Below are 55815 nucleotides of genomic sequence, written 5' to 3'. Positions count from 1 at the left end.
CATTCGAACAGCCCGGTCCGCCCGAGGTCCTCCGCCTGCTCGACCTGCCGGAACCGCAGGCCGGACCGGGTCAGGTCCGGGTCCGGGTGAAGTACGCCGGGGTCCAGCCGTTCGACGCCGGGCTGCGCAGCGGGTGGCGCCCGCCGTACGCCGACGTGAAGCTTCCGCAGATCCCCGGCAACGAGTTCGCCGGCGTGGTCGACCAGGGCACCGCCGAGGTGCCCGCCGGCACCGAGGTGCTCGGGTTCAGCATCTTCAACGCCTACGCGGAGTACATCGTCGTCCCCGCCGACCAGGTCACGCCGAAGCCCGCCGGCGTCCCGTGGGAGGTCGCGGGCGGGTTCACCGCGGGCTGGCAGACCGCCCGGCTCGCCCTGTCGGCGCTCGGCGTCGGCCCGGGCGACACTGTCCTGATCAACGCCGCCGCCGGGTCCACGGGGACCGCCGGCGTGCAGTTGGCCGGCCTGCTCGGCGCGACCGTCGTCGGCACGGCGAGCCCGGCCAACCAGGACTACGTGCGCACGCTCGGGGCGATCCCGCTGGTGTACGGCGAGGGCCTGGCCGACCGGGTCCGCGCCGCGGCACCACAGGGCATCACGGCCGCCATCGACGGCGCCGGGGGAGCGGCGCTGGAGACGTCGCTCGCGCTGGTCGAGGACCGCAAGCGGATCATCACCCTCGTCGAGCACGCGCGCATCGAGGAGCTCGGCCTGGGCAGCATCCAGGGCCAGCGCAGCGCCGCCGCCCTCGCCGAGCTCATCGCGCTCTACGCCGCGGGGAGGACCAGCTGGCTCGTCCGCCGCGTGTACCCCCTCGCCGAGGCGGCCGACGCCCACCGGGAGATCGAGACCGGCCACGGACGGGGCAAGGTCGTGCTGGGCATCGAGGACTGACCGGCGGTCCCGCGTGGCATGGCGGCCGGGGCTGCCCAGCGCCGCCGCCGCGCCGCCGCGTGCACCGTCGTGCCACGCAGCGTCCCCGCCGGTGAGGCCGTTCGTCCCGGCTCGGTCCGGCCGCCTGTCGCCGCACCGATCCGTGCTCCCTCCTCGCGGCCGGGGCGTCACTGCCCCTGGAGGTGGGCCAGGACGGCGAGGACGCGGCGGTTGTCGTCGTCGGAGACCGGGAGGTTGAGCTTCCCGAAGATGTTGGCGATGTGCTTGTTCACGGCGCTCTCGCTGAGGAACAGCTGCTTGGCGATCGCCGTGTTCGAGCGCCCCTCCGCCATCAGCGTCAGCACCTCCCGCTCCCGCGGCGTCAGCGACCCGGTGGTCGCCGACGGCCGCGCCACCAGCTTCGCGATCACCGACGGGTCCATCACCGTGCCACCCGCCGCCACCTGCCGCACCGCGTCGACGAACTGGTCGGCGTTGAACACCCGGTCCTTCAACAGGTACCCGACCGCGCCGGTGCCGTCCGCCAGCAGCTCCCGCGCGTACAGCTGCTCGACGTGCTGCGACAGCACCAGCACCGGCAGGCCCGGCACCACCCGCCGCGCCGCCAGCGCCGCCTGCAGGCCCTCGTCGGTGAAGGTCGGCGGCAGCCGCACGTCCACCACGGCCACGTCGGGCCGGTGCTCCAGCAGCGCCGTGTGCAACGCCGGCCCGCTGTCGACGGCCGCCACGATCTCGAACCCGTGGCTCTGCAGGAGCAGCACCAGACCGTCTCTCAGAAGGTAGAGGTCTTCGGCGAGGACAACGCGCACGGCAGCTCCAGCGTCGCAACGGTCGGCCCGCCCCGCGGGCTGTGGATGGCCAGGGTCCCGTCGAACGTACCCAACCGGCGTTCGATCCCGCGTAACCCCGTCCCCCGGGACGGATCCGCCCCGCCGTCGCCGTCGTCGGTGACCGTGATCCGCAGCAGCCCGTCGCGGTGGCGCAGGTCGACCCCGATCCGCTCGGCCCCGCCGTGCCGCGTGGCGTTGGCCAGCAGCTCGCTCACCGCGAAATACGCCGCCGACTCCACCGGCGCCGGCGGCCGCCCGGCCAGCTCCCCGGCGACGGTGACCTCGGCTGCCGTGTCGAGCGCCAGCGCCCGGACCGCGTCGCCGAGCCCGCGCTCCGACAGCACCGGCGGATGGATGCCGCGCACCAGGTCCCGCAGCTCGGTCAGCGCCGTTGCCGACGTCTCCCGCGCCTGCGCCACCAGCTTCCGCGCCGCCGCCGGGTCGGTGTCCATGAGCCGCTCGATCGCGCCCAGCGTCAGCCCGACCGCGATGAGCCGGGCCTGCGCGCCGTCGTGCAGGTCGCGCTCGATCCGCCGGACCTCGGCGGCCTGCGCGTCGAGCGCGTCGCTGCGGGTCTGCGTGAGCCGCTCCACCCGCTCGCGCAGCGCCGCCTCCTCCGCCGCGGCCTTCGTCGGGCGCAGCAGCAGCGCCGTCCACCGTGCGTTGGCCACCAGCAGCGGCCGGGGCGCCGCCAGGCCCACCGCGACCAGTGCCAGCCCGGCGGCGAGCCCGAGCGTGCGATGGCCGGCCACCGCGCCATACCACGCCGACCAGTCCGCGCCGAAGAACTCCGTCCACGCCCAGGGGAACACCAGCCCCCAGCCGCCGTAGACGACGGCCGCCACCGGCAGGCCGACCAGCGCCAGCGTCGCGACCGGGTCGACGGCCAGCCACAGCAGGTCGCGCCAGGAGGCGATGTCGTTCCAGGTCCACTGCCAGCTGGCGTTGAACGACGCCATCGTCTCGGTCTTGTACAGGTTGTTCTTCACCCGGTACATCCCGTCGGGCCGCAGCTCGGGCCGCAGCTGCGGCGCATACGGCCGGGGGATGCGCACCCCGCCCCACTCGGCGAACTGCCGGCGCAGGTTGACCAGCCACCGGAAGTGCGAGTTGGCGACCGGGATCAGGAACACCAGCCCCAGCCCGAACCCGAGCGCGAAGCACGCCAGGCTGATCGCGAACAGCACCACCTCCGCGGCGGCGCAGGCGACCAGGAACGCGCAGCGCACCCACCCGAGCAGCGTCTGCTCCACCCGCTTCGACGACGACGGCGGCCGCGTGCCCGGCGCGAGCAGCCAGGCGCTCCACCGCGCCACCGCCCCGACCGTCCACGGCAGCGCCACCAGCCCGGGCAGGGCCAGCGCCGCCAGCCAGGCCGGGTGCTCCCACAGCGCCGTCCATGCCGTCGCCCACCACGCGCCCGGGGACGGCACGCCCGGCAGCCCCCACGGCGGGCCCCAGATCCACGTCCATGCCGCCAGGAGCAGCGGCCCGGCGGCCAGCGCCAGCGGCAGCAGGCCCAGCAGCAGGAACCAGAACTGCCACGACAGGTCCCGCTTCGTCGCCGGGTCCTTCATCAGCCAGTCGAGCCGGCGGAAGAACCTCGGGAACCGGGGCGTCTTGTACAGCGTGGCATCGTGCCGATACAACCCCTCGTCGTCCGGCTCGGGGGGCGGCGGTGGCGGCTCGTAGGGCACCGGCACCGCACGGCCGGTCCAGGCCTCGAACATCCGCCGCCAGCGGTTGACGAGCACCCGGCCGGCGTGGATCGGCGGCGGGATCAGGAACACCATGCCGAGCACGACACCCGGAGCCATCAGCACCAGCTGCACGGCGAACAGCACGAGCACGACGACGGTCATGCCGGCGAGCACCGCGGCGCGGAGGAGAGCCCGGGGGTAGGTCATGCGGTACAGCTTCCTCTCGGCGGGCTGCGGGCACAGTGGAGCCAGGTGGAGACTTCGGGGTGGAGCTAGGTACACCATGAGTCGGGTATCCAGCTGTATTCTGCCGGGCGGCCCGGCGGCGCAGGATGCTCCGCATGGCAGTCATCGACGTCCGGCACCCATCGCGGCGCCTCCAGCGTGATTCCGGTGCGCTGATGCGCACGCTCGCCCGCCTCACCGTCGTCGAAACCCGGCTCATGCTCCGCGAGGTCGGCCCCGCCCTGTTCACCGTGCTCCTGCCGATCGCGCTGCTCGCCTTCGGGCTGCCCGCGAGCGCCCGGCGCCCGGACCCGGCCCTGGGCGGCCACCGCGGCGTCGACACGGTCATCCCGTCGATGTCCGTCATGGTGGCCATGGCGATGGTGGCGTTCTTCATGCTGCCGGTAGTCCTCAGCACGTACCGGGAGAAGGGCGTCCTGCGCCGCCTCTCCACCACCCCGGTCAGACCGGCCGCCCTGCTCGGCGCCCAGCTGCTCATGAACGCCGGCGTGGTCCTGTTCGCCACGCTGCTGACCGTCGCCATCGGTGTCACGGCCCTGGACATGCGGATGCCCGACCCGCTGCTCGTCCTGCCGACCCTGGCCCTGGGCATCCTCGCCCTGTTCGCCCTGGGCCTGCTGATCGCGGCGAGGGCCACCACCGCGAAGGCGGCGTCCGTCCACGCCCTGGCCCTGTGGTTCCCGTCGGCGTTCTTCGCCGGCCTGTGGGTCCCGGTCGAGTACCTCCCCGCGGTCCTGCGCCGCATCGGCGACTTCACGCCGCTGGGCGCGTTCCGCCAGGCGATCCAGGCCGCCTGGCTGGGAGAGCCCCCACGCGCCCTGCACCTGCTGGTCCTGGCGGCGACGTTCGCCGCCGCCAGCACCCTGGCCGTCCGCACGTACCGCGCCACGTAGCCGAGCCGCCTCGCATGCGGTCGGTAGCCGTACGGAACGCCACGAGCCGCCGCGCCGACTTGACCTGTGGACAACCCGCCGGTTGTCCACAGGCCGCGATTGGTCGCCTGGCGCGGGTCCTGTGCCGGCGGAAGGCTGACCCACATGGGGGACGAACGAGCGACCGCACCGCGCCGACCCGGCGTCGACGCGAGCGACGGCAGTCACGGCAGGGTGCACGGCGAACACCGCGACCGCGCGCTGGGGGACGGCGAACGGTGCGGGGCGATCAGCCGGACGGGGGCCCTCCGAGCCGGGTTCACCGCGGCCGAGATTCGCGGGCGGCTCGCGAACGGCCGCTGGCAGCGGGTGTTTCCGGGGACGTTCGTGACATTCAGCGGACCGGTGCCGCGGGAGACGTACCTGAGTGCGGTGGCGTTGCACGCCGGAGCGGGTGCGGTGCTCAGCCACCGGACCGCGGCCGAGCTGCACGGGCTGGTCGACGAACCGTCCGCGGTCGTGCACGTCACGGTGCCGGCCGCGCGGCGTCGGCGGCGGTTGGCGGGTGTCGTGTTCCACCGGTCCGGCCGGGTCGGACGCGCGGCGCATCCGGCGCGCCGGCCGCCCCGCACCCGCGTCGAGGACACGGTCGTCGACCTGGTGGACGGGGCCGCGTCGCTCGACGAGGCGATCGGGTGGATCACCCGGGCCTGCGGGCGGCGGCTGACCACCGTGGCCCGGCTGCGTGTGGCGTTCGCCGACCGGCCGCGGGTCCGCTGGCGGCGACGGCTGACCGCGATGCTGTCCGACACCGAGGCCGGCTGCCACTCGGTACTCGAGGCGCGGTACCTCAGCGACGTCGAGCGACCCCACGGACTGCCGGTGGGTGAGCGGCAGTCCCCGGTCGCGACGGGCGGGGCGAGCGCGTACGCGGACGTCGAGTACGCCGGGCTCGGGCTCGTCGTGGAGCTCGACGGGCGGCTCGCCCACTCCGACGACCGGCGAGCCCTGGACCGGCGCCGGGACAATCGGCTGATCGAGCACGGGAGACGCACGCTGCGCTACGGCTGGGCCGAGGTGGTGGACGATCCGTGCGCCGTGGCGGCCCAGGTCGCCCGGGTGCTGTGTGCCGCCGGCTGGGTCGGCCGCCCGAGCACCTGCTCCCGAGCGGGGTGCCCGCTCGCCGCCGGGCCACATGATCGCGGAAGTTTGTGGTGCGTGGAGCGACCGGAAGTTCCGTGATCATGCAGCAGGGCCCGGCGGCGGCGGGGTGGTGTGTCGGCTTGGCAACCTGTGACGGTGCGTGACGCGTTCTGTCACTATGATCGGCCCGGCGGGACGGGGCAGAAGGGGGTGTACCGGGTGGGGCTCATCGCGGAGGCGGCCGTCGACCTCGGTGCCATCGGGCACAATGCGCGGCTGCTCGCCGGGCTGGCCGGGCCGCGGGCGCAGACCATGGCCGTCGTCAAGGCGAACGCGTTCGGTCACGGAGTGCTACCCGTTGCGAACGCCGTTCTGGACCACGGGGTGAGCTGGCTCGGCGTGACGTCCATCACCGAAGGGCTCCAGCTCCGGGACGCGGGGATCGACGCGCCCGTGCTCGCCTGGCTGTACGGGCACGACGACGACTTCCGGACCGCCATCCGCAACGAGATCGACCTGTCCGTGTCGACCGGCGAGCATCTCGAGGCGATCGCGCGCGCCGGGGCCGCCCGGGTGCACCTCAAGGTCGACACCGGGCTGACCCGCAACGGGGTGCAGTGGGAGGAGTGGCCGGCGCTGGTCAAGGTCGCCGCCCAGCAGCGCGGCATCACGGTGCGGGGGATCTGGTCGCACCTCGCCTCCGCCGACGACCCCGGGAACCCGTCGGTGGCGCAGCAGATCGAGCGGTTCGAGGAGGCGCTCGACATCGCGCGGAAGGCGGGGATCGAGCCCGAGGTGCGGCACCTGGCGAACTCGGCCGGGATCGTCGACCATCCGGCGACCCACTACGACCTGGTGCGGGCCGGGCTGGCGCTGTACGGGGTCGAGCCCGTCCCCGGGGTCACCGCGGGGCTCCGGCGGGCCATGACGCTGCGGGCGCGGGCCGTCAACGTCAAGCGCGTGCCGCCGGGCACCGGGGTGTCGTACCTCCACCAGTACGTCACCGGGACCACGTCGACGATGGTGCTGGTGCCGGTCGGGTACGCCGACGGGGTACCGCGGCTGCTCAGCAACCGGGGCGAGGTCAGCGTCCACGGGCAGCGGCGGCCGATCGCCGGGCGGGTCGCCATGGACCAGTTCGTGGTGGCCGCGGGCGACCTCCCCGTCGCGCTCGGTGACGAGATCACGCTGTTCGGCGACGGCAGCGCGGGGGAGCCGACCGTGGAAGAGTGGGCGGCGTGGGCCCAGACGAACCCGCATGAGATCTTGACTGGAATCGGGGCCCGGGTCCCGCGAACGTACTGGGGAGCAACCGCATGACTGAGGAGCGCAAGCGCGTCGCCGTCGTCTTCGGAGGGCGCAGCGGGGAGCACGAGGTCTCGTGCAAGTCGGCGCTGAGCATCGTGCGGTACCTCGACCGGTCGCGCTACGACGTGGTACCGGTGCGGATCACGCCGAACGGCACCTGGGTCTTCGGCGCCGACGCCGCCTCGCCGGAGGAGCTCGACCTGGAGGGCCTGCTCGCGCTGACCAAGGAGACGGGCGAGGTCGCCCTGGCCAGCCTGGCCGAGGCGATTGGCACGCTGCGCGAGGCCGACGTCGTGTTCCCGGCGATCCACGGGCCCTACGGCGAGGACGGCACGATCCAGTCGGTGCTGGAGATGGTGCGCCTGCCGTACGTGGGCAGCGGCGTGTTCGCCAGCGCCGCCGGCATGGACAAGGAGTTCACCAAGAAGCTGCTGGTCGCCGAGGGGCTGCCGGTCGCCGACGGGGTCGTCCTGCGCGGCGGTGCGGGCACCCTCAGCGCGGCCGAGAAGGAGCGGCTCGGGCTGCCGGTGTTCGTCAAGCCGTCGCGGGCCGGGTCCAGCCTCGGCGTGTCGAAGGTCGAGGACTGGAGCGAGCTGGAGGCCGCGCTGACCGAGGCGCGCGACAGCGACGCCAAGGTGCTCGTCGAGGAGATGGTGCACGGGCGTGAGGTCGACCTCGGCGTGCTCGAGCACCCCGACGGGTCGCTGCAGGTGGGGCCGCCGCTGGAGATCCGCTTCCCGGACGAGCACGAGTTCTTCGACTACGAGGCGAAGTACCTCGACCCGTCGACGATCTTCGACATCCCCGCGCCGCTGGACCCGCAGATCGTCGAGCAGCTGCAGGACCTGTCGGTGCGCACGTTCCGGGCCCTGGAGTGCCGGGGACTGCTGCGGGTCGACTTCTTCCTGCGGTACGGGACGGAACCGGTGATCAACGAGGTGAACACGTTCCCCGGGTTCACGGCCGTCTCGCAGTACCCGCAGATGTTCCGGGTGGCCGGCCTGGACTATCCGGCGCTCTGCGACGTGCTCATCCGCACGGCGCTCGCCCGGCAGGCGCGACCGGCGCTACCACGATAGGCCGGTCAGCCGCTCGTAGACCTCGACGTAGCGGGCCCGGGTCAGGGCGACGACCTCGTCCGGCACCTCCGGGCCCGGCGCCGTCTTGTCCCAGCCGGTGCCCAGCGCCCAGTCGCGCACGAGCTGCTTGTCGAACGAGAACTGGGTGCGGCCCGGCTCCCACTGGTCGAGCGGCCAGAAGCGGGACGAGTCGGGGGTGAGCACCTCGTCGGCGAGCACCACCCGGCCGTCGGCGTCCCGGCCGAACTCCAGCTTCGTGTCGGCGACGACGATGCCCCGCTCGGCGGCGACGGCAGCGCCCCGCTCGTACACCCGCAGCGTGAGGTCGCGCAGCTCGTCGGCCACGTCCTTGCCGATCTCCGCGCGGACCTCGTCGAGCGTCACGAACTCGTCGTGCTCGCCGACCGCGGCCTTGGTGGTCGGGGTGAACACCGGCAACGGCAGCCGCGAGCCCTCGACGAGCCCGGCGGGCAGCGGCACCCCGGCGATCTGGCCGCCGGCCCGGTACTCGCTGAGGCCCAGGCCGGCCAGGTAGCCGCGGGCGATGCACTCGACGGGCAGCATCGCGAGCCGCCGGCACCGGATGGCCCGGCCGGCGAACTCGGCGGGCACGTCCTCGGCGGAGATCACGTGGTTGGGCACGATGTCGGCGAGCTGCTCGAACCACCACAGGGACAGCCGGGTGAGCACGCTCCCCTTGTCCGGGACGGGCGTCGGCAGGACCACGTCGTAGACGGAGATGCGGTCCGATGCCACCAGGATGAGATCGTCACCGTCCGCGTAGACGTCGCGGACCTTGCCCGAGTGCAGCAGCTTCACCCCGGAAGCCTATCGGGCGCGTAGCGTGGGGAACGCTGAGGTCCGCGTAGAAAGGTGCCTGTCATGGGCTTCGATCCGGCCAAGACCGCCATCGTCCTCATCGAGTACCAGAACGACTTCGTCTCCGCGGGCGGCGCGTTCCACGCCGCCGTCCAGCCGGTCATGGAGAAGACCGGCATGCTCGCCAACACCCGCACGGCGATCGCGGCGGCCCGGGCCGCCGGGGTGACGATCATCCACGCGCCGATCACGTTCGCGCCCGGCTACAACGAGATCACGTCCCACCCGTACGGCATCCTCAAGGGCGTCGTCGACGGCAACGCCTTCGTGAAGGGGGAGTGGGGCGCCGAGATCGCCGACGAGCTCGCGCCGCAGCCGGGCGACATCGTCGTCGAGGGCAAGCGCGGGCTCGACACGTTCGCCAGCACCAACCTCGACTTCATCCTGCGCAGCAAGGGGATCACGACGATCGCGATCGGCGGCTTCCTCACCAACTGCTGCGTCGAGTCGACCATGCGCACCGGCTACGAGCACGGCTATCAGGTGATCACGCTGCAGGACTGCATGGCCGCGACCTCGGCCGAGGAGCACGACAACGCGATCCGCTACGACTTCCCGATGTTCTCCACCCCGATGTCCGCGGACGAGTTCGCCCGGCAGCTCTAGAGCGGCGGGTCGTCGCCCCTCGAGTGCTCGGCCAGGAAGCGCTCCAGCTCGGCGCCGATCTCGTCGGCCGTCGGCAGCGGCGCCGGCGAGTCGGCGAGCAGGTTGTTGCCCTGGCGGCCGCGGGTGTAGGCGTCGTACTGCTCCTCCAGCGCCCGCACCAGCGACGCCGCCTCGTCCGCCTGGGCGATCTGCACGTCGATCTCGGTGCGGACCGCCTCGGCGGCCGAGTGCAGCTCCTCGGTCGGCACCCGCAGCCCGGTCGCGTCGGACAGGCACTGCAGCAGCTTCTCCGCCGCGGCCGGGAACTCGGCCTGCGCCACGTAATGCGGCACGTGCACGGCGAAGCCGAACGCGTCGCGGTCCTGCTGGCCGATGCGGTACTCCAGGAGGTTGCCGACGCTGCCCGGCACCTGGACCCGCTGCAGCCACGGCTCGAAGCCGGCGATGAGGTCACGGCTGGTGCCGTGGGCCGTCACCCCGGTCGGGCGGGTGTGCGGCACGGCCATCGGGATCGCGGTGAGGCCGACCGTCGCGCGCACCTCGAAGCGCTCGATGAGCTCCAGCACGGCGGCGGTGAACCGCTCCCACTGCAGGTCGGGCTCCGGGCCGTCGAGGAGCAGGAACTCGGTGCCGGTCGCGTCGCGCAGCACGCGCAGCAGCAGCCGCGGCTGCTCGTAGTGCTCCCAGTGGTCCTCGACGAACAGCATCGCCGGGCGGCGGCTGCGGTAGTCGTAGAGCTGGTCGAGGTCGAAGGTGGCGATGGTGCGCGGGGAGCCGACGGTGAGCAGGTGCTCGCGGGCGAGCCGGCTGGCGTTGCCGGCGTCGACGAAGCCCGTCAGCGCGTGGACGAGCACCGGGCGGTCGACCGCCGGCGGGTCGTCGGTGAGCGTGTAGAGCTCGCTTGGGTTGAGCACCGGAACCCGGCCTCCTTTTTTAGTCCTGCAACCCGTCGGTCTGTCAGATCATTCCATCCTGGGACGCCCACGGATTCGTGAGGATCGCGTAGACGAGCGCGTCCACCGCGGGCGCCAGAGTGGTGAACGACGGGCCGGCGCCCGTGTAAGGGTCGGACACCTGGAGCATCATCTCGTGCACGCCTCCCACCAGGGCGATGGCCAGCAGCTGCGACAGCCTCGGGATGGCCGGGTCGGCCGCCCGGGCCGCGTCGACCACCTCGACCAGCGTATCGGCGAACCGCCGCTGCATCTGCTGGCGCAGGCGGAACGCCTTCGGCCCGGCCGCCTGGATCTCCACGAGCAGCGTGCGGGTGACCGCGGGCATGCCCTCCAGGGCGTTCAGGTACGCGGTCACGCCGTCGTTGACGAGCTCCCTCCACGACTTCTGCCCGCCGACCGCGGCGCCGCGCACGACGGCCAGGAGGTGCTCGCAGCCCTGCTCGTACAGGGCCATGAGGCAGGCCTCCTTGTCGGTGAAGTGCTCGTAGAACGTGCGCTTCGACACACGCGCGTGCATGACGATGTCGGCGATCGTGGTCGCCGCGTAGCCCTTCCCGGCGATCGACGCGGCCAGCCCGCCGGTGAGATCGGCCCGGAGCTCATCGACGGTCCTGGTGCTCGTCATGTGATGTTGCCGGCCTTCCGCGAGAATGATTCCTGGTGCTAGTTTGCCTGGTACTGAACGGTACCGCCGATGGGAGGCCCCGCGTGAAGCGCAGTCTGTCCGGACAGGTGGTGCTCGTCACCGGGGCGGCCCGCGGGATCGGTGAGCACACCGCCCGCCTCGCCGCCGCCCGCGGCGCCAAGCTTGCCCTCGTCGGCCTCGAACCCGAGCGGCTCGAGGCGCTCGCCGGCGAGCTCGGCGCGGTCTGGTTCGCCTGCGACGTCACCGACCAGGCCGGCCTGGCGGCGGCCGTCGACGGCACCGTCGCCGCCTACGGGCGGATCGACGCGGTGCTCGCCAACGCGGGCGTGGCCAGCCGCGGCACGGTCGCCACCGGCGACGTGGCCGCCCTGATACGCACGGTCGAGGTCAACCTGGTCGGGGTCATGCGCACGGCCGCGGCCTGTCTGCCGCAGCTCATCGCCGCTCAGGGGTACCTGCTGATCGTCGCGTCGGCGGCCTCGTTCGCGGCGCTGCCCGGCATGGCGCCGTACTGCGCCTCGAAGGCCGGCGTCGAGCACTTCGGCAACGCCGTGCGCCTGGAGGTCGCGCACCACGGCGTCGCCGTGGGCACCGCGCACCCGTCATGGATCGACACCGATCTGGTGCGCGACGCCAAGGACGACCTGCCCGCGTTCCGCGAGACGCTGCGCCGGCTGCCGCCGCCGATGGGGTCGACCACGTCGGTGCAGCGCTGCGCCGAGCGGTTCGTCGACGCGCTGGAGCGCCGCCGCCGCAAGGTGTTCGTGCCGCGCAGCGTGGCGCTGATGTACTGGCTGCGGACGTTCTTGAGCAGCCGCCTCGCCGAGCTCGTCATGGCCCGCCAGGCGCGCACCAGCGTGCCGGCGATGGAGGCGCAGGTCCGGTCGCTCAGCCGCGGCTTCGGCGCGCACACCGCTGCGCCCCTGCCGGCCGCTCAGGTGCCGGACGGGCCCGGCTTCATCGCGGACCGCTACCACCGCTGAGCGGTCCGCCGCCGCCACCGAGCGGTCCGCCACCACCGCCGAGTGCGCCGCCACCGCCGCCGAGGCGCGCCTCGTGCACCAGGATCGCGACCTGCACGCGGTTGGTGCAGCCGAGCTTGGCGAGGATGCGCGACACGTAGGTCTTCACCGTCGCCACGCTCATGTGCAGCGCCGCGCTGATCTCGGCGTTGGAGCCGCCCTCGGCCACCGCCTCGGCGACGTCCCGCTCCCGCGGCGTGAGCGCGTCGAGCGCCCGGGCGGCCGCGCGCCGCCGCTCGCCGGCCTCGTCGTGCACGACGTGCTCGATCAGCCGTCGTACCACGGAGGGCGAGAGCATCTGCTCGCCCCCGGCGACCCGCCGCACCGCGTCGAGGATCGCCAGCGGCGGGGTGTCCTTGAGCAGGAACCCGTGCGCACCGTGGCGCAGCGCCCGCAGTACATGATCATCTGTATCGAAGGTCGTCAGCATGATCACCGCGGGGGCGGACCCGGCCGCCTGGAGCGCCTCCAGGGCGGCCAGCCCGTCCATCCGCGGCATGCGGATGTCCATGAGGACGACGTCCGGGTGCAGCGACCGCGCCGCGGCGACCGCCGCCGCACCGTCCCCGGCCTCGCCGACCAGGTCGAGCGTGGGGTCGCCGCCGAGGACCATGCCGAGCCCGGCCCGCACGAGCGGGTCGTCGTCGACGATGAGCAACCGGATCACGTCGGCCACGGTATCCACGCCTCCAGATGGAAGTCGACCGCTCCGCCCGTGCGCCGCGGCCCGTGCTCCAGCCGCCCGCCGGCCAGGCTCACCCGCTCCGCGAGCCCGACGAGCCCCGACCGCGAGCCGGGCAGCGCCGGGGTGACCGGCCGGGCCGGCAGCGGGTTGTGCAGCCGGATGTGCAGGTCGCCCTCGTCGGTCCGGGCGAGACTCAGCTGTACCGCGGCGCCGGGCGCATGCTTGCGGGCGTTGGTCAGCCCCTCCTGGACCAGGCGGAACGCGGTCCGGTTGACCACCGGCGGCGGGGTGTCCGCTCCGTCGAGCCGGTTGTCGAGGGACACCGGCGTGCCGGCCTGGCGGGCCTCCGCCACGAGCTCGTCGAGGTCCGCGAGGTCCTGCCGGGGGCGCAGGCTCTCGTCGGCGCTGGTGCGCAGCACGCCGAGGATCTCGCGCAGCTCCTCCATCGCCTGGTGCGCGCTCGCCCGGATCGTGGTGCCGGCCGCGGCCACCTGCTCGCGCGACAGGTCCTTGCGGATCTCCAGCGCGCCCGCGTGCAGGCTGATGAGCGAGATCCGGTGGGCCAGCACGTCGTGCATCTCCCGCGCGATGCGCTCCCGCTCCAGGCCGCGCTGGAGCTCGGCCTGCTGCTCGGCGGCCTGCTCGGCGCGGACCGCCCGCTCGCGCAGCGACGCGACCAGCTCGCGCCGGCCACGCACGTTGACGCCCCAGGCCACGGCGACCGCCAGGATCAGCAGCGCGATCGTGTTGGCGCCGACCGGGTTGAGGTCCGGGTCGGGGTACACGACGGTGTAGGGGATCGGCACCACGAAGTGCGCCGCCGCCACCCACAGGGCGACCCGCAGCGGCCGGTGTACCGCCACGCCGAACACGGCGATCGCGGCCACGCCGCCGGCCATGTCGGTCACCGCCGACGGGATCAGCACGAGCAGCGCCACCGCCACCGGCCAGCGCCGCCGCCACCACAGCAGCACGACCGCGGGCACGGTGAGCAGCGAGCCGAGCAGGAACCGCTCGTCCGACAGCGAGCCGTTGTCGAGCCCGGCGCCGGCCGCCATCGCCCACACCAGCACGGCAATGGCCGTGCCGGTGGCGTCGACGAGGATGTCGCGGGCGCGCCTCATGACCGCACCAGCGGCCGCCAGTGCTGGGTGGGGCCGTCGTCGCGGACGGTGTACCCGAGCTTCTGCACCTCGTCGCGCAGCTCGGCCGCGTCCTTCGCGCTCTTCTTGCTCAGCGCCACGGCCCGCGCGGCGAGCACGGCGTTGACGGCGCCCGGCAGGTCGGGCAGGTCCGGCACCCAGCGGCGGAACAGCTCCTCGTACGGGTCGCGCGGCTGCCACGGGTACCCGTGCGCGCGGAACGCCTCCTCCACGCCCGCCTTGCCGGCGCCCTCCAGCTTGTCCCGCACGACCTGCCGGGACTCCCGGTCGAGCACCACGAGCAGGCTCCCGTCGACGAACACGGCGTCGACGTCGCGGCGGGCCACCGTCCGCGTCCGGTCGCCCTCGGTGAGGCGCAGCTCGGTGTCGCCGACCGTCACGCGCAGCGTCTCGAACACGGCCACGAACGCGAACACGGCCCCGAGCAGCAGTCCGGCCCCCACTCCGGCGTACCGCCCGAGCCCGTCGTCGAGCTCCGCCACCAGCCGCAGCGGCCCGGCGAACGGCGTCCACGGCAGCGACAGCAGCCACCGCGCGGCGACGGGCAGCCCCCACCCGGCGAGCGCACCGAGCGCGGGCAGCCCGGCCCAGAGCAGCACCCGGTCGAGGCGCGTCAGCCCCAGGACGTGATCAGCCATACGGCCACCGTAGGCAGTCCCGGTGGCGTGCGGACAGTCGCCGAAAGTTGTCAGGTCGGGTCCGGTCAGGTCCCGGTGATGTGGATCGCCTCCACCCAGCCCGGCGGGGGAGGCGGGGCGGCGCCGACCAGGCCGGCGATGAGCCGGCAGCCCATCGGCTCGTCGGGCCACGGCGTGAAGCCGTCCGTCAGCACGACGATGATCTCCGGCTTCTCCGGCCCCTGCCGGGCCCGGGTGATGCCGACCCGCATGTCGGTGCCACCGCCGCCGGCCAGCTGCACCTGCTCCGCCTTCGTCACCCGCGTCACGGCGTGCACGTCGGCGTCGCAGGCCAGGACCGTGACCCGGTTGCCCCGGATGCCGACCGCCCGCAGCACGCCGGTGACCTCGCCCAGCGCCGACGCCAGGTCGTCCTGCCCCATCGACCCGGACGTGTCGATGACGATCGCGACCTGCGGCAGCGGCCGCCGCAGGCTCGGCAGCACCACCCCGCGCAGCGCGCCGCTGCGCCGCCCCGGCCGCGCATACGTGTAGTCGACCGCCCCGCTCGCCCACGCCACGGCCTGCCGCAGCGCCCCGGTGAGCAGCCGCCGCCAGTCGACGACCGGCTCGGCGATCTGGTCGGCCCAGCGCTTCCAGCCGTCCGGCACGGTGCCCTGCGACCGCACGTGCGAGCGGACCGCCGCGGCCGTCTGCCGCCGGATCGCGTCGGCCTCGACCGGCCGCACCTCGGGCGCCCCGCCCTCACCGAGCTCGCCGGGCACGGTGATGCCGTGCGCCCCGGACCCGCACTGCACGAAGAAGGCCGGCGTAGCCGGGATGCCGTCCAGATACTCCTCGAAGAGCCGCCCCTCCGGCAGCCCGAACGTCTTCGGCTCGACCCGAGCCGCCGGCAGCGTCAGCCCGTCGGCCACGAGGTCGTCGTTGATCTCGCAGTCCTGCGCGAGGTTGACCCGGTGGTGGTCGATCCGGTCCGCGGTCTGCAGCCGGTCGGCCCGCCCGTGGTGGTCGCGCAGCAGGTGCGCGACCTCGTGGATCCAGACCCCGGCGAGCTCGTCGACGTCGTGCCCGGCGACGAACTCCGGGTTCACGTACAGCCGCCAGTGCCGGTCGACCCCCATCGTCGCGAGGTGCCAGCTGGGCACCACCGACAGCGCATACAGCGCGGTCGCGAGATACGGCCGCAGCTTCGCCGCCCGGAACCGCGCCGCGAGCAGCTTGGTCCGGTCGAGCACCGCGCCGGCGGGCGCCTTCGCCTCCGCAGCATGGTGCCCGCACAGGTGCTCACCCGCGCCCTCGTCGTTCGCAGCGGGCTGGGCATCGTCGTGGTCGCCCGACGGCGGGTGGGCCGGCGGCAGACCGTCGGCCGGGGGCGGCTGCGCACCCGCGGCGCCGTTGTGCGCGCCGTCGGCCGGGGCGGTGTCGTGGTCGGGGCGGCGCTGGGCCGGCACCGCGGCCGGCGGGGGCGCGGGCGTCGTCGAGGTCTGGTCGGTGGTCAGCTCAACGCTCCCGACAGGCGCAGGATGTCGACGAACGCGTCGATCGTCGGCGGCACCGCCCAGGACTTGTGGCGCATGACGGCCAGGTCGTGCGCGGCGCGGGCGGCCACGTCGGGGACGCCGGCGTCGACGGCCTTGGCGAGGACCGTCCAGGCCGCGTCCCAGCGGGCGTGGGTCAGATCGGACTGGACCGCCGCCACGATCGCCGTCAGGAAGGCGAGCTGGCGGTCGCCGCGGGACGGCAGCTGGAACGCGTCCGGGTTGGCCAGGACCCGGTTGGGGTCGGGGAGGTCCAGCTCGTCGAGGTAGTTGAGCAGCTCCAGGCCGGCGCCGTCGCCGATCGCGCCGACCAGGGCGGTCGACAGCGCCTCGCGGCCCGCGTCGCTGGCCATGCCGAAGGTGAGCAGGCGCAGCGCCATCTCCCAGGTGCGCGGGGACGGCCAGGCGCCGCCGCGGGCCTCGGCGTCGGCCGGCAGGTGGTGGGTCAGGCCGGGGCGGGCGGTGAGGAAGCCGGAGAGCGTGCCGCGGGCGCGGGCCAGCGCCGACGTGGTGCGGCCCGGCTCGACGCGGGGGAGGTTGGCGGTGGGCCAGGTGCCGGCCAGGCCGCGGGCGACGACCGCCGGGTCGTGGGTCCACTGGAGGTGGACGAACCGGTTGGCGAGGGGCGGGCTCAGATGCCACCCGTCGGCGGCGCTGGCCGGCGGGTTGGCCGCGGCGACCACCCGGATCGCCGGCGGCAGCTCCAGGCTGCCCACCCGCCGCTCCAGCACCACGCGCAGCAGCGCGGCCTGCACGGCCGGCGGCGCCGAGGACAGCTCGTCGAAGAACACGATGCCCTCGCCGCGCCGGCTCAGGCGCACCGCCCAGTCGGGCGGGGCCATCGGGACGCCCTGCGTCGCCGGGTCGTCGCCGACGACGGGCAGGCCGGCGAAGTCGGACGGCTCGTGGATGCTCGCGATGACCGTCTCCATCGTCACGCCGAGCCGGTCGGACAGCTGCTGCAGCGCCGAGGACTTGCCGATGCCGGGCTCGCCCCACAACAGCACCGGCAGGTTGGCGGAGACGGCGAGGGCGAGCGCCTCCAGCTGGATGTTGGGCCGCAGCTCCACCCGCGTGGCCCGGGTGGCCGCGATCAGCTCGTCGGCCTCGGCGAGAAGACTCATGCCGCAGAGGTTAGCGGCCGAGTACGACAGAAAATTCGTTGCTTCTTCCGTACCGTTCGGCAAGCTCGGCCGCGTCAGTGCCGTCGGGCAGGCTGACCCCGCGCCGGGCGCCGAGCGCGACCAGTTCGGACACGAACGCCGCCGACCCGCCGGCCGCGATCGCGAACAGCAGCGGCGTATACCCCTCGTGGTCGCGCGCCTCCACATCCAGGCCCAGGGCCACGAGCCGGCGCAGCAGCGGCTCCGGCCGCGGGGACCAGCTCAGCAGGTGCAGCAGCGTCCGGCCGCGCCCGTCGCACAGGGTCGGGTCGAGGCCGGCATCGACGAGCGCCCCGATGGCGGGGGCATCGCCGTGCGCGGCCCGCAGCACCACGGTACGACGGCGCACCCGCAGGTGCTTCGGCAGCCGCACGCGCGGGTCGCTCCAGCCGGTGACGGCCGCGAAGCAGCCGGTGAGCGGCGGGCCGCCCAGGGCGTGCATGGCCTGCTCGCGCCGCAGCTCGGCCGGGGTGTGCGGGGTCGTGAACCCGACCGCGGACATGGTGACCAGGTGCCACTCGCCGAGGCAGCGCACCCGGATCGGCTCGACGGAGACCGGCTCGCCGGCCGCCGCGGACGCGGCGTCCGGGAACAGCGCCGACGCCACCAGCGGGTGCAGCGCCGGCGCCGGGAGGTGGCCGTGCCGGACCAGGTCGAAGTCGACCGGCCGCACGACCCGCGCCGCCGGCAGGACCGGCAGCGGCCGCTCGGCCTGGTACCCGGGGTGCCACGCGCCGGTGTGGCTGACCCGCAGGGTCGCCGCGTCGATCACGGCCGACTCCCGCCAGTGCAGCGGCACCAGGACCCCCGGCGCGCGGTGCCGGGCGGCGGTCGCCCGGACCGCGTCCGCCAGGCGGGGCAGGTCGTGGTCGCCGGCGCGCAGGCGGGCCTGGGCGGCCTCCCGGGCGTACGGCGGCGCCGAGTCGTGCTCGAACGACCCGACGTCGAACCCGGCCCGGGTCCAGGCCGCCCGCCACTCGCCGGCGTCCTGGAGCCGCAGCAGCTCGGGGTCGGCCGTCACCCGCAGGTCCGCCGTCCGCCGTCCGTCCCAGCGTTCGCGGTTCAGGTGCAGGCCGTCGCCCTCCAGGCCCTGCTGTTCCCGGCCGTACCGCAGCAGCAACCCCTGCCCGTCGCCCCACGAGTGCCGCCGCTGCACCGTCAGCGCGCGGCCGTCGGCGTAGTACGCCAGCGGGATCGTGCGGCGCGGCAGGTCGTGCGTCACCGGGTCGCGGGGCAGGTGCCAGCGCAGCAGCTCGGGCACCAGGTTCCGGACGTCCTCGGCGACCTCGTCCGGCACGCCGGCGAGCTCCGCGCCGAGCTCCGGGCCGAGTTCGGGGCCGAGCGCGACGTCGGCCGCGGCGCACGCCCCCGCCCAGTCACCGGCCAGCCGCCGCGCCGTCGCCTCCTCGATCATCCAGCGGGGCACGGCGTACCGCCGCAGCCGCGCCCACGCCTTCAGGTCCGTCATGCGACCTCCGCCCCGCTCCGGCCGCATGCCTCAGTGGCCGAGCCCATGACGACCGGCCCCTCCGCCTCGCTCCGGACCGGTCATGCGATGAGGAACGCCAGGTCGTGCTCGCGGAGGCGCTCCACGTCGTCGGCCAGGGTGTCGCCCACGAAGTCCTCGGTGTCCGGGTCCGCGCCGGCCGCCAGCAGCGCCCGCACCAGCTCCGGCGACCCGCCGGCGCGGACCGCGTTGTGCAGCACGCTGTACCCGCGGTTGTCCCGGTCGTCGAGGTCGAGGCCGGCGGCGAGCAGCCGGTCGAGCAGCCCGAGGTCGCCGCCGAGGCAGGACAGCAGGTGCAGCAGCGTGCGGCCGTGCAGGTCGCGGGCGTGCGGGTCGATCCCGGCGTCGAGCAGCGCGGTCACCCCGGCCAGGTCGCCGTGCTGGGCCCGCAGCATCAGGTCGCGCCGCTGCTCCTCCAGCTCGCGGGGGAGCCGCTCGCCGCGGTGGCGCCAGGCCCGCTCGGCGGCGAAGCAGCCGTGCGTCGCGCCGCCGAGGGCGCGCATCGTCTCCTCGCGCTGCCGCTCCTCGTCGCTGTGCGGCACGGTGAACTTGCCGTCGGCCATGCGCACGTCGTGCCAGGCTGGTCCCGAAGCGTCGCCGCAGCGCACCCGGACCGGCGCCCCGGCCGGCGGCTCGAACGGCCGCCAGGTCGCGGACGGGTCGAACGCCGCCAGGACCAGCGGGTGCAGCCGCTCCGGCGGCAGCAGCCCCAGCCGGACCAGGTGCACGTCGATCGGCCGGCGCAGGGTGTCGGCGTCGAGCAGCCCGTCGCTGTCCTCGCGGTCGTTCGGGACCCACTCGCCGCGCGGCCGGTCACCGCCGAGGATCCCGGTGACGTGGATCTCGTTGTACCACCCGACGCGGAGCCGGACGGTGTCCATGCCGCGGTCGCGGGCGGCGGCGAGCACTACGGCGGGGTCGAGGTCGAAGGTGGCGAGGGCGCGTCTGAAGTACCGCATCCGCCAGTCGTCGTCCTCGAACTCCGGCGCCTCGTCGAGCGCGATCCCGCCCGCGTTCCAGGCCTCGACCTGCCGGTCGGCGTCCTGCAGCGCCAGCACCGGCGAGTCGCGGAAGCCGGGGGAGGTGCGGGCCAGCAGCTCGGGCGCCTCGCGGGCGTCCCACAGGTAGCGGCGCTCGGTGACCTCGTGCAGGCCGTGGTACCGGTCGTCGTCCTTGACGTCGTCCTCGTCGAGGACGACGAGCCGCAGCCACTGCGAGCCGAAGCCGAGCCGGGGCAGCTCCACGCAGAGCGCCCGGCCGTCGCCGCGGACGAGCACCGTGAGCAGCCGCGGGGCGATGGTCGTGTCGCCGCGGCCCGGGTTGCGGGGCAGGTGCCAGCGCAGCAGGTCGGGCGCGAAGTGGCGCAGGTCGTCCTCGAACGGCCCGAAGTCCGCCCCGGCGTCGACGTCCACGGCTGCCGCGGCGCAGGCGGCCCGCCAGTCGCCGGTGAGGCGGGCCTCGGTCGCGGCGCGGATCATCCGGGCGGGCACCGCGTAGTGGCGGATGCGCCGCCACGCGCCCAGCTCGCCGGCGGAGATGAGGGCGGTGGTCATCGGTACACGCTCACGATCTCGCTGGTGGGGGCCGGCTCGCCGGCCGGGAGCAACGCCGCGACGGCCCGCTTCACGCGGCGCGGCACGTCGGGCCCGAGGGCCAGCCGGCGCAGCGCCGTGCGGCCGGACTCGAGGGCCTCCAGCAGGCGCTTCGCGCCGCGTCCGGCGACGCCGGTGTGCCGCAGGTCGAGCCGCTGCAGCGGGCTGCCCGGCAGCGCGTCGGCGAGGCGGAACGCGCCCTCGTCGCCGACGACGTTGTCGCTGGCGCCGAGCACGCGCAGCGACTGCGGCCGGCTGAGGTCGAGGCTGTCCATCATGGACAGTTTCGCGGCGAGCAGGTCGACGGTGGCGGGGGAGAGGCCGTTGCCGCCGAGGCCGAGCGTGGTGCCGGGCCGGTCCAGGGCCGCCAGGACCTCGGCGGCGCCCGCGTCGGTCAGGTGGTTGGCCGCGAGGAACAGCCCGGTGACGCCACAGTCGCGCAGCAGCGCGGCGAGCAGCGGCGCCGCCGCCGGGCCGAGGCCGTTGCCGCCGAGGAAGACCCGGGTGACCGGCCGCTCGCGGGCGGCGAGCGCGTCGACCAGCACGGCCAGGCTCGCGCTGGTCAGGCCGGTGTTGACCAGGTCGAGGGTGTCGATGGCGGCGTTGCGGCGCAGCATGGCGGCGAGCGCGGTGACGCCCGCGTCGCCGAGCGGGTTGCGCTTGAGCCATAGCGCGCGGACGCTGCCGTCGGTGGCCAGCCGGTCGAACAGCGGCGCCGCGCCGGCCGCGTCGATCGCGTTGCACCCGAGGTACAACGTCTCCAACCGATGCTCGGGACCGAGCGCGTCGGCGAGTGCGCGGGTGCCCTCGGCGCCGAGGCTGTTCGTGCCGAGGAGCAGGTGCACCGCGTGCGGCGAGCGGACCACCCGGTCGAGCACGCGCGTCACGCCGGACGCCCCGATGCCCTGCTTGCACAGGTCGACCCGCCCGTCGGGCTGGAGCGTGCCGAGCGGGAACCGCTCGGTGTCCGCGACCGGTGCCGGGTCGCCGAGGCGCTCCAGCAGCGGGGCCAACAGCGCCGGGTCGGCCGGCGGGACGGCCGGCACCTCGAGCACGGGGCACGCGATCTCTACCACTGCACCACCTGGTAGTCCTTCAGGAAGACGCCGGAGACGCGGTCGCCGTGGACGCCGCGGACGATCGGGTCGTAGACGCGGGCGGCGCCGTCGACGACGTCGAGCGGCACCCGGAACCCGGCCTCGTGCAGCGCCTCCTTGGCCGGCTGGGGCCGCTCGTCGGTGACCCAGCCGGTGTCGACGCTGGTGACGTGGATGCCGTCGAGCACGTACTCGGAGGCGATCGTGCGGGTCAGCATGTTCAGCGACGCCTTGGCCATGTTGGTGTGCGGGTGCCGGCTGGTCTTGTTGCGGCGGCTGAAGCTGCCCTCCATCGCCGACACGTTGACCACGTAGCGGTCGGGGTGCGGCGAGGCCCGCAGCAGCGGCCGGAGCTGGGCGATCAGCATGAACGGCACGAATGCGTTCACCACCTGCACCTCCATCCACTCCCGCGGGGTGACCTCGTGCAGCCGCAGCGTCCAGCTGTTGACTGGGCGCAGGTCGAGCGGCTCGCCCGTCTCGTCGACCCGGCCGGCCGGGAAGAAGTCCACAGTGGAGGCCGGGCCGGTGAGCGCCAGTCCCTCGGCGCTGCGCAGCTCGCGATGGTACTCCGCCGGCCGCTGGATGGTCTGGGCCGCGTTGTTGACCAGGATGTCGAGGTGGTCCCAGCGGGCCTTGACCGCGTCGACCAGCCCGACGACGCCGGGCAGGTCGAGGAAGTCGACGCCGTGGACGTGCAGCCGGTCGATCCAGTCGCCGGCGTCGGCCCGCTCGGCGAAGCGGCGGGCGGCGTCGCGCGGGAAGCGGGTGGTGACGATGACCTCGGCGCCGTCGCGCAGCAGCTTCAGCGCGGTGTGGAACCCGATCTTGATCCGGCCGCCGGTGACGATCGCCCGCCGGCCGCGCAGGTCGCAGCGGGCGTGCCGGCGGGCGCCGCTGTCGGTGGCGCAGCGCTCGCACATCTGCGGGTAGGCGAGCGGGACCCGCCGGTACGGCGACTTGCACACGTAGCAGTCGCGGGGCCGCATCAGCTCGGCGCCGTCGGCCGCGGGCTCGGTGACCAGCCGCCGGTCGTGCGCGGAGACGGCCTGGCGGCGCTCGGTCTTCTGTTGTTTCTTGCGGCTCCGGTGCGCCTGGTGCACCGCACGGCGGACCAGCATCACCTGCGGGTCGTCGTCGGCGCCGTCCTCGACGGCGTTGAGCACGCGCAGGAAGGCGGCGACGTCGTCGGGGTCCAGGCGAGGCACCGCCGAAGCGTAGTCCCTGCCCGCCACGGGCGGTGGACCGGCCGGAATCGAACCGGCGTCCTCCGTCCTGGCAAGACGGTGCGACGACCTCTGCGCTACAGCCCACCGATGCGGCAGCGTAGCCGCCTCGGCCGGGGCTGCGGGTGGCGGAGCCCCGCCGAGAATCCTGGACTGTGGCAAGACCGGCCGGAATCGAACCGGCGTCCTCCAGCCTGCTGCGCCGGCGCGACGACCTCTGCGCTACGGCCCTGCCGCGGGGTAGCTTAGCCTGCCGCCGGACAGCTCAGGACCCGGCCACCCCGCCGGAACCGCCCGCCTCGTGGCGAACTGTCTACAACTGCACCCATTCCGTGCGGACCGGCGCGAAGGCGCCCTCGTCCCGCGGCTCGCAGCGCAGCCGGACCGGCCCCGCGGCGACCCCGGAGACCTTGAACCGGCCCTGCTGGTCGGCCGCCGTCTCAACGGTGCCGCCGGGCGACTCCACGACCACCCTGGCCGGCTTGGCCGGGTCGAGCTCGCCGACCACCTCGACCGTGCCGTCGTGCGACGTCACCTGCACGTCGATGGTCAGCGCCCCGCCCAGGAAGGTCAGCAGCCGCGGCCCGCCGCCCCGCACGGCGATCAGCCGGCTCTCCAGCGAGTCACGGACCAGGTCGGCCAGCTGCGAGTCCAGGTTCCGCCAGGCCAGGCTGGCCCGGGCCGCCGCCAGGACGGACGGTGGCACCGGATCCTGCCGGCCGGCGATCTCACGCAATGAGCTCAGCACCTCTTCCTCCCCGATCATCGGGTCGGCCCTGCCCAGCAGCAGCAGCGCGTCATATCGAAGCCGCCAATCGTCGGCGCAGCGTGCCCAGGCAGCGCTGGCGGGTCGGACCGATGCTGCCGATCGGCACGTCGAGCGCGGCCGACACCTCGGCATAGCTCGGCGCCGGATCGGCGATGAGCACCCGCAGCAGCTGCTGGCACTGGCCGGACAGCGCGCGGAACTCGTGCCAGAGCACGGCGTCGCGCTCGTCGCGCAGCACGCCCGCGTCGGGCTCGTCGACGTCCTGGTCGAGGCCCAGCTGGACCCCGAGGTGGCCGACGAAGTCGGCGGCGGCGCCGGCCGGGACGTCGCGGCCGCTCTTGCGCAGCAGCGCGATCGCCTCGCGGCGCGCGGTGGTGGCCAGCCAGGAGCCGAGCTTGTCGGCGTCGCGGACGTCGCCGATGTGCTCGACGAGCCGCAGCCAGGTGCCCTGGCTCACGTCGGCGGCGTCGGACTGCCCCAGCCCGAAGCTGCGCGCGACCGACCAGACCAGGTTGGCATACCGGTCCACAATGGACTCCCAGGCCTGCTGATCGCCGCTGGCAGCGGCACGCAACGTAGCAGCGTTGTCAGGCTCGGCCATGGTCCCGAAGGGTAGCATCGCGCCCCCGGGGTGACGGGATGCGGCGACCAGCGTGCCGCACCCCGTCACCCCCCTCCCCCTGGTGTTCTGCATCACGATCAGCCCAGCCCCGTGTACCGGCCGTACCGCCGGTCGGCCCCCGCCAGGACCGCCTCCGCGGCCAGCCGGGCCGAACCGGCCGCCGGCAGCGCGTCGGCGATCGCCGCCGTGACGTACGGCGTGGCGAACGACGTGCCGCTCCACCGCGCCCAGCCGTCCGGGAACCGGTCGTGGTCGACGAACGTGCTGGTGACGTCGGCCCCCGGCGCCGCCACCGTGATCCAGGTCCCGGTGTTCGACCACTCGCAGATCCGCCTCCCGTCGTGGGCCGCGACGGCGACCACGCGCCGGCGCCACGGCGCGCTGGTCCCCGCATACGCGGCCGGCCAGAACGGCCGGTTGTGCTGCCCGTCGTTGCCCGCCGCGGCGACGACCACCCGGTCACCCGTGGTGAGCAGCCGCGCCAGCGCCGCCGTGAGCAGCACCGGCGGCCGGTCGTCGAGCGTGTACCCCCCGAGCGACAGGTTGATGAGCTGATAGTCGTCCGCCTGCCGGAGGCCCGCCACCAGGTCGGTCTCCCGGCACACCCCGAACGTGTCGACGATCTTCATCAACCGTGGCCGCGCCCGTCGCGACCGGCCCAGCAGGACCCCCGCGACGAAGTTGGCGTGGCCCGCGTCCCCGTCGGCGACCCCCTCGTCGTCGGCGTCGCCGTCGGACGGCTCGTCGGCGACATACCGCTCCTTGGGCAGCGGGCTGTTGAGCCAGACGCCGGTGTCCAGCACCAGCACCCCCACCTGCTCGTCCGTCTCCGCCGGCTCGGTCAGCCGGCCCGGCACCGCCGGTCTGGGCGGGCCGTAGGCCCCCGCGTGCTCGAACGCCGTGGCGACGAACACGTGGTTGGGCCCGGCGGCGACCCGGGTGTCGCCGGCCGCCTCGGCCTGCACCCGGACCCGGCGCGCGGCTCGCGCCACGTCCAGGCCCGGCACCCGGACCCGCCGGAAGCCGCTCGGGACGTCCCCCTCCTCGATGACGTCCCGCGCGGCGAGGCCCTGCTCCACGAACGCCTGCTGTGCGGTGGCGAAGTGGTCGTCGAGCACCAGCAGCTCGTCGGCGACGAACCGCACCGGGCTGCCGTCGGCCCGGGTCTCGCGGCGCACCCACGACACCCCGGCGAGGCGCCGCGCGCGGCGGGTCCGCCACTGCTCCGCTGGTGCCATCTGCCCCTCCCTCACCTGCTCCGGAAAGAAGAGGGGCCGAGTCGCCTTCCTGATACATCGAATGCCGGTTCGTGATTTCCGGTGTTCGCGGCGCTGCCTACGGTGATCGCGTGACCTCGACGACCACGGTGCCCGCGCTCGGCGACGACATCGTCATGCTCGCCGTCCACGCGACCGACCCGCGCAACCTGCTCGCGCACCCCGGCATCCGGCACGCGCTGCGGGCCGCCGAGTTCGTGCCGGCGGTGCTCGCCTGGCAGCCGCTCCCGCCGTACAAGGAGCTTCGCAAGATCATCCGGAAGGAGCACCACGGGCGGCTCGACCCCTGGCTCGACCGGCTCACCGCGGCCGGGCGGATCCGGCACGCCGGCACCGTCTTCCTCGGGATGGGCCGCCGCGAGCTGCTCCTCGACCAGCCCGCCCGGGAGGCCGCCCAGCGGCGCCTGCACGCCGGGCTGCCGCGGGACCCCGCGCACCGCCCGCCGGCCCGTGACGCGCTGCTCGGCGCGATCGTCGAGGCCGCGCACCTCATGTCCTACGCGGTCCCGCCGGGCCAGCTGGTCGCGAACTGGTCGGCCGCCGCCAAGGCGCTGGTCGACGGCCGGGTCGTCCCCGACGGGATCGAGCCCGGCGTGCTGCCCACGCTGGTCGGCGCCATGGCGGAGGAGATCGCCCGGGACTGGGACTGACCCCGGCTGTCCACGGTCACTGCCGGACGGCATGATGAGGCCCGTGGCGGACATCGATCAGCAGACAGTGACGCGCGAGAGCATCGTCCTGGAGGTGACCAGCGGCTCGGCCAAGGCGCTGGTCAAGCCGGACGACACGGTGACCATCGGCCGCGACGCCACCAACGACCTGGTGGTCGAGGGCACGCTCATCTCCCGCCGGCACGCCGAGGTGATCTGGAACACCGACGGCTGGTACCTGCGGGACCTGGACAGCCGCAACGGCACGTTCGTCGACGGGGAGAAGGCGGCGTTCGTCGCCGCCACCGACGGCGGCGAGGTCCGCCTCGGGTCCGCCGACGGCCCGGCCGTGCGGTTCAAGGTCGTCACCGTCACCGAGCAGGTACCGCTCGCGCCGCCGCCGAGCCGGGAGGTCACGCAGTACGAGGCCGGCGCCCGGGTCCGCCTCGGCCGCGGCCCCGACAACGACGTCGTCCTCGCCGACCTGCGCACCTCGCGCAACCACGCCGAGCTGCGCCGCCTGCCCACCGGCGGCTACGAGGTGGTCGACCTCGGCAGCCGCAACGGCACCTTCCACAACGGCAAGCAGGTCACCCGCCAGGAGCTGCGCCCCGGCGACATGATCTCGGTCGGCCGGCACGAGTTCATCTTCGACGGCGCCAGCCTGCACGAGTTCGAGGACGCCGGCCCGTCGTCGCTCATCGCCGACGACCTCACCGTGCGCATCGGTGACGCCACGCTGCTCGACGACGTCAGCTTCGCCCTGTCCGAGGGCAGCCTGCTGGCCGTGATCGGCCCCTCCGGCTGCGGCAAGTCGACCCTGGTCAAGGCGGTCGCCGGGCTGCGGCCGGCGACGCAGGGTACCGTGCGCTACGACGGGCGGGACCTCTACGCCGACTACGCCGAGCTGCGGTACCGCATCGGGATGGTCCCGCAGGACGACGTCCTGCACCGCCAGCTCACCGTCCGCCGGGCGCTGCGGTTCGCGGCCGCCCTCCGGTTCGCCGACGACGTCCCGCGCCGCGAGCGGCGGGACCGGGTGGCCGAGGTGCTCAACACCCTCAACCTCACCGAGCGGGCCAAGCAGCGCATCGACAACCTGTCCGGCGGCCAGCGCAAGCGGGTGTCGGTCGCCTTGGAGCTGCTCACCGAGCCGTCGCTGCTCTTCCTCGACGAGCCGACCTCCGGCCTCGACCCGGCCCTGGACAAGGAGGTCATGGAGGAGCTGCGGGAGCTGGCCGACAAGGGCCGGACCGTGGCCGTGGTGACGCACAACGTGATGCACCTCGACCTCTGCGACCGGGTGCTCGTGCTGACGGTGGGCGGACGCATGGGGTACTTCGGACCCCCGGGCGAGGTGCTCGACTTCTTCGGCGCCGAGGACTACGCCAAGGTCTTCCGCGAGGTCACGAGCAATGCCGAACACTGGGTGCGCACCTACCGCGGGTCGTCGCTCTATGCGCGCTACGTGACCGAGCAGGTCGCCGAGGCGCCGCCGCCGAAGCCCGCCGTCGTCGAGCGGTCGACGGTACCGCTGCCCCGCACCCCGTCGTCCTCGTCGGCGGGGGCCTCGGGGGCCTCGGATGCCTCAGGGGCCTCGACGGCCGAGCAGGAGCTGCCGCCGCGGCCGGCCGGGTCGCCGCCCGACACGCCGACGGCGGAGCAGGCCATGCCGCCGCGCCCGGCCTCCGCGTCCGGCATGACGATCTCGGCCGCCGGCGGGACCGGCCGCCGGGGCGGCGCCGTCGGGCGGGCCCGGGTCAAGCTCGGCGGGGCCTCGCTGCGCAGCCGGGTCGTCCACCCGGCGGCGCCGGTCCGCCAGTTCCTCACCCTCTGCCTGCGGATGTTCTGGGTGATCGGAGCCGACCGCGGCTTCGCGCTGTTCATGCTCGGCCTGCCGCTTGCCCTCGCGCTGCTCACCCGGACCGTCCCCGGCGAGAACGGCCTGGCGCCCGGCGCCACCCGGTTCAGCCTGGAGGCGCAGCGGCTCCTCGTCGTGCTCGCCGTCGGCGCCGCGTTCCTCGGCACGGCCGCCGCCATCCGGGAGATCGTCAACGAGTCGACGATCTACAAGCGGGAGCGGGCCGTGGGCCTCTCGGCGGGCGCGTACCTCGCCTCCAAGGTCGTCGTCTTCTCGCTCATCATCATCGTGCAGACGGCCCTGTTCACCTGGCTCGCCCTGCTCGGCAAGAAGGAGCCGAAGGACCCGCTGATTCTCGACGAGCACTGGCTGGTCGAGATCACCATCCCGGTCGCCCTGGTCGCGCTCGCCTCCATGGCGTTCGGCCTGCTGGTGAGTGCCCTGGCCAAGACCACCGAGCAGACCACCCCGGTCCTCGTGGTCGTGGTGATGGCGCAGCTCGTGCTGTCGGGCGGGCTGTTCGAGCTCGACGGCCAGACGGTACTGGAGCAGATCTCCTGGCTCTTCCCGACCAGGTGGGGCCTGGCGGCGGGTGCGTCGACGGTCGACCTCCAGTCGATGATCCCGTTCAAGGACTCGCTGTGGGAGCACACGACCGGCGCCTGGTGGCGGTCGGTGCTGATCCTGGTCGTGCAGATCGGCGCCCTGATCGGCCTCGCCCGCCTGGCCCTGCGCCGGCTGGAGCCGGGCCGGGTCTGAGATATCCTTAGCCTGGCTAAGTACATCTCGCACAACGGAGATACTGCGATGTCTGACGCGATCATCGCCGAGACGGTGCACATCGGCGCCGAGCGGATCCAGGCGTACTCCGCCCGCCCGCTCGGCCCGGGTACCTACCCCGGCGTGGTGGTGATCCACCATCTCCCCGGCTACGACGAGGCGACGAAGGAGATGGTGCGCCGCTTCGCCGTCCACGGTTACTCGGCGCTCTGCCCGAACCTGTACTGGCGCGAGGCCCCGAACGCCGCGCCCGACGACGCGGCGGCCTTCGTCCGCGCCCAGGGCGGCATCCCGGACGAGCAGATCATCCGGGACGTCACCACGGCCGCCGAGGCGCTGCGCGCCCTGGACACCGCGAGCGGCCGGGTCGGCGTGATCGGCCACTGTTCCGGCGGCCGCCAGGCGCTGCTGGTCTCGACCGCGGCCCCGGTCGACGCGGCCGTGGACTGCTACGGCGCCTTCGCCCTGGAGCCCCCGCCGTCGACGTCGACCCTGCGCGCCCGCCCGATCCGCGACCGCCTGCCGGACGTGCGCTGCCCGGTCCTGGGCCTGTTCGGCGACGACGACCAGTTCCCGGCCCCGGCCGAGGTGGCGGAGCTGGCCGCCGAGCTGGACAAGCACGGCAAGTCGTTCGAGCACCACAGCTACGAGGGCGCCGGCCACGCGTTCTTCTCGGTCGACCGCCCGAGCTACCGCCCGGCCGCGGCGGTCGACGGCTGGCGCCGCATCTTCACGTTCTTCGGTCGCCACCTGGAGGCCTGACCATGTGCACCTACGAGACCGAGACGGCCGACCTGGAGGGCTCGGGCAAGGGCCCGGAGGGCTGGTTCGAGCTGACGCGGGCGGCGGTGTACGTCGACCACCCGGTCCACGCGCCGTACGCCCACACCCTGAACATCGACTTCGCCAACCCGTCCCTGGGCCCGGGCGCCCGCGTGGCGGTGGAGCTGACGGAGGAGGCGGCGTTGGCCCTGGTGGCGGCCATCCAGGCCGCACTGTCGAACGCCCCGTCCGGCCTGGCGAGCGCGCTGACGCCCTGACCCCGCCCCGGCTTTCATGATCGATGGCGAGTTCCGGTTGTCCTGGCAGCCGGATCGCGCCATCGATCATGAAGCCGCCGCCGCTGCCCGACCGGCCCGCCGTGCGTTGTCTGGGCCGACTCGAGGCGCCGCCTCGGCTGCCCGCGGCCGTTTCCCGCCGGCCTGATCGCCCGCCGGGGGCCGCCCCATGATCGTGGGAAACATCTGGTTGCCATGACAGCCAGATTCTTCCCACGATCATGGCGGCACCTTCGCCGCCGCCGTACCAGCTCGCCCAATCTCCGCATGACCGAAATGTCGGATATGTCAGGTGTGGAGCGTCGGACATATCCGGGGACGGGCCGTGCCCAGGCGTGGGCGGGGTGGGAAATCAGGGGGTTGCGGGAGGGTGCAAACCGCGCCGTTGGGCGGAGGATCGGTGGATGGGCGCCTATCGCGACACGTACGAGCGCAGCCTCGCCGACCCCGACGGGTTCTGGCGGGCCGCCGCGGCCGGCATCGACTGGGACCGCATGCCGATCCGGGTGCTCGACGCGGACCGGCCGCCGTTCTACCGGTGGTACCCCGACGCCGAGCTCAACACCTGCCACAACGCCCTCGACCGCCACGTCGCCCGCGGGCGCGGCGGCGACGTCGCGCTCGTGTACGACAGCCCGGTCACCGGGACGCTGCGGCGGTACACCTTCGAAGGCCTCCGCGACGAGGTGGCCCGCTTCGCCGGTGCGCTGCGCGCGCTCGGGGTCGGCAAGGGGGACCGGGTCGTGCTGTACATGGCCATGGTGCCCGAGGCCGTGATCGCCATGCTCGCCTGCGCGCGGCTCGGTGCGGTCCACTCGGTGGTGTTCGGCGGGTTCGGTCCGAAGGAGCTCGCCGCCCGCATCGACGACGCGCGGCCCAAGGTCGTCGTCGCCACGTCCTGCGGCATCGAGGCCAAGCGGGTCGTGGCGTACAAGCCGCTGCTCGACGCGGCGCTCGACGAGGCCGCCCACCGGCCCGACCGGGTCGTCGTGCTCCAGCGCGAGCAGGCCCCCGCCGAGCTCCGGCCGAACGAGCTGACCTGGGACGACGCCGTCGCGAACGCGGCCGCCGCGGACTGCGTGCCGGTCGCCGCGACCGACCCGCTGTACGTCCTGTACACCTCGGGCACGACCGGCCGGCCGAAGGGCATCGTGCGCGACAACGGCGGCCACGCGGTCGCGCTCGTCTGGTCCATGGCCAACGTCTACGCGGTCGGGCCGGGCGACGTCTTCTGGGCCGCCTCCGACGTCGGCTGGGTCGTCGGCCACTCGTACATCGTGTACGCGCCCCTGCTCGCCGGCGCCACGACCGTGCTGTACGAGGGCAAGCCCGTCGGCACCCCCGACGCCGGCGCCTTCTGGCGGGTCGTCGCCGACCACGGCGTCAACGTGCTCTTCACCGCGCCCACCGCGATCCGCGCGGTGCGCAAGGAGGACCCCGACGGCCGGCTCATCCGGAAGATGCCCACGCTGCGGGCGCTGTTCCTGGCGGGGGAGCGGCTCGACCCGGAGACGTACCACTGGGCCGGCGAGCGCCTCGGCGTCCCCGTCGTGGACCACTGGTGGCAGACGGAGACCGGCTGGCCCGTCGCCGCCGCCCCGCTCGGCCTGGAGGCGCTGCCGACGAAGGCCGGGTCGCCGTCGGTGCCGGTGCCCGGCTACGACGTGCGGGTGCTGCGCCCCGACGGCGCGGACGCGCAGGCCGGCGAGGACGGCGTGATCGCGATCCGGCTGCCGCTGCCGCCCGGCTGCCTGCCGACCCTGTGGCACGACGACGAGCGGTACGTCGCGTCCTACCTCAGCGCCTTCCCGGGCCACTACCTGACCGGCGACGGCGGGCGGTTCGACGAGGACGGCTACCTGTACGTCATGGGCCGCACCGACGACGTCATCAACGTCGCCGGGCACCGGCTGTCGACCGGTTCGATGGAGGAGGTCCTGGCGGCCCACCCGGCCGTCGCCGAGTGCGCCGTGATCGGCGTCGACGACCCGCTCAAGGGCCAGGTGCCGCGCGGCTTCGTGGTCCTGAAGGCGGGCGCCGAGGCGAGCGACACCCTCACCGACGAGCTGGTCGCGATGGTGCGCGAGCGGATCGGGGCGGTCGCGTCCCTCAGGAGCGTCCGTGTGGTGCCGGCGCTGCCGAAGACCCGCTCCGGCAAGATCCTCCGCAAGACCATGCGGGGCATCGCCGCCGGCCGGGACGAGCCGGTGCCGTCGACCATCGAGGACCCGGCGGTACTCGACGCCATCCGGCCGATCATCGAGGAAGCACGCTGAGAGCGAACACGCTCACAGCGAACCGGGGATCTCAACCGCCGCCGCCGTACATACCGTCGAAGGCAGCAACCCGGGAAGGAGCCACCGATGGCCGACAGTGAGATCCCCTTCGACAGCGCCGTGTTCGAGCGCCTGCTCAGCAAGCGCATCATCGTGCTCGGCAGCGAGGTGAACGACGAGAGCGCCAACCGCATCTGCGGCCAGCTCATCCTGCTCGCGGCCGAGGACCCCGAGAAGGACATCAACTTGTGGATCAACTCGCCGGGCGGGGCCGTGCACGCGGGCCTGGCCATCTACGACACCATGCGGTTCATCCGCAACGACGTGTCCACCGTGGTCATGGGCATGGCCGCCTCGATGGGCCAGTTCCTGCTCAGCGCGGGCACGCCCGGCAAGCGCTACGCCCTGCCCCACTCGCGGGTCATGATGCACCAGCCGTCCGGCGGCATCGGCGGCACCGCCGCCGACATCGCCATCCAGGCCGAGCAGATGCTGCACACCAAGCGCACGGTGCAGCGGCTCATCGCCGAGCACACCGGCCAGACGACGGAGCAGATCGAGGCCGACTCCGACCGCGACCGCTGGTTCACCGCCCCGGAGGCGGTCGACTACGGGTTCGTGGACCGGGTGGTCCAGGGCGCCGAGCAGCTGGCGGTCTAAAGTCGCGTGGATGAGCAGCATCGACGTTGAGGTGGCGCCGGAGCAGGCCGGGTTCGACGCCAACCGACTCGCCCGGCTGGACGCCCACTTCGCCCGCTACGTCGATGACGGCCGGCTGGCCGGCTGGCAGATCGTCGTCGCCCGCGACGGCCGGGTGGCGCACAGCAGCGTCTACGGTCAGCGCGACGCCGAGGCCGGCCTGCCGGTCGAGCCCGACACCCAGTGGCGCATCTACTCGATGACCAAGCCGGTCACCTCGGTCGCCGCGATGATGCTGTGGGAGGAGGGGCACTTCGAGCTCACCGACCCGATCAGCCGGTGGCTGCCCGAGTTCGCCGACGCCCGGGTGTACCAGAAGGGCTCGGCCGGCGCGCCCCACACGGTGCCGGCCGTCGAGCCGATCCGCGTCTGGCACCTGCTCACGCACACGTCCGGCCTGACCTACGGCTTCCTCCAGACGTCGGTCGTCGACGCCCTGTACCGCCAGGCCGGCTACGACATCCAGAGCAAGGCCGGCGCCGACCTGGCCCAGGCGTGCAAGGACTGGGCCGGGCTCCCGCTCTTGTTCCAGCCCGGCACCGCCTGGGGCTACGGCGTCTCGACCGACGTGCTCGGCCGCCTGGTCGAGCTCTGGTCCGGCCGGACGCTGCAGGAGTTCGTGCGGGAGCGGATCCTGGAGCCGCTCGGCATGACCGACACCTGCTGGTCCGTCGAGCCCGGCTCGGACCGCCTGGCCGCGCTGTACGTGCCCGGCCCCGACGGCCGGGCGACCCGGTTCGACGCGGTCGGCAAGGCCGCGTTCGAGCCCCCGGCGATGGCCTCGGGCGGCGGCGGCCTGATCTCCACCGCGGCCGACTACCACCGCTTCCTGCACCTGCTGCTGCAGGGCGGCACGTTCCAGCGCCAGCGCCTGCTGGGCCGCCGCACGATCGGCTTCATGACCCGCAACCACCTGCCCGGCGGCGTGGACCTCGACGCCCTGCAGACCGGCGGCTTCGCCGAGACCACGTTCGAGGGCGTCGGCTTCGGCCTGGGCTTCGCCGTGGTCCGCGACCCGGTCCCGGCCCGGGTGTGGAGCAGCCCCGGCACCTACTACTGGGGCGGCGCCGCGAGCACGGCGTTCTGGGTCGACCCCGTCGAGCGGCTCACCGTGGCCCTGTACACCCAGCTCCTGCCGTCGAGCACCCACCCGCTGCGCCCCCAGCTGCGGCAGTTGGTCTACAGCGCGCTGACCGACTAGGAAAACAAGCAGGGACTCGGGTCCGTGCAAGTGACGACCGTCGCTCCCGCCAGACAGCGGTCGGGCCTTGGCGGCCCTCCCTGCCACCGCCGTCGCCCCAAGGGCCCGCGGCCTCCGGCCGCGCCCGGCGCCCGCCGCGGCTCGCGGTCCATGATCGATGGCGGCTTCTGGCTGTCATGGCGACCAGAACTCGCCATCGATCATGGGAACCCGAGCATGATCGGCGTCTGCGCGGCTGCCCTACACGAAGGTGAGGTTGCCGCCGCCGGTCACGATGTGCAGCTTGTGGGTCGAGCCCGCGTCGGACTTGATCGAGCCCGTCTGCTTGCCGCCCTCGAGCTCGGCCTCCAGGGCGTACGACTCGCCGGGCAGCCGCAGGTTGACGTTGGCGCCGCCGCTGTCGACCTCGATGCGGTCCGGCGCCTGGGCCAGGGTCAGCTCGACCAGGCCGCCGCCCGTGCGGGCGGTGAGCTCCGGCGGGGCCAGGCCCTCGCCCGACAGCGGGCCGCCGTCCGTCGACACGTCGACGATGCCGGTCATGCCGTTCAGCGTGACCGGGCCGCCCGAGCTGTCGAGCCGCAGCGACAGCGTCGACGGGATCTGCAGCTCGTACGAGATCGAGCAGTCCGACTTCGGGCAGCCGGTCGAGGCGAGCACCAGCTCCCCGCCCTCAACGCTCTGCTTGCGGCCGGGCTTGTCGCTGCGGTACTTCTGGATCTCCGTCACCTTGATCGTCGTCCCGCTGCCGACGGTGACCTTGATCGTGCCGCCCTGGCTGTCGACGTCCACGACGCTGACGTCGTCCTTGACCTCGTAGGCATTGGTGGCGCTCTGGTCCGCCACGTCCTTGTCGGCCGACGGCGAGGGAGCGTCGGGCGTGCCGCAGGCGCCGAGGGCGAGCAGTGCGGCGGTGATCGTGAGGATCCGCAGTGACTTCACGGGGGACTAGCTTTGCACGCGCCGTGACGGCCCGATCGCTAGGGTCTCCCCCATGACACTTGTCGATGAGGCCTACGCCCGGGCGGGGGCCCACGGCTTCGACCTGTCGTGCGAGGTGCCGGTCGGCCGCCTGCTCGCCGCGCTGGCCGCCGCCCTGCCGCCCGGCGCCCGGGTGCTGGAGCTGGGCTCCGGCGCCGGGGTCGGCACCGCCTGGCTGGCGCATGGCCTGCTGCCCCGCACCGACGTCACGGTCACCAGCGTGGAGCTCGACCCGGCGACCGCGGCGGTGGCCGCCGAGGGGGACTGGCCGCCGTTCGTCGACCTGCGGGTCGCCGACGCCGTCGAGTTCCTCCGGACCGCGGAGCACGGCTACGACCTGATCTTCGCCGACTGCCCGGGCGGCAAGACCCGGGGCCTCGACCACACGATCGCCCGGCTCAACCCCCGGGGCACGCTCGTGGTCGACGACATGACCGAGATCGACGGCTGGCCCGGCGACTTCACGGCGGCGCAGCGCGGGGTGCGCCGCACCCTCGTCGAGCACCCGGACCTGGTCACCGCCGAGCTGGACTTCGCCTCGGGTGTGGTCGTGAGTGTGAGGAGGTAGCGCCCGGGTACACCGTCGGCATGTCCACTGACGCGATCGTGCTGCTGCGCGAAGACCACAAGACCATGCGGCGGATGTTCAAGGAGTTCCAGGCCGCCCAGGGCGGGCCGAAGCCGAAGAAGGCCAAGATCGTGGGCGAGATCCTCGAGGCGCTGACCGTGCACACATATCTCGAGAACGAGGTCATGTACCCCGAGGTCCGCCGGCTGCTGCCGGCCCTGGAGGAGGACATCCTCCAGGCGTACGAGGAGCACCACGTCGCCGACCTGCTGTGCCTGGAGCTGTCGACGATGTCCCCCGAGGACGAGCACTTCGACGCGAAGGTCACCGTGCTCATCGCGACCGTGCTGCACCACGTCGAGGAGGAGGAGCACGAGTGGTTCCCGAAGGTCCGCGAGGGCCTGGGCCGCAACCAGCTCCAGGAGCTCGGCCGGCGCATGATCGAGCTGCGCCCGAAGGCCCCGACCAAGCCGACGCAGCCGAAGGCGCTGAAGAAGGCCCTCGACGCGATCAACGCATAGCCGATCCGGGGATGCACGAGTGACCCGGGCGGGGTCGGCCGTGTGACCGCTGACGCCCGGCGGCCGGCCCCAGTACCGTCGGATCCGATGATTTCCGACCGCGCACCTGTCGTGCTGGCCCTGCACGGGCTGCTGGTGGAGGGGACCGTGGCGACGGTCGAGCCGGTGCTGGCCGGGTGCCTCGGCACCCACGAGCCGAGCCTCGTGCTCGACGTGTCGCAGATCACCGTCTGCGACACCGCCGGCGCCGCGCTGCTCGTCAGCGTCGCCGAGGTGGCGCGCGGGCGCGGCGGCGAGGTCCGCCTCGCCGACCCGTCGCCGGCGATCCGCTCCTGGCTGAGCGTCGCCGCCGGCATGAGCGCGATCGCGGTGTTCGCCACCGTCGAGGGCGCCGTCGAGGCCGACCCCCGCGACCTGCTCGCGGGTGCCCCGCCGGCCGCCGCCAACTGCGTCGACGAGCGGCCGGTGCTGCGCAGCCGGCGGCCGCGCCGGCGGGTCAACCCTTCGGGCCGCGCACGATCACGCCGAGGTCCCGCATCACCGCGTCGGTGAGCCCCGGCAGCTGGGCCGGCTCGATCGTCACGCCCCGCAGGCTGCTCATGCCGCTCACCTCCGACAGCTGGTTGCCGCGCAGGTCGGCCCCGCGCAGGTCGCAGCTCTCGAACGACATCTGCCGCAGCCGGCAGCCCTGCATGGCGGCCTGGTCGAGCACGCAGTCGCGCAGCACCGTGTTGACGAGCACGCAGCCGACGAACCCGACCGGCCCGACGGTCGTCACGTCGTCTAGCGTGGCCGCGTCGAGCCGGCAGCCCTCGAACAGCACGTTGCTCAGCTTCGACTCGGACAGGTGCGCCCAGGTGAGCTTGCAGTTGACGAGGTGCACCCGCTCCAGCGTCAGCCCGGTCAGCCGGGCCGCGGTGAAGTCGACCTTGTCGAACCGGCAGCCGCTGATCGTCACGTCCTCCCAGACCACCCCGTTGAGGTCGAGGTTCTCCAGGTGGGCCCGGCGCAGCCGGGCGTCGATGAGCGTGGTGCGGATGGCGCGACCGGTCTCCACATGCGCGTCGTTGAGGTTGCCGCCCCACGGCGCGCTGACCGGCTCGAGCTCGCCCGGGTCGAGGGTCGGAAGCTCGATGTCGATGTCGTGCACGGTGCGCAGTGCCACGTACCTCACCGTAGAGGGTCCGGCGGCGCCCCGGCACGTAGGCTGCTGAGTCATGAGTGACGCAGGGGTGCGGCAGCGGGTCGACGGGCGGACCCTGCGGGCCGAGCGCACGCGCAGCGCGATCGTGGACGCGCACCTCGCCCTGCTGGAGGAGGGCGAGCTCAAGCCGACCGCGGAGCGCATCGCCGAGCGGGCCGGGGTGTCGCTGCGCGCGCTGTGGACCAACTTCAAGGACATGGAGCGGCTGTTCGCGGCGGCCGGCGAGCGGCTCATGGAGCGGCAGGTGGCGGAGTTCCGCCCGGTCCCGCCGGAGCTGCCGCTGCCGGAGCGGATCACGCAGTACTGCGACCAGCGGGCCCGGCTGCTGGAGCTGATCGCCCCCGCCGCGCGGGCCGCGCGGATCCGGGAGCCGTTCTCGGCGCAGCTGCGGCGCAACCGCGCGTGGTACATCGCGACCGCCCGCGAGGAGCTCGAGGCCCTGTTCGCGCCGGAGCTCACCGCGGTCGGCCCGGGCCGGGGCCGGGTCGTGGACGCGCTCACCGTGGCGGTGACGTCGTCCGGCTGGTCGATGTGGCGCGACGAGCTGCACCTCGAGGTGCCCGCCGCGACGGCGGTGCTGCGGCACGTCGTGAGCGCACTGCTACCCGCCGCACAGACGCCATAAGTTTCGCTTAGACCGCCGTTAAATCGGCATCGGCGGACCCGTCGGGCGGCCGGCGACCTCCTAGGCTTCGGGGCGGTCGGTTCGGTTCACGCCCTTGGAGGAGCCCGGTGTCAGCGTTCGGCGACGATCGTCCGGACCAGTACCAGCCCTACGCACCGCACGGGGCCTCCGGCTACGACCCCGCGCCCGGGTACGGCGGCTACCGCGACCAGGGCTACGGCGAGCAGGGCCACGGCGAGCAGGGCCGCCGCGAGCAGGGTTACGGCGACCAGGGCTACAGCGAGCAGGGTTACGGCGAGCAGGGCCACCGCGACCCGGGCCACGGCGACGCGGCCTACGGCGGCCCCGGCTACGGCGCTCCTGGCTACGGCGGCTCCAGCAACCCCGGCCACGGCGGCTCCGGCGGGTTCGGCTCGGGCTACGGCCCCGGCCCGTACGGCGGCCCCGGCGACGAGGAGCACGTCCCCCAGCACCGCAAGACGTCCCGCCTGGTCCTGGCGCTCGGCGCCGGCGTCCTCGCCCTGCTCGTCGTGGGTGCGGCCGCGTTCGGCGGCTCGGTCCTGCTCGGCGGCTCGGGCAAGGACGGCGGCGACCCGTCCGCGCTGGCCGGCGCCGCCTCGTCGGCCTCCGCCGGTGACCCGTCGCCCGGCGACCAGGGCGGCATGTCGGCCGACCCGACCGGGAGCGCCACCGCCTCGGCCCAGCCCAGCACGTCGGCGCCCGGCAAGACCAAGACGACCCCGCCGGCCAAGCCGCGCACGACCGCCCCCGCGGGCACCGGCGGCGGCTTCACCGCCGAGGAGGCCCAGGTCCTCGCGATCGTCAACAGCGAGCGGGCCAAGGCCGGCTGCAAGCCGCTCGCCTTCAACGCCAAGCTCGCCGCCGCCGCCGGCAAGCACTCGCAGGACATGTACCAGCGGAAGTACTTCTCCCACACGACCCCCGACGGGGTGGACTTCGCCACCCGGATCTCGAACGAGGGATACCGCTGGTCGGGCGCGGCCGAGAACATCGCGATGGGCCAGGATTCCCCCGAAGCGGTGATGAACGCCTGGATGAACAGCTCGGGGCACCGGGCCAACATCCTCAACTGCGGGCTCAAGGATCTCGGCGTCGGCCTGTACTACGTGCAGGGCAAGCCCAAGTACTGGACGCAGGACTTCGGCTCTCCTCGATAAGGCCGGGTGATCGACACCCTTCAGTGGATTTGTATCGTCCGTCCGGCGGTTGTGCTCCGCCTGGGCGTTCGGCACCGTACACCTGGCTGACCGAACGGGTGGCGCGTTGCTCAATGACGTGCCAGACTCACCGCGGTCAGTGCTTACGGTGCCCGCGCGGATTACTCACGTCACTTCCTCTTCGCGGGTGCGCACCATCCGCAACCGCACATCGAGCCGCAGTATCTCGATCAAGGGGAAGAGAACGTGACCGTTGCACCCCGGCGACGGCGTCTCGCGGCGCTCGCCGCCGCGACCCTCCTGGGCCTCGGGCTGACCCTCGCTGACGCCTCCCCGGCGGCGGCCGCGGGCGTCGGCTACGTCCGGCTGGCCCACCTCTCGCCCGACACGCCCGCCGTCGACGTGTACCTCAGCTCCGTGACCGGCGCCGTGCCGCAGCAGAAGTTCCCGGCCGTCGGCTACGGCGTCGTCTCGAAGTACCTGGCCCTGCCGCCCGGCACCTACGCCGTGGCGATGCGCTCGCCCGGCGCCCCGGCCGACAGCGCGCCCGTCCTCAGCACCCAGGCCACCGTGGAGGAGGGCAAGGCGTACACCGTGGCCGGCGTCGGCAAGTACGCCGACCTCGGCCTGCGCGTCATCGCCGACGACCTCGGCCCGCCCGACACGGGCAAGGCCAAGGTGCGGGTCGTCCAGGCGTCGGTGAAGCAGCCCGTCCTCGACGTCGCCGTGAGCGGCGGCGCGTCGATCGCCTCCGCCGTCCAGTTCGCGACGACCACCGGCTACCAGTCCGTCGAGCCCGGCAGGTTCACGCTCAAGCTGTCCGCCCCGGGCGGCGCGTCGGCCGCGACGGTGAGCGCCTCGCTCAAGGCCGGCGCGGTGTACTCGCTGATCGTCCTCGACGGCAAGAAGGGCCTCACCGCGGAGCTGCGCACCGACGTGCCGACCGCGGGCGCCGCGCCGGCCGGCGGCGTCGACACCGGCGGTGGCGGCACGGCGGACGAGCGGGACGGCGGCCTGCCCTGGCTACCGATCGGCGCGGCCGCGGCCCTGCTCCTGGCGCTGCCGGGCGGCCTGCTGATGCGCTCCCGGATGCGGGCGCGCGTCTAGGCTGCCGCACATGAGCACGTCGGACGGGCGGGTGGTCAGGCACCGGAGGTATCGCCTGACGCTCGCCCGCCGCCGTGCCGCGGCCCTGGTGCTCAGCGTGCTGGCGCTCGCCGCGCCGGTCTACGCCGGCACCGCGGCGCTGGTCGGCCGCCGCGTCGGGCTCGCCGCCGGCGACTCGACCTGGATCGTGCCCAACCGCATCGACCTGCCGGCCGACCAGAGCGGGGAGGGTGCGCCGCCGAGCCGGCTGCGGATCGGCGCGCTGGGCGTGGACACCGCGCTGGAGTCCCTGACCATGGACGGGGCGGGGGTCCTCGCGTCGCCGCAGGAGTACGGGGAGGCGGGCTGGTTCGCGCAGGGCACGATGCCCGGCGACCCGGGCCCGGCGGTGCTGGCCGGGCACGTCGACTCGCGGACCGGCCCGGCGGTGTTCTACAAGCTGCACGAGCTCAAGGCCGGCGACCGGATCCTGGTCCTGCGCGGTGACGCTCCGGCCGGCACGTGGCTGACGTTCTCGGTGACCGCCGTGGAGCACTACGCGAAGGCGCACTTCCCGACGCAGCGGGTCTACGGGCCCACGCCGGTGCCGGAGTTGCGGCTGATCACCTGCGGCGGGGCGTTCGACGCCGCCCGCCACTCCTACCGCGACAACATCGTGGTCTACGCGGTGCTGAGCTGAAAAGCAAAGTTTTGGGTCGGTGTGCCAGGTCGCCTCGCGGCGATAGGCGCTACACGGCTCCAGCCGAACGGTATTCCGTGAAGGCAGTGTGGTGAGGCCCGGGGACACACAGCACACCGACAAGAAAAACAGTAGCGCGCCGGCTACCCGTCGTCCCGTGATCCGGGCATGGAAGAGATCACAGAGAAAACCGCTCAGTCCGGGATTAGCGCCGATGCCCGCCACAGCGCGCGGGCCGGGCCGCGGACCAGGCCGAGCTCGTCGAGGTACGTGGTCACCCGCTCGCCGGCCCAGCGCAGCGTCTCGCGGAAGCCCGGGTTGCGCCACGCCGCCGCCCGCGCCGCTTGCGGGTCCAGCCCGACGCTGCGGTACGCGTCCGGGTGGATCAGGGAGCGGGTCACCGTGTAGGCGGCTCGGCCGACCATGACCTGGGAGTACCAGAGCATCGGCTTCCCGGCCCGGGCGACCTGCCGCGCGAGCTCCTCGCGGGCGAACCGGATGTGCCGGGCCTCCTCCACGACGTGGATCCGCGACACCATCCGGACCAGCGGCTGGAGGCTGTCGTCGGCCATCGCCTCGCGCTGGAGGGCGTCGAGGATCTCCTCGGCGATGAGCGCGGCGGCGAAGATCTGCACGCCGCCGGCGGTGGCGCCGAGGTACCTGCCGAGCGCCCGGTCGACGGCGTGCGGGCGGTACGCGGGCGCGCCGAACGCCTCGATCATCCGGCCGAACATGATCGAGTGCCGGCACTCGTCGCCGATCTCGGTGAGCGCGTACTGCACGTGGCCGCTGCGCGGGTCCTGGTCGGTGATGTGCCGCAGGAGCATCCGCATGAGCAGCAGCTCGAACCAGATGCCGACGCTGGCGATGCTGGCCACCTCGTGCTTGGACAGCTCGATGCGCTGCTCGGGCGTGAGCCCGTCCCACAGCGGCGTGCCGTGCAGCGACAGCCGGTGCTCCGGCGCGTACATGCGCCCGCCGTCGAGCGGCGCGTCCCAGTCGATGTCCACGCCGGGGTCGTAGGAGTTGGCCGCGGAGATCTTGAGCAACCGCGCGGCGGTGGCCTCTCGCTGCATGTCGGCGCCTCCTTGACGTTACCGGCGGGTAGTTGGTACTACTCAGTACCATGCCCGAGGAATCCACGGTGGTCAAGGCCACGCTGCTGGCCGGCGCCGAGTCGCTGGACGTCACGCTGCGCCTCTCGGGCCGCTTCGACCCGCTCGACGGCCGGTACCACTGGGGCGGCCGGGCCACCGGCGCGGGCGTCGCCGACCTGGTGCGCTCCGGCCGCCGCGCGGTCCTGCTCCGCGCCGGCGGCGCCCCGGTCCCGGCCCGCCTGGTCGAGGTGGACCCGTGGGGCGGCGTCCGGGTGGCCGGGACGGGCACCCCGCCGTACCCCATCGACCGCTGAGCTTGCGTATGCTCTCCGGCGTGGCGGACCAAGGGGGAGGGCCGGACGGGTCGGCGCCGATCGGCCGGCTGCGGGCGACCCTGCTCAATGCCCCGATCCGCTGGCTGGCTGGTTCCGTGGCCGCCGTCGTGGTGCTGGTCTCGGGCGCGTTCGGCGGCTTCGACAAGGTCGACCCGCACGAGGCCGGGATCGAGGCGCTCACCGTCGACGAGCCCTTCGACGCCGCCGCCTGGAAGATCACCGTCCACTCCGTCCGCGCCGTGGACGAGCTGCCGCCCCTGAAGCACCAGGACGAGCAGGGCTGGCGCTGGATCATCGTGGTCGCGACAGTGGAGATCACCGGCTACGCCGAGAGCACCACGTTCTACGAGAAGGCAGTGCAGATCCGCGGCGTCGAGGGCGTGCCGTCGAAGTACGCCGACAAGGTCGCCCTGGCCACGGACGCCAAGGACGGCGCGCTGCTCGGCCCGGGAGTGCCGGCCCGGCTCGGCTTCTTCTGGGACCAGCGGGCCGGTGCCCCGGTGCCGAAGGAGCTCCAGGTCGGCGTCTACGGCATGACCTACAAGCTCGAAGAGCTGTCCGGCCTCTCCGGCTGGTACCCCGACGAGCCCGACGCCCGGCCGCGGGCGATGCTGGCGCTGCCCGTGGACACCCGGCCGGTGGCGGGATGACCGCACCGCCGGCCGCTCCCGCCGCTCCGGCCGCGCGCCACCGCCGGCCCCGCGCGAGCCTCGGCGCCCGCCTCACCACCGCGGCACTGATCCTGGCGACGCTCGTGGCGGGCACCCTCATCATCCTCGTCAAGCCCGACCAGGCCCGGTTGCAGCGCCCGTTCTTCGTCAGCGGCACCGCCGGCGGGCCGGTCTCGCTGCGCACGCTCACGGTCACGGTGCTCGACACGGCCGGCGCGCCGAAGCTGCAGACCAGCCGCGGCGTGCTGGAGACGACGGGCATGTGGGTGACCGTCCGCCTGCGGGTGGTCGCGACCGAGGAGCCGGTGATGCTGCAGTACGCCAGGATCCGCGACGACCGCGACCGCCTGTTCCAGGCCACGAACCGGGTGGACCAGCAACTGGTCGGCGGGCGGACGTTCCAGCCGGGCATCCCCGTCGAGGGCACCGTCGTGTTCGAGGTCGCGAAGGACGCCCGCACCCTGACCCTGCTCGTGTCCCACGACCCCGGCACCTTGAACATCCAGCTCGAAGGCGTTGCGGAGATCGAGCTCCCGGCTCCCGCCGAGGCCTGGCGCACGCAGGAGAAGCCCGTGACCGTACCGTCGGCGAAGGTCGCCGAATGACGCACCCACCGGCGTCCCCGTTCCCCGGCCCCGCCCAGCCCGGCCCTTTCCCCGGCCCCGCGCAGTACGGCCCTTTCCCCGGCCCAGCCCAGCCCGGCTCTTTCCCGGGTCCCGCTCAGCCCGGCACGTTCGCCGCGCCGCCCGGTCCTCCCGCAGCCTTCGGCGCCCCCGCACCCGCCGCCGCCCCGGTGCCCGGCTCGCCGCCCGGGCACTACGCGGCCGCCCCGTTCCAGGGCCGGCCCGCGGTCTCCCCGGCGTTCCCGGGCCCGCCGGTGGCGCCGTTTCCGGGCCCGCCCGCGGTCCCCGCATCGTTTCCGGGCCCGCCCGCGGCGCCGCTTTCCGGGCCGCCGTTCTCTGGTGCGCCGCTCTCCGGGGCGCCGTTCCCTGGTGCGCCGCTTCCCGGTACGCCCGCGGCTCCGCCTGGCGCCGGGCCGTCGCGGGACGGGGGACAGCCGGGCTGGTGGCGACGGAACTGGTGGGGCCTGCTGCTGCTCGTCCCGGCGCTCGCGGGCGCCCTCTCCGGGCCGTACCTGGCGGAGGCCCGGGAGTACCTGCGCGACACGACGACGCCGAGCGTCCCCGTTGCCGCCGCAGCGGACGGCTGGTCCCCGTTCGCCGGCGCCCGGATGCGCCTGGAGCAGCTGACCGAGGTCAAGAACGTGACCGACCGCAGCCGCAAGCCGCTGGCGATCGGCTCCGGGACGGTCTGGAAGGCCACCGTGGCCTACGACGACCCGAGCACCGAGAAGTCGAAACTGGACGGATGCACGGTGTACCTGGAGGACACCACGGGCCGCCGCTTCGGCGACCGCCCGAACGAGCTGGCCCGGGCCGACATCCCGACCGGCAGCGGCTGCGGCCGCCCGTCCAGCAGCTCGACCAAGACGCCCCCGGCAGCGGGCACGCGCTACCAGGCCACGTACTACTTCCTGCTGCCCAAGGACGCAGCCCCGGCCTCGGTCTGGATCACGGTCCCGACCGAGAGCCCCAGCTACGCCCGCCTCCCCAGACCCTAGGGCTCCTCCGGCCACAGGATGCCGCCGTCCGGCACCCCCGTGTCACGGTGCCCGTCGCGCTGCCGCGGCGCCCACGGCGCGGCCGCCCCCGTCGCCCCGCCCGGCGCCGCCGGCTGCGGGGGAGCGGGCACCGACGGATGTGGCAGGGCCGCGCCGGCGTGCGGCACGGGCGGATGCGGCACGGGCACTCGGGCGTGCGGCACGGGCGGATGTGGCAGGGGCACTCCGGCGTGCGGCACCGGCACATGGGTCGTGGGGACCCCGGCGTACGGCGCCCCGTACTCCACCGGTGCCCCGGGTGCGATGGGCGCAGGCGCAGGTGGCATGGGCGCGACTGGCGCGGGTGGCGTCGGCGGCGGTGGCGCGGGAGGCCGATGGAACTCGCGCGCCCCGGCCGCCGGCGCCGCTCCCGGGGGTGGTGGCACCGCGACCGGCACACCGTGGCGCGGCATCTGCGGCGCTGGTGGCGGCGCCTGGGGCGGCATCTGCGGGACCACCTGGTACGGCGGCTGGTTCACCTGCGGCCCCGCCGGTCGAGGTGCCGGCGGGACCGGCGCCCCCGGAGCCGGCCCGGGCGGGTACGCGCCGTGGTGCGGCGCGGCCGGGAACCCCCGCGTGACCGGCGGCGGGGCGACATGCGGCGCCGACGGTGCGGCGGGCGGTGCCGGGAATCCCTGAGTGACCGGTGGTTGGGCGACGGGCGGTGCCGGGAATCCTCGCGTGATCGGTTGTTGGGCGACAGGCGGCGCTGATGGGGCGCCGTGCGGTGCCGGGAATCCTCCCGTGATCGGCGGCAGTGCGACAGGTGCTGCCGGCGGTGCCGGGAATCCTTGCGTGATCGGTGGTTGGGCGACCGGCGGTGGGGCGGCCTGCGCGACCGGGACGAACGCCGGTGCCGGTGGTGGGGGCTGGGTGGCGAGGCCGAGCAGGACCCCGGGCATGGTGGTCTCGGCGGCCGTGTCCGCAGCGCCCGACACCGCCACCGGGGCCGGTCCGGGAACGGCGGGCCGGGGCGGTGGCGGGACCGCTGCCGGGGACGGGTGGAGCGGGCCCAGGACGACCCCGGGGAGCGTGATCTCCGAGTCCGTGTCGATCGATCCGGACATTGGCCGGGGCGGCGTGGCTCCGGTGTCGACGGTGTCGTCCGAGAGGAAAGCCGGATCGAGGGTGTACGCCTGCAGCGCACCCGTCAGCGCCGGCGACACCGGCGGAGGGGGCGCCATGGGCGCAGGCCCGACCGGCGCCGGTGGGGTGGCGGGCGACCCGGCGGGCAGTGGCACGGCCGGTCCGGGTGCGGTGAGTGGAGGTGCGGCCTGCAACGCGGCGGGGGCGTGCGACGGGGCGGGGGCGTGCGACGGGGCAGGCAATGGCACGGCCGGTCCGGGCGCGGCGAGTGGAGGTGCGGCCTGCAACGCGGCGGCGACGTGCGACGGGGCGGGGGCGGGCGACGCAGCAGGCAACGGCACGGCTGGGCCGGGGGCCGCGAGTGGAGGTGCGGCGGGCAGCGTGGCGGGCGTGAGCAGGGACGGTGCAAGGGCGCTGAGCGGAGGGGTGGCGGCCGGTGACGGTTCGGGGGAGGGCGGGGCGGACGGGGCCCGCAGGGCGCTGTCCACGCGCTGGGCCAGCACCAGGCGGTCGACCGCCGCCGTCAGCAGGCAGATCAGCACGACCTGCTCGACCGCCTGATGGATCGGGGCCGTCATGAGGTCCAGGAAGAACCAGCGTTCCTCCCGCTGCGGGCCGACCGTGACCCGCAGCAGCTCCCACAGCCAGGCCCCCAGGCCGAAGCGGCGGTTGCCCTCGAACGTCAGGGGGGCGACCAGGAGGTACAGCAGGCAGAAGAGCAACAACGGGCGGGTGCTGCCCCGGGTCAGCAGGCGCAGCCCGCCGATCAGCGGGCCGAAGCGGTCGTGGAACTGGGTCGACGCCCGGGTCGACACCCAGCCGGTGAAGCCCTTCGCGGAGCTGTGGCGGTCGCGGCGGGGCTGCCCGTTCAGGTCCGCGAGGCGGTGGCCGTAGATCACGGCGCCGATGGTGAGCCAGGCGATCGGGGCCAGGATCACCGTCTCCACGTTGCCGAAGACGGCGCCGATCCACATGAGCACGTCGTCGGCGGGCGCCTTGAACGCGCCCAGGCGGGCGACCACGTCGTCCTTCGCGCCCGTCGCCCACGCGATGATCCGCCGGTCGCCGAACCAGTCCCGCAGCAGGCCGGGCACCAGCGCCAGCGGCACGAGCACCACCATGAGCCACACCGACTCGAAGTACGCGCCGATGATCCCCAGCCAGCGCGGGCCCCGCGGCGGGCCGTCCGGCTCGGCGGGGCGCTGCAGCCGGCCGATGCCCCACCGGACCGCGAACGCCGCCAGGACGACGGCGACGACCACCCACGACAGCTTGACGTCGAGCCGGTCGGACAGGTCGATGAAGTCCTTGTCGGGCCCGTCGGAGGCGATGTTCTCCCCGGCGATGTTGAAGTTCTCGCCGATGGTCTGGCGGCGGACCTCGTACTGGTACGTGTACACGGTGTCGTCGAGGTAGCCCTGGGCGGACCACACCGCGAGGAACGGGATCAGCACGCTGCCGAGGTGGTTCAGCACGCTGCGCTGCGGGCCGCCGGCGGTGCGGGCCGCGCGGGCGAACGGGAGCGACGGGCGGACGGCGCGCATCATCAGCACGTACGTGCTGAGGACGACCAGCGGCGCCAGCATGAGGACGAGCAGTCCGGCGATCGGGTCCAGCCGGGTGGCCCGCACCGCGCCGCGTACGACGAGCCACTGCAGTCCGACGCCCGCGAAGGCCAGCGCGAACAGCACCGGCCAGTGCCGCCAGAGCAGGCGGAACGCGGTACCGATGAAGCCCACCGCGTCGGAAAGACCGCGGCGCACAGACCGCCGCCCCGCCCCTGCGTCCCCCGGCACGCTGCGCAGGCTATCCCGATCGATGCGATCGCCTCAACGCGGCTGGGACTATGGTCCACGGTGTGCGACGGACGGCGCTCATCTCGGTGGCGGCCCTACTCTGTGTGACCGCCGGCGTACTCGGACTGGTGCGGGCCGACCGCGGGCTCGTGCGGGAGCACCGGACGGCCGGCGGGATGCCGGTCGAGCTGGTCCGGCCCGAGGGTGCGGCCGGGAGGCTGCCCGGGGTCGTGGTGGTTCACGGGTACGCCGGGAGCGCCCGCCTGATGCGCGGGTTCGCCGACACCCTGGCCCGGCGGGGGTACGTGGTCGCGCTGCCCGACCTGACCGGCCACGGCGGCAACCCGCGCCGCCTGGAGCCGGCCACCTGGGACGCCTCGATCCAGGCGGACCTGCGGGCGGCGGTCGACCTGCTGCGGTCGTCGCCGCTCGTCGACCCCGACCGGATCGCGCTCGTCGGCCACTCGATGGGCGCCGGAGCGGTCGCCGAGCTCGCCGCGCAGGACCCGGCGATCCGCGACACCGTCGCGATCTCGCTCGGCGAGGAGGGCTTCGGCCGCCCACGTCGGCTCCTCGTGGTCTACGGCGGGCTGGAGTTCCCCGGGTTCCGCGCCGCCGCCCGGGACGCGCTGCGCTCCGGCGCCGCGGAGCGGGTCGTCGAGGTGCCCGGCGTCGAGCACATCTCGGTGCTGTTCTCCGGCCGCACCCACGAGGAGACCGCGGACTGGCTCGGCGCCGCGGCGGGCGACGTCCACCCGCGCGACCGGGTCCTGCCCGGCACCCTGCTGCTGCTCGGCGCGATCCTGGGCCTGCTGCCCATGGCGTCGATCCTCAAGCCGAGACAGCCGGACGCACCGAAGGAGGTCGCCTGGTGGTGGGCCGCGGTGGCCGTGCCGGTGGCCGCGGCCGGCGCGAAACTGGCCGCGCCGCTGCCCCTCGCGGTCGGCGACTACGCCGCGGGGTACTTCCTCGTCATCGGCCTGGTCCTGACCGCGGCCGGCCGCCGGCGCCCCCGGCTGGCGCCAGCGCCGGTGCGCGGGCTGGTCCTGGTGGGGTACGCCGTCGCGGCCGTCGCGGTGCCGATCCACCTGGCGCTGACGCACGCCCTGCCGGTCGGCGACCGCTGGTGGCTGCTGCCCGTGGTGACGCTCTGCTGCGCCGTGTTCCTGTTCGGCGCCGAGTCCGCGTCCGGGGGCGGCGTCGGGCGCCACGCGCTGATCCTCGCGCTGGCGGCCGGCGGTCTGCTGGCAGCGGCGGTGGTCGGCGTGGCGCCCGGTTTCGTCGTGCTGGTGGTGCCGTTGCTGGTCGTACTGCTCGCCTGGCAGGCGGTGTGGGCCGCGGTGCTGCGCCGCCGGGGTGCGCCGGACTGGCTCGTGGCCCTGGTCGGCGCGGTGGTCCTGGCCTGGCCGCTGGCCACCGCGCTTCCGCTGGCGGCGTGATCAGCGGCCGGCGAGCAGCCGGTTCACGGCGTTGTCGACGTCGAGGTGGTCGGTCTCGTGACCGCGGGGCACGACGCTGTACGTGCGGCGCAGGAAGCGGACCAGCACGCTGCGCGGCACCTCGAACAATGCGTTGCCGTCCGGCGACGACAGGGCCAGGGCGACGAAGTCACCCCGCGGGCCGTTCCACGGCCAGACCCGCACGTCGCCGATGCCCGCCGGCTCGTCCAGCCCGGTGAACAACAGCTCCCGGGCGAACGACCAGCTCACCGGCTCGCCCCCGGCCGACTCCGCGTGGAACAGCACGTGCACCGCGTACGGGTCGTTCGGGTCGTAGCGCAGGCTGGCTCGCACCGGCAGCGCCGTCGCGTCGGGCGCGACGAGTCGTAGGGATGTCTCGACCTCGACGGTCGATGGTCGGATAGCGCTCATGTCGTACTCCCCCCGGCACCGCTGCGGAGCATGCCGTGCCCCGCCTCTCCTATGTTGAGGCGATTCCCAGTATTACGCGTAGTGATTTAATGATCTCACTCTGTAGTGTTTCTGGGCCCGATTTGCCGTCAACCGAACATCGTGCGCGCGATGTCTGGTTTCCTGAGCGTGACCGGGGTCCTTGACGAGCCGCGTGGGCCGTTCGCCAATTCATTCCGGTAACGTCCAGTGGTCCGTGGGAGTGACGGGTTAAGGAGTGAAGGGAACGGAAAATGCGCGACAGTGAGGTGGACGGGTCGGGCGTTACGCCTGATTCCGGACCGTCCGGCGCCCGCCAGGGTGACTTGCGGCGTGTCGCTGTCGGCGACGTTCCCGATCCCAGCGGTAAGGACCCCGGTGTGAACTCTCCCGCGGCGTGGCGGATGCGGACGGCCCGGTTGCGGGCGCGCCTGCTGCGCTGGCGCCGCCGCCTCTACGCGACCCAGCTCGGCCGCGTCGGGGTCAAGATCGTCGTGGCCCTCGTCGGCACGCTGATCATCGCGGTCGGCGTGGTGCTCCTGCCGCTGCCGGGCCCGGGCTGGGTCATCATCCTGGGCGGCCTGGCGATCCTGTCGATGGAGTTCCACTGGGCCAAGCGCCTGCTGCACTTCACCCGGGAGCAGCTCCTGCGATGGACCAGACTGGTCCGGGACGGCTCGTGGCTGGTGCGGATCGTCTCGGTCGGCGGCCTCCTCCTGGTGGTCGGTGGGGCGTTGCTGCTGTCGTTGCGGATGCTCGCCTGACTCCACAACTGCGATGGTCGGGGTCGCGGGGTGAGTCGAGGCCATCCTGGCCGGGTGGATGATCGGCGGTCCCCCGATCCTTTCCGGGGACGGCCCAATCGCGTGTCGGCTTTACCGATCGTGCGCGTTTGTGTTGTATGCGTTTCGTGACGTGGTGATTTCGACACAGGCGCGCGAGTTGGCTACCGTGGGAGTAATCTCGCTCAGAACGTGGTGTGGCATGTCACGCCGACCTTGTCACCAGTATCTTGTTTGCAACCGAATGATGCGGCCGGTGCGCTCAGCGGCGAGATCCGGATCGGTTCCGTACACATCGGTTCTGTACACCTGGGTACCACCGAGGAAAGGCCACTCATGGCGAAACGCGTCATCCACGAGCTGATCGACGACATCGACGGCAAGCCCGCCGCCGAGAGCATCGTCTTCGCGCTCGACGGCGTGCAGTACGAGATCGACCTGTCCGCCGCCAATGCCGCGAAGCTGCGGGACGCGGTGGCGCCCTTCGTCGCCGCCGCGACGAAGGTCGGCCGAGGTGGCGTCGTCGCCACCGCCCGGGGCCGCGAGGTCCGCGTGCGCAGCGTCACCCGCGGCGACCGCGACCAGAACCGCGCGATCCGGGAGTGGGCCCAGGCGAAGGGCATCGACGTTTCCGACCGCGGCCGGATCAAGCAGGACATCGTCGACCGCTACCACGCCGAGGCCGGCCGTTAGCCGCGGTGCGGCCGAATGTACCGGCGGTGAATAACGCCGGATGATCACGGCCGGCGTCCTGCAAATTACGTGCAGTGGCGACGGCGATCGATTCGAATCGCATACGAATCGCGACGAGCCGCGACCCGGACTCCGGGCGCGGCTCGTCGCGTTATTGGGGCCGGTTAGGCGGAGGCCAGCTCCCGGTTCGGGGTGCCGATCTCGATCTTGCGCGGGCGGGACTTCTCGGCCACCGGAATGCTCAGCGTGAGCACGCCGTTGTCGTAGTTCGCCGCGAGGTGCTCGGTGTCGAGGCTCTCGCCCAGCACCAGCCGGCGGGTCACGGTGCCGGTCGGGCGCTCGGTGATCACGCGGCGCAGGCCGTCGCGCTGCGCGCGGGTGCGCTCGGCACGGACCGTCAGCACGTTGCGGTCGACGGTGGCGTCGATGGTCGCCGGGTCGACGCCCGGGAGGTCGATCTCGACGTAGAAGGTGTCGCCGTCGCGGTAGGCGTCCAGCGGGGCGCGGTGGTTGGCGGCGAAGACGGCGGCGGTATCGAACGGAACGGTGCGCAGCAGCATGGTGTAGGTCCCCTCCAAGGTTGAGCCCCTGTCGCTCAAGTCTTACAACTGGGGAGCTGCCCGGGACCTTCCGTCAGCGAACGTGAGCCCGGTCACGCAGCGTTCCGCCCCAGTGCACCGTGCACGGAAGCAGGCGCTGGACCGGCTCGGCGCCTTCCAGCGCGTCGGTGAGCACCGTGACCGCCTCCCGGCCCATCTCCCGGCGGGGGATCATGACCCGGGTCAGCTCCGGCGGCACCGGCCCGTTGCCGCTGGGCTCGGCGAGGGCCGCCACCGAGAGCCCCGGCCCGAGGTCCGACTCCAGCAGGGCCACGGCGTCGGCGAACTCCTCGGTGAACACGGCGGTCACCCCGGCCGCGCGGACCGCGTCGAGGCCGGCCCCGGGGAGGTGCACGAAGCCGGGGAACGCGCGCAGGCGGTCGGTGTGCGACTCGGCCGGGCCGCCGGTGCCGAGGTACCCGATCCGCTCGTGGCCCAGGGCGAGCGCCCGCGCGGCCAGCTCGGCCACCGCGGCCGGGTAGTCGGCCCCGACGTACGGCACGCCCGGCGTGTCCCGCCGCCCGACCGACACGAACGCGTAGCCCTCGGCGACGAGCCGCCGCAGGTCGGAGGCGTCGACGTGCCGGCCGAGCAGCACGGTGCCGTCGGCGAGGCCGATCCGGCTGTCCTCGTGGAAGATCCGCCGCCCGCGCCCCGACGTGAACAGGAGCAGGTCGCAGCCGAGCTCCTCGGCCCGCTCCTCGATGCCGACGAGGAACGGGTGATAGAAGTCGGCGGTACCACTGGGAAACACCGACTCGTAGGTGAACACGCCGAGGATCCTGTTCCGGCCGGACACCAGCCGCCGGGCCACCGGATCGGCGACGTAACCGGTGCTGCGGATCGCCTCCAGGACCCGCTGCCGGGTCTCGGGCGCGATCCGCACGTCGTCGCCGGTGCGGTTGTTGAGCACCAGGGACACCGTCGCCTGGCTGACCCCGGTCATCCGGGCGATGTCCCGCTGCGTCACCCGACGGCTCATGCGTCCTCCGCTTCGCTCCGGCCGCACGAACTCCAAACTGAGCCCATGATGAGCGGCCTCCTCCGCTCCGCTCCGGAACCACTCATGCGTCCTCCGCTTCGCTCCGGCCGCACGAGCTCCACACCGAGCCCATGATGAGCGGCCGCTCCGGAACCACTCATGCGGGAAGGTGTATCACCCTTTCAGTCCCGTGTGGGCGAGTCCCTCGACGAACTGCCGCTGCGCGATCACGAAGACGACGAGCACCGGCAGCGCGGTCAGGGAGGCCGCGGCCAGCTGCACGTCCCACATCGGCCCGCCGTAGGCGTCGACGTACTGGGTCAGCGCCTGGGGCAGGGTGAACTTCTCCTTCGTGGACAGGTACACCACCGGCTCCAGGAACAGGTTCCAGCTGGACAGGAACGTGAAGATCCCGACCGCGCCGAGCGCCGGGCGGGCGAGCGGCAGCCCGATCCGCCAGAACGTCGCGAACCGCCCCAGGCCGTCCACGCGCGCCGCCTCCTCCAGCTCGCGGGGCAGCGTCACGAAGTACTGCCGCATGATGAAGGTCGCGAGCACACTCGGCGCGCCCAGCATCGGGACCAGGATCAACGGCCAGTGCGTGTCGATCAGGCCGGCCCGGTTGAACAGCTGGAACAGCGGGACGATCGTCACCTCGCTCGGGATGAGCAGCCCGGTGAGCACGACGATGAACAGCACGTTCTGACCCGGGAACCGGATCCGGGCGAACGCCCACCCGGACAGCGACGCGACGGCCATCGTGCCCACCGTCACGATCGCGGCGATGTACAGGCTGTTCCAGTACTGCTGGGCGAACGGCTGCAGCTCGAACACCTCGCGGTAGGCGCCGAACTGCCAGTGCGACGGCAGCAGCCGCGGCGGGTAGGAGAAGATCTCGCTCGTCGGCTTGAACGACGACGTGACCATCCACCAGGTCGGGAACACGAACGGGATGCACAGCACGCTGAGCAGGCCGTAGACGACGACCTTACGATTCATGGAAGACCCATCTCTTGCGCATCTGCCACTGCACCAGCGTCAGCGCCAGGACGATGACGAACAGCAGGATGGCCAGGGTCGAGCCGTAGCCGAAGTGGTGGAACTGGAACGCCTGCTGGTAGAGGTAGTAGACGAGCACGGTCGTCGAGGTGCCCGGCCCGCCCTGGGTGAGCACGGCGATCTGCGCGAAGACCTGCAGCGAGCCGACGACCGTGATGATCGACGTCAGCAGGATGGTCGGGCTGATCATCGGGATCGTGATGCGACGGAAGCGGGTCCACGCCGACGCGCCGTCCAGCTCCGCCGCCTCGTAGAGCTCGTGCGGCACCCCCTGGAGCGCGGCCAGGAACAGCACCATGTTCAGTCCGACGTTCTTGAACACCTGCACGGCCACCACCGACACCATCGCGGACGTGCCGTTGCGCAGCCAGTTCGGGCCCTCGACGCCGATCGTGTCCAGCAGTCCGTTCACGCCGCCGTTCGACTGGAGCAGGAAGCCCCACACGATGGTCCAGGCGACGAGGGACACCACCACCGGAGAGAAGAAGAGGGTTCGGTACACCGTGAGGCCGCGCAGCTTCTGGTTGAGCAGCACCGCCAGGAGCAGCGCGAGCGACAGGTTGAACACCACCAGCCCGGCCGAGAACAGCCCGGTCGCCCGCAGCACCGACGGCAGCGCCGGGTCGTCGAGCAGGGCCTGGTAGTTCTCGCCGCCCACGAACTCGAAGCTGCCGGCCAGCACGTTCCATTCGTGGAGGCTGTACCACAGCACGAGGCACAGCGGCAGGAGCACGAAGACGGCCGAGCCGACCAGCTGGGGGGTGATGAACAGGTACCCCACCAGCCGGTCGGCGGTCCGCTGGCGCAGCGTCACGACTTCGCCAGTTGTGGTGCGATCTTCGCGCAGACGCCGGACAGCACGGCCTTGACGTCGGCCTGCGGCTGCCACAGCGGGTCGAGCGCGGCCCGGACGGTCTGGCTCAACTCGGCGAAGCCGGCGTGGCTCGGGCCGACCTGCCCCTTGGCGATCCCGTCGACGACGACCTTCTGCAGCTGGTCCGGCTTGAGCAGCGGGTTGGTCTTGGCGAGCGTCTCGGCGGTGAGCTGGCTGGTGCGCGGCGGCGGGAAGTACGCGGCGAGCTTCGCCGAGTTGGCCGGGCTGGTCATGAAGGCGAGGAACTCCTGCGCCGCGGCCGCGTGCCGGCTCTTCTTGAACACCCCGATGCCGGCCTGGCCGAACACCGCGTACGAGCCGACCTTGCCCTGCGGCAGCGGCACCAGGTCCCAGCCGAACGTGTTCTTCAGCAGCGACGCCCGGCTGATCTGGGTGATCGTCATGGCCGCGTCGCCGGCGAAGAAGTCGGCGCTGACGCCCGGGCCGGGCAGCGCCTTGTCGGTGAAGACGGCCTTGTGCAGCGTCGTCATCGCCTCGACCATCTCGGGCTTGTCGAACCCGCAGGTCTTGCCGTCCGCGCTCCACGCCTGCGCGCCCCAGCCGCCCCAGAAGCTGGCCAGGTTGTTCCACGTCTTGTAGTCGAAGTCGCGGACCACCAGGCCGGCCTTGCCGGACTTCGCGTTGACGGCCGCGCCGAGCTTCAGGGCGTTGTCCCAGTTCCACTGGCCGGCCGCGATGAGCTCGGCCGGCGTCTGCTGCCCGGCCTGCTTCACCAGGTCGGTGTTGACGAAGACGCCGAACGGGGAGGTCGAGAACGGGTACGCGTAGAGCTTGCCCTGCGTCTCCCAGAGCTTGCGCGGTCCCGCCGCCAGGTCGTCGAACTGGTAGCCGTCGGTCTTCTGCAGCGTGTCGTCCAGCGGTACCAGCGCACCCGAGCTCACGAAGTCGGGCGCCGAGTTCTCCAGGATCCAGGCCAGGTCGGGCTGGTTGCCGCCGGCGATCTGGGTGGTGAGCGCGGTGGTGTACGTGTCGAACGGCAGCGAGTCGAACTTGATGTCGGTGACGTTGGGGTGGGTGCTCTTGTACTCGTCGGCGATCGCGTTGAACAGCTTGAGGTGGGCCTCGTTGGCGGTCCAGATCGTCATCCGGAGGCTGACCGGGCCGTCGGCCTCCTTGGTGTCGTCTCCGTTGCCGCAGGCCGACAGGGCTAGGAGCGCGGCGGCGGCGATCGCGGTGGATTTCCAGCGCATGGCGGGTCTCCTTGAGAGGGGGTGTGTTCAGTAACCGGTGACGTCGGGCCACGCGAGCTCGACGCCGTCTTCGGTGAGTCGGTGCTGGAACCCTTGGAGGTGTTCGGCGTCGCCGCGCACGGCCCGCGGGGTGCGGTTCGTGTCCAGGCAGTACGCGGCCAGGGCGCCGGCGGCCTCGCCGATGTTCCACTCGACGGGATGCAGGCGGTAGCAGCCGTTCGTGATGTGGGTGGTGCCGA

At 73.5% G+C, this 55815-nt stretch carries 56 protein-coding genes and 2 tRNA genes (1 of these 58 only partly in view); 28 read left to right on the top strand and 30 right to left on the bottom strand.

The window, feature by feature from the left end:
• Positions 1–893, top strand: partial view of an NADP-dependent oxidoreductase gene (locus ABZS66_RS26970; protein ID WP_354762261.1) — the 3' portion only. It extends 13 nt beyond the left edge of the window; the window shows 893 of its 906 coding nt (coding positions 14–906); its start codon lies beyond the left edge, outside the window; the stop codon is at positions 891–893.
• 167 nt (positions 894–1060) lie between these two features.
• Here ABZS66_RS26970 and ABZS66_RS26965 read toward each other — a convergent pair whose 3' ends face one another.
• A complete protein-coding gene (locus ABZS66_RS26965) occupies positions 1061–1702 on the bottom strand; it encodes a response regulator transcription factor (RefSeq protein ID WP_354762259.1) in 642 nt (213 codons plus the stop codon).
• Positions 1666–3630 carry a histidine kinase gene (locus ABZS66_RS26960; protein WP_354762257.1) on the bottom strand — a complete coding sequence of 655 codons (1965 nt, stop codon included), beginning with the start codon at positions 3628–3630 and terminating at the stop codon, positions 1666–1668. The genes ABZS66_RS26965 and ABZS66_RS26960 overlap by 37 nt, the downstream gene beginning before the upstream one ends.
• A 134-nt stretch (positions 3631–3764) precedes the next feature.
• Between ABZS66_RS26960 and ABZS66_RS26955 the strand changes: the two genes are divergently transcribed.
• The 4 genes from ABZS66_RS26955 (at position 3765) to ABZS66_RS26940 (ending at position 8071) form a co-directional block, all read left to right on the top strand.
• Positions 3765–4562: an ABC transporter permease gene (locus ABZS66_RS26955; RefSeq protein WP_354762255.1), complete on the top strand. Its 798-nt coding sequence runs from the start codon at positions 3765–3767 to the stop codon at positions 4560–4562.
• A gap of 144 nt (positions 4563–4706) precedes the next feature.
• A complete protein-coding gene (locus tag ABZS66_RS26950) occupies positions 4707–5783 on the top strand; it encodes a hypothetical protein (RefSeq protein WP_354762253.1) in 1077 nt (358 codons plus the stop codon).
• Positions 5784–5903: 120 nt separating this feature from the next.
• The gene (gene alr / locus ABZS66_RS26945; RefSeq protein WP_354762251.1) at positions 5904–7004 is read left to right on the top strand and encodes an alanine racemase; all 1101 of its coding nucleotides are present in this window, start codon (positions 5904–5906) and stop codon (positions 7002–7004) included.
• Positions 7001–8071, top strand: coding sequence for a D-alanine--D-alanine ligase family protein (locus tag ABZS66_RS26940; RefSeq protein WP_354762249.1), 1071 nt, complete (start codon positions 7001–7003; stop codon positions 8069–8071). The genes alr and ABZS66_RS26940 overlap by 4 nt, the downstream gene beginning before the upstream one ends.
• On the opposite strand, the gene ABZS66_RS26935 is transcribed toward ABZS66_RS26940, so the two are convergent.
• On the bottom strand, positions 8060–8890 hold the full coding sequence (locus ABZS66_RS26935) for a phosphoribosylaminoimidazolesuccinocarboxamide synthase (RefSeq protein ID WP_354762247.1): 831 nt from the start codon (positions 8888–8890) through the stop codon (positions 8060–8062). The genes ABZS66_RS26940 and ABZS66_RS26935 overlap by 12 nt on opposite strands.
• Positions 8891–8953: 63 nt before the next feature.
• Here ABZS66_RS26935 and ABZS66_RS26930 point away from each other — a divergent pair, with 63 nt between their 5' ends.
• Positions 8954–9556: a cysteine hydrolase gene (locus ABZS66_RS26930; protein ID WP_354762245.1), complete on the top strand. Its 603-nt coding sequence runs from the start codon at positions 8954–8956 to the stop codon at positions 9554–9556.
• Here the strand turns inward: ABZS66_RS26930 and ABZS66_RS26925 are convergent.
• Positions 9553–10470 (bottom strand): PAC2 family protein, encoded by a 918-nt coding sequence (locus ABZS66_RS26925; RefSeq protein WP_354762243.1) that lies wholly within the window; start codon positions 10468–10470, stop codon positions 9553–9555. The two genes, ABZS66_RS26930 and ABZS66_RS26925, sit on opposite strands and share 4 nt — an antisense overlap.
• A 43-nt stretch (positions 10471–10513) precedes the next feature.
• Positions 10514–11137, bottom strand: a complete 624-nt coding sequence (locus tag ABZS66_RS26920; protein WP_354762241.1) for a TetR/AcrR family transcriptional regulator — start codon at positions 11135–11137, stop codon at positions 10514–10516.
• A gap of 83 nt (positions 11138–11220) precedes the next feature.
• Here ABZS66_RS26920 and ABZS66_RS26915 point away from each other — a divergent pair, with 83 nt between their 5' ends.
• Positions 11221–12141, top strand: a complete 921-nt coding sequence (locus ABZS66_RS26915) for an SDR family oxidoreductase (RefSeq protein ID WP_354762239.1) — start codon at positions 11221–11223, stop codon at positions 12139–12141.
• On the opposite strand, the gene ABZS66_RS26910 is transcribed toward ABZS66_RS26915, so the two are convergent.
• The 14 genes from ABZS66_RS26910 to ABZS66_RS26845 all read right to left on the bottom strand — a co-directional run bounded on the left by ABZS66_RS26910 (position 12116) and on the right by ABZS66_RS26845 (position 25418).
• Entirely contained in the window at positions 12116–12856 is a 741-nt protein-coding gene (locus tag ABZS66_RS26910; RefSeq protein ID WP_354762265.1) for a response regulator transcription factor, read from the bottom strand. The genes ABZS66_RS26915 and ABZS66_RS26910 overlap by 26 nt on opposite strands.
• Entirely contained in the window at positions 12844–13989 is a 1146-nt protein-coding gene (locus ABZS66_RS26905) for a histidine kinase (protein ID WP_354762237.1), read from the bottom strand. The genes ABZS66_RS26910 and ABZS66_RS26905 overlap by 13 nt, the downstream gene beginning before the upstream one ends.
• Positions 13986–14666 (bottom strand): hypothetical protein, encoded by a 681-nt coding sequence (locus ABZS66_RS26900; RefSeq protein WP_354762235.1) that lies wholly within the window; start codon positions 14664–14666, stop codon positions 13986–13988. Before ABZS66_RS26900 ends, ABZS66_RS26905 begins: the two co-directional genes overlap by 4 nt.
• Before the next feature lie 65 nt (positions 14667–14731).
• Complete coding sequence (locus ABZS66_RS26895; RefSeq protein ID WP_354762233.1) at positions 14732–16117, bottom strand: VWA-like domain-containing protein; 1386 nt, start codon at positions 16115–16117, stop codon at positions 14732–14734.
• A gap of 44 nt (positions 16118–16161) precedes the next feature.
• A complete protein-coding gene (locus ABZS66_RS26890) occupies positions 16162–17328 on the bottom strand; it encodes an AAA family ATPase (RefSeq protein WP_354762231.1) in 1167 nt (388 codons plus the stop codon).
• A gap of 10 nt (positions 17329–17338) precedes the next feature.
• Positions 17339–18835 carry a hypothetical protein gene (locus tag ABZS66_RS26885; RefSeq protein WP_354762229.1) on the bottom strand — a complete coding sequence of 499 codons (1497 nt, stop codon included), beginning with the start codon at positions 18833–18835 and terminating at the stop codon, positions 17339–17341.
• Between the two features lie 80 nt (positions 18836–18915).
• A complete protein-coding gene (locus ABZS66_RS26880) occupies positions 18916–20427 on the bottom strand; it encodes an ankyrin repeat domain-containing protein (protein ID WP_354762227.1) in 1512 nt (503 codons plus the stop codon).
• Complete coding sequence (locus tag ABZS66_RS26875) at positions 20424–21542, bottom strand: gala protein (protein WP_354762225.1); 1119 nt, start codon at positions 21540–21542, stop codon at positions 20424–20426. Before ABZS66_RS26875 ends, ABZS66_RS26880 begins: the two co-directional genes overlap by 4 nt.
• The gene (locus tag ABZS66_RS26870; RefSeq protein ID WP_354762223.1) at positions 21536–22771 is read right to left on the bottom strand and encodes an SDR family oxidoreductase; all 1236 of its coding nucleotides are present in this window, start codon (positions 22769–22771) and stop codon (positions 21536–21538) included. Before ABZS66_RS26870 ends, ABZS66_RS26875 begins: the two co-directional genes overlap by 7 nt.
• 32 nt (positions 22772–22803) lie before the next feature.
• A tRNA-Gly gene (locus tag ABZS66_RS26865) sits at positions 22804–22876 on the bottom strand.
• A gap of 69 nt (positions 22877–22945) precedes the next feature.
• Positions 22946–23021, bottom strand: a tRNA-Ala gene (locus ABZS66_RS26860).
• Positions 23022–23102: 81 nt separating this feature from the next.
• Complete coding sequence (locus ABZS66_RS26855; RefSeq protein ID WP_354762221.1) at positions 23103–23555, bottom strand: hypothetical protein; 453 nt, start codon at positions 23553–23555, stop codon at positions 23103–23105.
• A 31-nt stretch (positions 23556–23586) separates the two neighbouring features.
• Positions 23587–24159: a sigma-70 family RNA polymerase sigma factor gene (locus tag ABZS66_RS26850; RefSeq protein ID WP_354762220.1), complete on the bottom strand. Its 573-nt coding sequence runs from the start codon at positions 24157–24159 to the stop codon at positions 23587–23589.
• 98 nt (positions 24160–24257) lie between these two features.
• The gene (locus tag ABZS66_RS26845; RefSeq protein ID WP_354762218.1) at positions 24258–25418 is read right to left on the bottom strand and encodes a S8/S53 family peptidase; all 1161 of its coding nucleotides are present in this window, start codon (positions 25416–25418) and stop codon (positions 24258–24260) included.
• 110 nt (positions 25419–25528) lie between these two features.
• Between ABZS66_RS26845 and ABZS66_RS26840 the strand changes: the two genes are divergently transcribed.
• The 7 genes from ABZS66_RS26840 (at position 25529) to ABZS66_RS26810 (ending at position 33982) form a co-directional block, all read left to right on the top strand.
• Positions 25529–26107, top strand: a complete 579-nt coding sequence (locus ABZS66_RS26840) for a hypothetical protein (protein WP_354762216.1) — start codon at positions 25529–25531, stop codon at positions 26105–26107.
• Between the two features lie 43 nt (positions 26108–26150).
• The gene (locus ABZS66_RS26835) at positions 26151–28727 is read left to right on the top strand and encodes an FHA domain-containing protein (RefSeq protein ID WP_354762214.1); all 2577 of its coding nucleotides are present in this window, start codon (positions 26151–26153) and stop codon (positions 28725–28727) included.
• A 48-nt stretch (positions 28728–28775) separates the two neighbouring features.
• Positions 28776–29510, top strand: coding sequence for a dienelactone hydrolase family protein (locus ABZS66_RS26830; RefSeq protein WP_354762212.1), 735 nt, complete (start codon positions 28776–28778; stop codon positions 29508–29510).
• 2 nt (positions 29511–29512) lie between these two features.
• A complete protein-coding gene (locus ABZS66_RS26825) occupies positions 29513–29788 on the top strand; it encodes a DUF6295 family protein (protein WP_354762210.1) in 276 nt (91 codons plus the stop codon).
• A gap of 422 nt (positions 29789–30210) precedes the next feature.
• Complete coding sequence (locus ABZS66_RS26820; protein ID WP_354762208.1) at positions 30211–32082, top strand: AMP-binding protein; 1872 nt, start codon at positions 30211–30213, stop codon at positions 32080–32082.
• Positions 32083–32169: 87 nt separating this feature from the next.
• Positions 32170–32742 carry an ATP-dependent Clp protease proteolytic subunit gene (locus ABZS66_RS26815; RefSeq protein ID WP_354762206.1) on the top strand — a complete coding sequence of 191 codons (573 nt, stop codon included), beginning with the start codon at positions 32170–32172 and terminating at the stop codon, positions 32740–32742.
• A gap of 10 nt (positions 32743–32752) precedes the next feature.
• Positions 32753–33982: a serine hydrolase domain-containing protein gene (locus ABZS66_RS26810; protein WP_354762204.1), complete on the top strand. Its 1230-nt coding sequence runs from the start codon at positions 32753–32755 to the stop codon at positions 33980–33982.
• A gap of 240 nt (positions 33983–34222) precedes the next feature.
• Here the strand turns inward: ABZS66_RS26810 and ABZS66_RS26805 are convergent, their stop codons facing one another.
• Positions 34223–34921 carry a hypothetical protein gene (locus ABZS66_RS26805; RefSeq protein WP_354762202.1) on the bottom strand — a complete coding sequence of 233 codons (699 nt, stop codon included), beginning with the start codon at positions 34919–34921 and terminating at the stop codon, positions 34223–34225.
• Between the two features lie 52 nt (positions 34922–34973).
• On the opposite strand from ABZS66_RS26805, the gene ABZS66_RS26800 reads away from it, so the two are divergent.
• The 3 genes from ABZS66_RS26800 to ABZS66_RS26790 all read left to right on the top strand — a co-directional run bounded on the left by ABZS66_RS26800 (position 34974) and on the right by ABZS66_RS26790 (position 36601).
• A complete protein-coding gene (locus ABZS66_RS26800; protein ID WP_354762200.1) occupies positions 34974–35528 on the top strand; it encodes a class I SAM-dependent methyltransferase in 555 nt (184 codons plus the stop codon).
• Positions 35529–35548: 20 nt separating this feature from the next.
• Positions 35549–36049, top strand: a complete 501-nt coding sequence (locus tag ABZS66_RS26795; protein ID WP_354762198.1) for a hemerythrin domain-containing protein — start codon at positions 35549–35551, stop codon at positions 36047–36049.
• Between the two features lie 87 nt (positions 36050–36136).
• The gene (locus tag ABZS66_RS26790) at positions 36137–36601 is read left to right on the top strand and encodes an STAS domain-containing protein (protein ID WP_354762196.1); all 465 of its coding nucleotides are present in this window, start codon (positions 36137–36139) and stop codon (positions 36599–36601) included.
• Here ABZS66_RS26790 and ABZS66_RS26785 read toward each other — a convergent pair.
• The gene (locus ABZS66_RS26785; RefSeq protein WP_354762194.1) at positions 36546–37214 is read right to left on the bottom strand and encodes a pentapeptide repeat-containing protein; all 669 of its coding nucleotides are present in this window, start codon (positions 37212–37214) and stop codon (positions 36546–36548) included. The two genes, ABZS66_RS26790 and ABZS66_RS26785, sit on opposite strands and share 56 nt — an antisense overlap.
• A 52-nt stretch (positions 37215–37266) precedes the next feature.
• Here ABZS66_RS26785 and ABZS66_RS26780 point away from each other — a divergent pair, with 52 nt between their 5' ends.
• From ABZS66_RS26780 to ABZS66_RS26765, 4 genes are all read left to right on the top strand, one after another.
• Complete coding sequence (locus ABZS66_RS26780; RefSeq protein WP_354762192.1) at positions 37267–37878, top strand: TetR/AcrR family transcriptional regulator; 612 nt, start codon at positions 37267–37269, stop codon at positions 37876–37878.
• Between the two features lie 107 nt (positions 37879–37985).
• A complete protein-coding gene (locus ABZS66_RS26775) occupies positions 37986–39056 on the top strand; it encodes a CAP domain-containing protein (RefSeq protein WP_354762191.1) in 1071 nt (356 codons plus the stop codon).
• A gap of 246 nt (positions 39057–39302) precedes the next feature.
• Positions 39303–40163 carry a DUF4397 domain-containing protein gene (locus tag ABZS66_RS26770; RefSeq protein ID WP_354762189.1) on the top strand — a complete coding sequence of 287 codons (861 nt, stop codon included), beginning with the start codon at positions 39303–39305 and terminating at the stop codon, positions 40161–40163.
• A gap of 10 nt (positions 40164–40173) precedes the next feature.
• Positions 40174–40842: a class F sortase gene (locus ABZS66_RS26765; protein ID WP_354762187.1), complete on the top strand. Its 669-nt coding sequence runs from the start codon at positions 40174–40176 to the stop codon at positions 40840–40842.
• A 194-nt stretch (positions 40843–41036) separates the two neighbouring features.
• Here ABZS66_RS26765 and ABZS66_RS26760 read toward each other — a convergent pair whose 3' ends face one another.
• The gene (locus ABZS66_RS26760; RefSeq protein WP_354762185.1) at positions 41037–41918 is read right to left on the bottom strand and encodes a diiron oxygenase; all 882 of its coding nucleotides are present in this window, start codon (positions 41916–41918) and stop codon (positions 41037–41039) included.
• Between the two features lie 50 nt (positions 41919–41968).
• Here ABZS66_RS26760 and ABZS66_RS26755 point away from each other — a divergent pair, with 50 nt between their 5' ends.
• Genes ABZS66_RS26755 through ABZS66_RS26740 form a run of 4 tightly spaced genes read left to right on the top strand, consistent with a single transcriptional unit; the run spans position 41969 to position 44566 of the window.
• Positions 41969–42253, top strand: a complete 285-nt coding sequence (locus tag ABZS66_RS26755) for a DUF4873 domain-containing protein (protein ID WP_354762184.1) — start codon at positions 41969–41971, stop codon at positions 42251–42253.
• A gap of 20 nt (positions 42254–42273) precedes the next feature.
• Positions 42274–42924 (top strand): hypothetical protein, encoded by a 651-nt coding sequence (locus tag ABZS66_RS26750; RefSeq protein ID WP_354762183.1) that lies wholly within the window; start codon positions 42274–42276, stop codon positions 42922–42924.
• The gene (locus ABZS66_RS26745) at positions 42921–43550 is read left to right on the top strand and encodes a hypothetical protein (RefSeq protein WP_354762182.1); all 630 of its coding nucleotides are present in this window, start codon (positions 42921–42923) and stop codon (positions 43548–43550) included. The genes ABZS66_RS26750 and ABZS66_RS26745 overlap by 4 nt, the downstream gene beginning before the upstream one ends.
• Positions 43547–44566 carry a hypothetical protein gene (locus ABZS66_RS26740; protein ID WP_354762180.1) on the top strand — a complete coding sequence of 340 codons (1020 nt, stop codon included), beginning with the start codon at positions 43547–43549 and terminating at the stop codon, positions 44564–44566. Before ABZS66_RS26745 ends, ABZS66_RS26740 begins: the two co-directional genes overlap by 4 nt.
• Here the strand turns inward: ABZS66_RS26740 and ABZS66_RS26735 are convergent.
• On the bottom strand, positions 44563–47487 hold the full coding sequence (locus ABZS66_RS26735; RefSeq protein ID WP_354762178.1) for a hypothetical protein: 2925 nt from the start codon (positions 47485–47487) through the stop codon (positions 44563–44565). The two genes, ABZS66_RS26740 and ABZS66_RS26735, sit on opposite strands and share 4 nt — an antisense overlap.
• A 62-nt stretch (positions 47488–47549) precedes the next feature.
• Here ABZS66_RS26735 and ABZS66_RS26730 point away from each other — a divergent pair, with 62 nt between their 5' ends.
• Positions 47550–48926, top strand: coding sequence for an alpha/beta fold hydrolase (locus ABZS66_RS26730; RefSeq protein ID WP_354762176.1), 1377 nt, complete (start codon positions 47550–47552; stop codon positions 48924–48926).
• Here ABZS66_RS26730 and ABZS66_RS26725 read toward each other — a convergent pair whose 3' ends face one another.
• Positions 48927–49358 (bottom strand): SsgA family sporulation/cell division regulator, encoded by a 432-nt coding sequence (locus ABZS66_RS26725; RefSeq protein WP_033356715.1) that lies wholly within the window; start codon positions 49356–49358, stop codon positions 48927–48929.
• Positions 49359–49756: 398 nt separating this feature from the next.
• On the opposite strand from ABZS66_RS26725, the gene ABZS66_RS26720 reads away from it, so the two are divergent.
• Both ABZS66_RS26720 and ABZS66_RS26715 read left to right on the top strand, forming a co-directional pair.
• Complete coding sequence (locus tag ABZS66_RS26720) at positions 49757–50140, top strand: PGPGW domain-containing protein (RefSeq protein ID WP_354762173.1); 384 nt, start codon at positions 49757–49759, stop codon at positions 50138–50140.
• A gap of 354 nt (positions 50141–50494) precedes the next feature.
• Entirely contained in the window at positions 50495–50851 is a 357-nt protein-coding gene (locus tag ABZS66_RS26715) for an Lsr2 family protein (protein WP_354762171.1), read from the top strand.
• 164 nt (positions 50852–51015) lie between these two features.
• Here ABZS66_RS26715 and ABZS66_RS26710 read toward each other — a convergent pair whose 3' ends face one another.
• From ABZS66_RS26710 to ABZS66_RS26685, 6 genes are all read right to left on the bottom strand, one after another.
• Complete coding sequence (locus ABZS66_RS26710; protein ID WP_354762169.1) at positions 51016–51411, bottom strand: Hsp20/alpha crystallin family protein; 396 nt, start codon at positions 51409–51411, stop codon at positions 51016–51018.
• Between the two features lie 73 nt (positions 51412–51484).
• A complete protein-coding gene (locus tag ABZS66_RS26705; protein WP_354762167.1) occupies positions 51485–52432 on the bottom strand; it encodes a LacI family DNA-binding transcriptional regulator in 948 nt (315 codons plus the stop codon).
• Positions 52433–52606: 174 nt separating this feature from the next.
• Positions 52607–53431 carry a carbohydrate ABC transporter permease gene (locus ABZS66_RS26700; RefSeq protein WP_354762165.1) on the bottom strand — a complete coding sequence of 275 codons (825 nt, stop codon included), beginning with the start codon at positions 53429–53431 and terminating at the stop codon, positions 52607–52609.
• Entirely contained in the window at positions 53421–54305 is an 885-nt protein-coding gene (locus tag ABZS66_RS26695; protein ID WP_354762163.1) for a sugar ABC transporter permease, read from the bottom strand. Before ABZS66_RS26695 ends, ABZS66_RS26700 begins: the two co-directional genes overlap by 11 nt.
• A complete protein-coding gene (locus tag ABZS66_RS26690; protein ID WP_354762161.1) occupies positions 54302–55576 on the bottom strand; it encodes a sugar ABC transporter substrate-binding protein in 1275 nt (424 codons plus the stop codon). The genes ABZS66_RS26695 and ABZS66_RS26690 overlap by 4 nt, the downstream gene beginning before the upstream one ends.
• A 27-nt stretch (positions 55577–55603) precedes the next feature.
• A partial coding sequence (locus ABZS66_RS26685; RefSeq protein WP_354762159.1) for an FAD-dependent oxidoreductase occupies positions 55604–55815 on the bottom strand: 212 nt, incomplete at its 5' end.

Origin of the sequence: Dactylosporangium sp. NPDC005572 (genome assembly GCF_040605515.1) — a bacterium.
In the GTDB taxonomy this organism is placed as follows: Bacteria; Actinomycetota; Actinomycetes; order Mycobacteriales; family Micromonosporaceae; genus Dactylosporangium.
Note: the sequence above shows the minus strand (reverse complement) of the source record. Positions and strands in the feature narration are given on the sequence as shown.

Coding starts and splice junctions, on each gene's coding strand:
- ABZS66_RS26960 (WP_354762257.1), bottom strand. CDS start 3,630: ATGACCTACCCCCGGGCTCTCCTCCGCGCCGCGGTGCTCGCCGGCATG.
- ABZS66_RS26955 (WP_354762255.1), top strand. CDS start 3,765: ATGGCAGTCATCGACGTCCGGCACCCATCGCGGCGCCTCCAGCGTGAT.
- ABZS66_RS26950 (WP_354762253.1), top strand. CDS start 4,707: ATGGGGGACGAACGAGCGACCGCACCGCGCCGACCCGGCGTCGACGCG.
- ABZS66_RS26940 (WP_354762249.1), top strand. CDS start 7,001: ATGACTGAGGAGCGCAAGCGCGTCGCCGTCGTCTTCGGAGGGCGCAGC.
- ABZS66_RS26930 (WP_354762245.1), top strand. CDS start 8,954: ATGGGCTTCGATCCGGCCAAGACCGCCATCGTCCTCATCGAGTACCAG.
- ABZS66_RS26920 (WP_354762241.1), bottom strand. CDS start 11,137: ATGACGAGCACCAGGACCGTCGATGAGCTCCGGGCCGATCTCACCGGC.
- ABZS66_RS26905 (WP_354762237.1), bottom strand. CDS start 13,989: ATGAGGCGCGCCCGCGACATCCTCGTCGACGCCACCGGCACGGCCATT.
- ABZS66_RS26900 (WP_354762235.1), bottom strand. CDS start 14,666: ATGGCTGATCACGTCCTGGGGCTGACGCGCCTCGACCGGGTGCTGCTC.
- ABZS66_RS26890 (WP_354762231.1), bottom strand. CDS start 17,328: ATGAGTCTTCTCGCCGAGGCCGACGAGCTGATCGCGGCCACCCGGGCC.
- ABZS66_RS26885 (WP_354762229.1), bottom strand. CDS start 18,835: ATGACGGACCTGAAGGCGTGGGCGCGGCTGCGGCGGTACGCCGTGCCC.
- ABZS66_RS26880 (WP_354762227.1), bottom strand. CDS start 20,427: ATGACCACCGCCCTCATCTCCGCCGGCGAGCTGGGCGCGTGGCGGCGC.
- ABZS66_RS26855 (WP_354762221.1), bottom strand. CDS start 23,555: ATGATCGGGGAGGAAGAGGTGCTGAGCTCATTGCGTGAGATCGCCGGC.
- ABZS66_RS26850 (WP_354762220.1), bottom strand. CDS start 24,159: ATGGCCGAGCCTGACAACGCTGCTACGTTGCGTGCCGCTGCCAGCGGC.
- ABZS66_RS26845 (WP_354762218.1), bottom strand. CDS start 25,418: ATGGCACCAGCGGAGCAGTGGCGGACCCGCCGCGCGCGGCGCCTCGCC.
- ABZS66_RS26830 (WP_354762212.1), top strand. CDS start 28,776: ATGTCTGACGCGATCATCGCCGAGACGGTGCACATCGGCGCCGAGCGG.
- ABZS66_RS26825 (WP_354762210.1), top strand. CDS start 29,513: ATGTGCACCTACGAGACCGAGACGGCCGACCTGGAGGGCTCGGGCAAG.
- ABZS66_RS26820 (WP_354762208.1), top strand. CDS start 30,211: ATGGGCGCCTATCGCGACACGTACGAGCGCAGCCTCGCCGACCCCGAC.
- ABZS66_RS26815 (WP_354762206.1), top strand. CDS start 32,170: ATGGCCGACAGTGAGATCCCCTTCGACAGCGCCGTGTTCGAGCGCCTG.
- ABZS66_RS26810 (WP_354762204.1), top strand. CDS start 32,753: ATGAGCAGCATCGACGTTGAGGTGGCGCCGGAGCAGGCCGGGTTCGAC.
- ABZS66_RS26800 (WP_354762200.1), top strand. CDS start 34,974: ATGACACTTGTCGATGAGGCCTACGCCCGGGCGGGGGCCCACGGCTTC.
- ABZS66_RS26795 (WP_354762198.1), top strand. CDS start 35,549: ATGTCCACTGACGCGATCGTGCTGCTGCGCGAAGACCACAAGACCATG.
- ABZS66_RS26790 (WP_354762196.1), top strand. CDS start 36,137: ATGATTTCCGACCGCGCACCTGTCGTGCTGGCCCTGCACGGGCTGCTG.
- ABZS66_RS26780 (WP_354762192.1), top strand. CDS start 37,267: ATGAGTGACGCAGGGGTGCGGCAGCGGGTCGACGGGCGGACCCTGCGG.
- ABZS66_RS26765 (WP_354762187.1), top strand. CDS start 40,174: ATGAGCACGTCGGACGGGCGGGTGGTCAGGCACCGGAGGTATCGCCTG.
- ABZS66_RS26760 (WP_354762185.1), bottom strand. CDS start 41,918: ATGCAGCGAGAGGCCACCGCCGCGCGGTTGCTCAAGATCTCCGCGGCC.
- ABZS66_RS26755 (WP_354762184.1), top strand. CDS start 41,969: ATGCCCGAGGAATCCACGGTGGTCAAGGCCACGCTGCTGGCCGGCGCC.
- ABZS66_RS26745 (WP_354762182.1), top strand. CDS start 42,921: ATGACCGCACCGCCGGCCGCTCCCGCCGCTCCGGCCGCGCGCCACCGC.
- ABZS66_RS26740 (WP_354762180.1), top strand. CDS start 43,547: ATGACGCACCCACCGGCGTCCCCGTTCCCCGGCCCCGCCCAGCCCGGC.
- ABZS66_RS26725 (WP_033356715.1), bottom strand. CDS start 49,358: ATGAGCGCTATCCGACCATCGACCGTCGAGGTCGAGACATCCCTACGA.
- ABZS66_RS26715 (WP_354762171.1), top strand. CDS start 50,495: ATGGCGAAACGCGTCATCCACGAGCTGATCGACGACATCGACGGCAAG.
- ABZS66_RS26710 (WP_354762169.1), bottom strand. CDS start 51,411: ATGCTGCTGCGCACCGTTCCGTTCGATACCGCCGCCGTCTTCGCCGCC.
- ABZS66_RS26705 (WP_354762167.1), bottom strand. CDS start 52,432: ATGAGCCGTCGGGTGACGCAGCGGGACATCGCCCGGATGACCGGGGTC.
- ABZS66_RS26700 (WP_354762165.1), bottom strand. CDS start 53,431: ATGAATCGTAAGGTCGTCGTCTACGGCCTGCTCAGCGTGCTGTGCATC.
- ABZS66_RS26690 (WP_354762161.1), bottom strand. CDS start 55,576: ATGCGCTGGAAATCCACCGCGATCGCCGCCGCCGCGCTCCTAGCCCTG.